Here is a 46476-nt window from a genome sequence, read left to right as displayed (position 1 = left end):
ACCTGCGAACGGCCAGAGCGCCAAAAGCACCTCATGAAAAAGCGAACCGGTGAGAGTAAAATTTTTGCGTACTACCAAGCGCAGAGAAGAGTAGTCTGTGGAAAAAAGTTGATGATTGTTGATTTAACGGGGATAAATCTGTGGATAACTTGTGGATTAAAAGTGTAAAGGGAAACGATTTTTTCAGGGCGAAACATGCACTAAACTGGTTACAAAGGAAGGAATAACAGTGGACTTTGAAGAACGCCCCAAGGTGCTCGTGCCTCACACCGAACGTGAACATTCGATTCATCGCAATCTTCGCCCTCATGTCCCTAAATCAGAGGACGACACTCCGATTGCCCGCGACCTGCGTAAAGCGATGGAGCTACGGCGCAAAGTCAGTGACTTGGATGTCCCGCAGCTGACCCAGAATCATGTGGTGGCGGTGGCTAACCAAAAGGGTGGGGTGGGTAAGACCACGACGGTGGCGAACGTGGCGGTGGCTTTGGCGCAGCGCGGGGTGAAGGTGTTGGTCGTGGATTCTGACCCCCAAGGTAATGCTTCGACAGCTCTGGGGATTGAACACACCGTGGGGACACCATCTCTATACGAGGTAATGGCGGGGAAAAAGGTACTGCAGGATGTGGCGCAGCCCTGCCCGGATGAACCGAGTTTACTGGTGGTTCCGGCTACGGTGGATTTGGCCGGGATTGAGATGGAACTGGCAGATGACGAGGAACGCGCTTATTATCTACAGTTGGTGTTGGATACCTATCTCGAGGATCACCAGGGTACTTTGGTGTTGATTGATTGTCCGCCATCTTTGGGTTTGTTGACCTTGAATGCGTTTTGCGCGGCTAGGTGGGTGTTGATACCGGTTCAGGCAGAGTATTACGCCTTGGAGGGGATTTCCCTGTTGACGGATACGGTAGAGAAAATTAAAGCGGGTTTGAACCCGAAGTTGGATGTGCTGGCCTTTTTGGTTACAATGTTCGATCGACGCACGAATCTGTCTTCCCAGGTAGAGTCGGATGTGCGTTCGCATTACCCGGATCAGACTTTAGAGACGACAATTCCGCGTCAGGTGACGATATCAGAGGCTCCGTCGTGGCAGAAAACGGTGGTGTCTTACGACAAGAATTCCCAGGGCTCACTGTCGTATCAGATGGCCGGGGTGGAGTTGTTGCGGAAGTTACAGGAAAAGGAAAGTTAGGATGGCAAAGAAACGCGCGTTGGGCAGTGGTCTGGGGGCTTTGATTCCGCCGGCTCCGGCCAGTCGCGGGGTGGATGTGATTGTGCCGCCAAAGCATGGCTCGCAGGCTAGCCCGGAGGACGCGAAGGTACATGATTTGTTGAATCCGCGTTCCCCGCGCACCCAGACGAAGGCTAAGGGTAACTCGAAATCTAAAGGAGAGCCCGAGTTGGTGGCGGTGCCGGGGATGCGTATGGCCGAGCTTCCGTTGCAGTCGGTGGTGCCGAATCCGAATCAGCCGCGTGAGGTTTTCGATGAAGAGGCCTTGCGGGAATTGGCTGAATCGATTAAATCTGTGGGTGTGTTACAGCCGATTGTGGTGCGTCCTTTAGAGGATTCTGGTGGCGAATCACGCTACGAGCTGGTGATGGGGGAGCGCCGCTGGCGAGCCTCGAAGCTGGCGGGTAAACGTCAGATTCCGGCGATTATCCGCGAAACAGCGGATGAGGATATGCGTCGGGATGCGTTGCTGGAGAATCTGCAGCGTGTGAATTTGAATCCCTTGGAAGAGGCCGCTGCGTACCAGCAGATGATTGCGGAGTTCGGAATTACACAAGAGCTTTTGGCGAAGAAATTATCGCGTTCCCGCCCCCAGATTTCTAATACCTTGCGTTTATTGAAACTGCCGGCAACGGTGCAGGTTAAGGTGGCGGCGGGGGTGATTTCGGCGGGTCACGCTCGGGCTTTGTTGGGTATTGGTAATCATGAGGCGATGGCTGCTTTGGCGGACAGAATCGTAGCGGAGGGCTTGTCGGTTCGAGCAACCGAGGAAATTGTTTCCTTGGGCGAGGCCGAGAAACCGAAGCGGGAACGCAAACCGAGGGTGAAGCCGGCGTTGAGCGAGCACCTCATGGAAAGTAAAACGAAACTGGAGGATTTACTGCAAACCCGGGTTAACCTGCAGGTGGGCAAGCACAAGGGCAGTATTTCTATCGAGTTTGCCGACGAAGCCGACCTGAACCGAATCGTCGAATTTATTTCGCGCCATTGAGTTCTTTTTCTTGTGCTACGGTGACAGCGAGGCGACGGATACCCTCGCGGATTTCTTCCTCGGGGGGATAGCAGTAGGCGATACGCAGGTAATCGGTGCCGCGTCCGTCAGTATAGAAAGCCGAACCGGAAACATAGGCCACCAGATTATGTACCGCGCGTGGCAGCATATCCCAGGTGTTGATACCCGACGGGAAATGCACCCAGGTATAGAAGCCACCTTTAGGTTGCGTCCAGGTGCAATCCGGCAAAAACTTTGCCAGGGCTTCCAGGGCGGCGCGCGCCCGGCCTCGGTACATGACCCGGAACTTGTCGACTTGGCCATACCAGTCGAAATCCCGCAGATACGTAGATATGGTCATCTGGGCGGCCATCGGGGGGCACAGGATAGCGGTTTCGTTGGCGACTACCAGTTTTTCGGTGATTTGCTTGGGCGCTAAAACCCAGCCGATACGAAACCCGGGGGCGAACATCTTGGAAAACGACCCCAAGTAGATAATCCCCTCGGGGTTAAGGGGTTGCAAGGCGGGGAACAGGTGCCCATCGAAACCCAGCAAACCATAGGGGTTGTCTTCGAGAATCAAAATCCCGTGGCGGGCACAGATTTCGACTATCTGGGGGCGGCGGGTTTCCGCTAGGGTCATACCCCCGGGGTTGTGAAAATTCGGCACCGTATACAGGAATTTGGCCGGTCGTCCGGCCGCCTCCAGAGCCGTGGCGGCTTCCTCTAGAGCCTCGGGAATCAGCCCATCATCGTCCATCAACACGTGGTGCACGTCACACTGGTAGGAGTGAAACACGGACAGTGCCCCCACATAGGACGGGGCTTCCACCAGGATGGGTTCGCCCGGGTCAACAAACAACTGGGTTACCAAGTCCAGGGCGTGTTGTGACCCGCAGGTAATGGTCACATTGGCAGCGGAAGCTGAGATTCCCTCTAAGCTCATGATGTCGGTGATTTGCTCGCGCAGCGCCTCGTATCCCTGGCCGCCGCCGTATTGCATCGCGGTGGCTCCGTTTTGGTCGAACAGTGTCCCGAAAGAACGGGCGATATCATGTAATGGTAAATCCTTCAGATTCGGCATTCCCCCGGCCAAAGAAACAACTTCTGGGCGGGAAGCCACCGCGAACAGGGCGCGAGTTTGGCTGATTTTCAGGTTCTGGGCGCGAGCCGAGAAAGCCGGAGCCCAATCAATGTGGGAATGCGTATTTGAATCCATAAATAAAACCTCGTTAATTTAGATTAATCCAAGCCTTAGGCGCAGATAAAAAATAAACTCGTAAAAATTAAAATAATAATCCCAGTTCCCCTTAAAGCGGAAAACTGGGATATTACTTATGCTAAAGCGGTGCTGATTTCGTCACGCAGCTGATTCTTCGGGCGACCCCCGATGAACTCGGCGATGGACTCGCCGCCCTTGAACAGGTGGAAAGCCGGAATTGACGATATCTGGTACTTCATTTGCAAGGCCGGATTCTGGTCGACATCACATTTGACAATCTTAAGGTCATTGCCGTATTCGGCGGCCAACTGGTCAATAATGGGTCCCATCTGGCGGCAGGGCGCACACCAGGTGGCCCAGAAATCCACTAGAACCGGGGTTTCGGATCGCAAAACCTCTTCACTGAAATTGCTTTCGTTAACTTCCAAAGCGTTTGACATAATATCAACCTTCCTGTGCGCGAACGTGCTATTTTACTTATTGTAATGGGTAATAGCATTTATTGCCACAAAAACGGGCAAGCCCCTCATGAAACCCCATGATAACGGCGAAAACCGCCACCCTAAGACCGAGCTTGCGCCTCGAGATCCTTCAAGTAACGCTCGGCGTCAATCGCAGCCTTGCACCCAGTCCCCGCCGAAGTCACCGCCTGGCGATACAGCGCGTCGGTGACATCGCCGGCCGCGAACACGCCCGGCAGCGAAGTCTTGGTGGTGGGGGAATCCACCCAAATATTGCCCAGGTCGTCCAAGCGCAGCTGGTCACGCACCAACTCGGTGCGCGGAATATGACCCGCCGCGATGAACAAGCCGCCGACCTCGACCGTCTCGGTTTCACCGGTCACCGTGTCGCGCAAGGTCACGGTTTCGACCTTATCAGTGCCGTTGATGGAATCCACCACCCGGTTTAGCTTAAACTGAATCTTGGGGTCGGACAGCGCCTTTTGCTGCATAGCCTTCGAGGCGCGGAATCCTTCGCGACGATGCACCAGGGTCACCGAGGAACCGAAGTTCGTCAAGTACGTGGCTTCTTCCATCGCGGAATCCCCGCCGCCCACCACCATTATCGGCTGACCCTTAAAGAAAAACCCGTCGCAAGTCGCACAATAGGACACCCCGTGACCCAGATGTTCGGCCTCGCCGGGAACATCCAGGGTGCGGTAGCCCGAACCGGTGGCGATAATCACCGCCCGCGCCTGGTAGGTCGCATCGTCGGTGGTCACGGTTTTCACGTCGCCGGCCAAATCCAAGGCAGTGGCGTCTTCGTAAATCATTTCCGCCCCGAAACGTTGTGCCTGTTCGCGCATTTCTTCCATCAAATCCGGTCCTTGGATGCCGTCTTTGAAACCGGGATAGTTTTCCACCAAAGTCGTGTTCATCAGCATTCCGCCGTAACCCACCGAACCTGCCACAATCAGGGTTTTCAGCGCGGCACGCGAGGTATAGACGGCCGCAGTGTACCCGGCCGGTCCCGAACCGATAATAATCACGTCGTACAAAATAATCCCTCCAATTCCTTCAGGAACGAACTTGCTTCCATCCTAGCCCAACACTTGTACCTCGGATATCATCAGGCGAAAGCCTCCGCCCGGCGCGGTCGGCAGATTCGTCGACCACAACACCAGCTGTTTGGTAAGCACTGGGGTGTCCAGGTTAAATGCCGTGGTGTTGCTCAGCGGCAAAGCGCCCAGCAGGGTGGCCCCGGCGGGTTGACTATCGGCGGGCTGACCATCGGCGGGCTGGCGTAGCTCCAGTTGTCCGCCGTGAGCCGAAGATGTCACCACTACTTTACGCACCCGCACCGGGGTTTCCCCCAGGTTTATCACCAGTCCGTAGCCGCGCCCTCCCACCAGGGTAGCGTCGCGCATCGAGGCGGTTCGCCACGAGGTCTCCGGTTTCCCGTCCGCCGCCAGCCCGGCCAGTTCGGGGTGATCCCAGCCGTCTTTTATCCCTGAAACCGAGGTCACCCCGGCGATGGGTATCGGTGCCGGTTCGGCCTCTGGCACGATGGCCATATTCGGGTCTGTCGACAAATCCAGGCTGTGTTTCGCGTTCGTGGTGGCGGGTCGTGGCCACATCCACACTAGCATCGCCACCACGAACACCGCGATTATGCCCTGGATTACACTGATTATCGTGAATCGCGATTCGGCTTGGCTGGGGTTGGCCGGGTCGCCCGGGTCGCCCGGAGCCGTTGTTTGCGGTGGCTGCGTCTGCGGTGCTGGGGGTGGGGTTTCGCTCATGGTGTTCCTCTCTGTAGGTTTTATTCTACTGGTTCATGAGGTGCCATCCTCGGCATTGCCCGCGTATAAGTACTAGCCAGTTCTTTTCCACAGGCTGTGGAAAAGTGTTTTGTGTCTCGAGCCGGGGCTTGTATCCTAGTCTGGCCAGGGAAAGGCTCTGGCTGCGTTAAGGCAGCCTGCCTTGACGCATGGTAAAAGCCCCGGTAGTGGCCGGGGCTTTAAGGAACAAGGAGGTCACGATGAGCGACTTCATCGTATTCCTGGTTTCCTTGCCTGAGGCAATTCTAGCAGTAATTCTCATAAATGAGAAGCTGCGTAAGAATCCGCCGAAGGACGATTAAGGAAATCGCGGCCAGCCTAACCAGGCTGGCCGCTTCCTTATTTCACAACTATTTCCCTGGCTGTGCTGTGCTGCGCCGCCTCCGCGCCTTGGTGCCTTGGTGCGCTCGCGCGCCGTCGCTCGCCACACCATCGAAAACAGCGACACAAGCAACGAAACAAAGACTGTGCGGGGGCGGTCAAAGACCACCCCCGCACAGCGTAGAACCGGGGTATTTTCCTTGCTTCGATTCTGCGTGGCGGTGCGGGCGCATAGACGATGCGGCACCGCGTGAATCATCTGGATTCCAAGGCTTATATTCCCGGGTTTCTGGGTGCGAGACAAAGATTCAGATTTTCAGATTGATGATGAGAAAAGGTGGTGCCGGGCGTAAGCCCGGCACCACCGTGTTTTCCCACATTACCCCCCATTAGGTTTCAATCTGTCAAGGGAACTGAGGCTAAAGTTAGTTTCCAGAAACATAACCAGCCGCAGGAGTTCCCACGGGAACTGCCACGGGGATGGGTAGCTGTGTAGCGATTGGCGTGTATAGGTCGATGTTTTCTGTCTCTGTTCGTAGCGAGGTGATTAGGGCATAGCGGATAGCTAGGTCGCGACGATTCTTGCGAGTGTTGTTTTTCCACCAACCACCCACGGGATAAACCGCTATATTGTGGCAGTGGGCTAGTTCGGAGCCTGTCCCAATCCATTCATCTTGGTGCAGGGAGCCAAGATGGCGGTTTCTTTCCCCAAGTAGCCATCGTTGGGAGTCTTTGGCTCGGGTGCTGTCTCCTGAGCTTCTTGGTTCCCGGTTGATGCGACTAATGAATTCGTTTTGAGTCTCTAGGCAGCCCTGTAGGTCGAAGCGTAGCCCGTGGGAAGCGTAAGCATATTTGTTGCGCCAACCCCGCCGGGAGGCAGAGGGCTCAATGAAGTATGATAAGGTGATGCGCAGCTGCACTGGGTTTTCGCCCAAGTCTTCGAGAACTTCGCGAGGCCACGGCAGGGAATGCAACCGAAAATGCGGCATAGCGTAGTCCTTGCCGGTAAATGGAATAAAGCTATCTTGGGTAACCAGGGTTACTGCGTTGAGCTGGGAATTTAGAACGTTACTTTCTGTGGGTACGCCCCACCCGAATTCGCGCAGCAGGTTCTGGCGGGCTTTCTTGCTGTTGTTCACAGCGAGGCGGTTTTTCATGGTTTTGGTCCATTGCGCCTCGTGGGTGAGTAGACCACGGATGGTTTCTGGCCAATAGTCGGGGTATCGACTCATCGCGAGAGCGGCCAGACGCGCGGCTTGGGCGGTGGCGGCGCTGGTGGCGTTAGCGGTTGTCAGCGCAGTCGTGTTTTTTCTACTCGTGGAAAGCAAGGACAACGTAGACACTCGAGGCTCGATAAGCCCCTTGCCGTCACTGAGCGCGTTGCCACCTTCCATACAAATATCGGGTTTTATAGGCCACCGGTTTTGGTCGAAATACACCGAGGTGCTGGTATGCGGGGAAATATCTCCCTCCTCGGCCACCGGTTGCCACCCTTGGTATTGTGGATGTGTCGGAGTCTTCGTCATCTCGGTGTAGGCTCCAACCGTGAGCGCATTCCAGGCCTGGGCGGGGTCATGGATAGGCGAGTTCACGCAATTCGTGCGGTAATCATCGGAGTATCTGGCCACATTCCCAGCCGCTACCAGGAAAAGCCGCGTCGAGTGCGGGTCTGGTGTGGAGAGTAGCTGGATTTCGCGGCCTTCGCGGGTAATATCGGTGCCAACCGCAAGCGCATCCACCGCTGCCGACCACAATGAGGGCTCCCCGGGATTATCCGGGTCACTGCTTAGCGCCAGGCAAAATACTCTGCGACGTTCATGAGATGCTATCTCGGGATAAGTCACTGCCGTAACAGTGGCCGTACCATAATCAAACGGGTCAACCGGTTTTTCACCGACACCAGGCCACATCCTGACAGATTCAAGACGATGGTGAAGCGAAACAATTCCACTGCTCCCCATTATTGGGTTCAAATCTCCGTAAAGCGCGAGACCGGCCATAATCGTGCCATGCCCTAAAACATCCGTGCCAGAACCACCAAAAATCGAGTGGCAATCCTGCGGTGCTAACGAATGTTGTAACAGTTCGTGGGTATAGAGCACCCCGGTATCCAAAACGCAAACCGCCGGGAAAGCATCGGGAGCCGGAACGGTTCTTTCGGCTAGTTCCAAGACATAGTCATCTTTTTCTTCTGGCGAGAGATCAGCAATCATATCGATGAATTCGGGCTGCCGAAGTTCCGTGATTGGCACAGCGGAGAACAGTAAAGTCTGAACCTGTTCCCGAGAGGTCTCCACCCACACAATCAAGCGGTCATTCAGCCGTAATCGTTGATTCTTTTCCTTGAGACCAGACACTTTAACGTACTTCTGCCAGTTATCAACCTGGGGACTAGTCGCGTCGAGCCACACCTCCCACCAACACTTCACGCCCCTCGGAGGTAATGGCGAGGACGATGTCCATAAATCCTCTAAGATTCCCTGCCGGATACGTGAAATATTCGCTACCAGTTCCTGGTTACTCGGTTTGCCGTTCTTGGTGTTCTTGGTATCGTCAAGATAGTCCGCAAACAGTTTCAAGAAATCCTGTCGATACTCATCACTAACCCACACAGTGGCACGTTCCGGTGTGTCCTGCTCCGCTGCACGAGCCGATAACAGCATCCACTTAGGTTTACTATTCTGTTCGCTGGTGCGTCTGCTTAGGGAATCCAGCTTCAAGGGACAGTCTGCTTCTTCCCCCTCCAGGGTAATCACTGTGCCCGTTGCGCGCAGTTCCTCGCTAAGGGGCAGAGCCTTACGGTTCTGCTCACAAGCCTGGAAAGCCAGCTTCGCCGCCTGTTTAAGACGCAAGCCGTGCTCACCGCGATTCACCGGCCGAACCTGCGGCGACCCACCGCCTCCCCGATTAAAAACCTTGGATTGCGCATAGCCTTGTATAAGCAAATGATTCAAACCAGGTTCGTTACTAGGCACGACGCGCCGCCCTCCTAGCAACTAATGCATCCACCAAATCAGCGCGACCGACTTGACGTTCCCCACGCAACAGAACCGTCTTAGCAGCAACCTCAGCCGCCTTCACCAATTCCGCGTGGCTTAACCCTGACGTATACTCACCAAGACCAGCCATGCTCACACCAGCAGCGAGACCGCCAAGACGCGCTTTCATCACCGTCACCGCCTGACGCACATCGGGCAGACCGTAAGTAAGCACCGCATCGAAGCGTCGGAACAAGGCGTAATCCAGAAAATCCCGGTGATTAGTGGCGGCTATCACTATAGATTCGTTGCTGGCCTGCTCCAAGAAAACCAGGAAAGAGCTCAATATCCGGCGCGCCTCCCCAACATCATTACCGCCACGATCAGCACCTAAAGCATCAAACTCATCAAAAAAATACACCGCGCGATTCCTGGAAACCGCATCAAAAACCAATCGCAACTTGCCGGCAGTCTCGCCCATGAATTTGCTAAGCAGGCTATCGAGACGAATCGTGAACATCGGAATCCCCAGCTCGCAGGCGATAACAGCGGCGGTCATTGTTTTGCCAGTACCCGGCGGGCCCTCCAACAGCAGGCGGTGCGCAGGAACAAACCCATAGTCAAGCAGTTTTTTTCGCTGCCGCTGTTCCGCCAACACTTGTTTTATTTGGGACAACAATCCCGGCGCAACCACCAGCTCGTTGAGCCTGACCTCCGGGTAAGTAGCCTCTACCAGTTCGGAGAGTTCACCACGCGGCTGCGCCAGTGTCGTAACCTGGCACAAAGTCTTAGATTCCCTGGAAGTATCAACCGCATTTTTAATGTCATTAGCCAACACGTGATGTCCTGCCTTCGCTTCGCGTGCCGCCACCTGAAGAGCAACTGAATAAAAATTCTCGTCATCCCCCGCCGCGTAGCTACGCACCATAGCCGCCACATGTTGCCCACTACCAGTCACAATGCACCTCCAATCCGCAACGCGCACAAAACCGAGTACAGTCAACCCATATTTTACCAACCAAAACCAACAAGGAACTCCGATTCCGGCTTCAAGTCCGTAGTAGGATATGCGTCATTATGTTTAACCGTGCACGTTTTCATTGACGATTCCGGCTACGGTGGGTTGCCGCCGTGAGTTGTTTTTTAAGGTGCTTCGGCTAAAACGGCCAATCGTGGCCGTTTTTTAACGCCTCCGCCGTTTAGCGCGTGGCTCACGCGACTTCGTCGCTGCCGGTTTTCTTAAGGTGCTTCGGCTAAAACGGCCAATCGTGGCCGTTTTTTAACGCCTCCGCCGTTTAGCGCGTGGCTCACGCGACTTCGTCGCTGCCACGCGCCGTACCTCATGTACCCCAAAAATCCAGGTGAACAGGATATACAGTGGAACCATTATCAGACCAACCACCAGGCAACGCCCCAAACCCGAGGTGAAAGTCGCCCCGATTGACCACCCCGCACCGGGAACCGGCAATGCAAACAGTACTGTCGCCGGCAGCCCCGCCAAAACCGTCGCTGCCACACACCGCCAGTAATGCTCCGCTATCTGGTGTAATACCTTAGAATCCAGGCCGTGACGCCGCAACATCCTGAAACCCCACCAGGCCGCCAGGAACTGCGCCAAAGGCTCACCAATCACCGTGACCTCCAGCCACCACTCCGGGGACAGCGCCAAATACGCGAACACCGCTAAACACCCTGTCAACAGTGGAAACGGCAAAGTCGACAGGAACTGCGAACGGGTGTCCTCTAGGGAATACAATACCCGGGTATTCGTGACGAAAATTGTTTGGGCGGGAATCCCCAGGCTTATGGTCACTAAAACCACGGCCATCGCCCGAGCCTGGTCGGGGGGCAACGCCGAGGCCGTGAAATTCGCTAAAGGCAGTGCCCCCACAATCAACATTCCCGCCAACGGTATCGTGAACAGGGAAGACAGGCGTACCGCCTGGAGGTAGTCGGCGGAGAGCGCCGCGAAATCACCTTGGGTGGCGTGAAAAGCCATCGCCGTGAAGAACGCGGTGGAAACCGAGATGGTCACCAGGGATTGAGGCAAAATATACAGCATCGTGGCATAGCCGTAAATCGAGGTGGCGGGATAGAACTGGTTGGCGGCCTGCCCCACTCCGTTGGCTTCGGAGCCGATACGAGTCACAATCAGAGTCATCACCGAATTGGCCAGCAACCCCGCAAAAGCCCAGGCTGCGACCCGCCCGGTGCGCCGGAAACCCAAACCGCGCCAGTGGAAGTTCGCGCGCAGCTGGAAACCCAGATGCTGCAAAGGAAACACCAAAATCAGGGCTTGCAGCGCAATCCCCAGGGTCATCGACCCGGCTAACAGCACGATACGCGAGGTGTCCCAAGCGGAAACATCGAAGTTATGTGCCGGTGCCGTCCCGTAAAGAAACAGGAACACCCCCAGACCCGCGATACCCACCAGGTTATTCACCACCGGCGCCCACATGTAGGGGCCGAAACTGGAAAGCGAGTTCAAAACCTGTCCCAACAGGGCGTATACCCCGTAAAAGAAAATCTGAGGCAGGCACCACAGCGCGAAAATCACTGTCAAGGAAAACAGTTGCGGGTGCATCCCCCCGCCAAAGAGCAACACAATCGGCCAGGCCAACGCCACGGTCAACACGGTCAAACCCAACAGGATAATCGCTGTCAGGGTCAACAGGGCGTTCACCCGGTCGGTGCCCTTGTGGCCTTTGTTTTGCGACAGGGTGCGCACAATGGTCGGCACCAAGATTGCGTTTAAAATCCCCCCGGCCAGCAGGTTGTACAGGGTGTTGGGCAAGGTGTTGGCGGTGTTGAACGCATCGGCTATCCCGTAGCCGCCGATTGCCGCGACCAACAGCCACTGCCGCACGAAACCCAGAATCCGGCTGACCAGGGTGCCGGCCGCCATAATCACCGAGGATTTACCGCGATTGGTTGACTCTACGCCGGCGGCGACTTGCGTGCCCGGGTCGGTCGCAGCTTCGCCTTCCTGGTCACGAGGTGCCATTTGCGGTTTCGAATCTTTAGTATCACTCATGACTTCTCTCGCTTGGGTTTGCGGCCTTTAACAATCCGGCGGGTAATCCCACCTATCAGCACTATAGTCAGAATTACGGCCAGGACATAGACTCCGGTGGATTCCCACTGGGCGTGCACCCGCAGCTGGATTTCTTCCGGGCGGCCGATTTCTTGCCCAGCCTCGTTGCCCAGGGTGACGCGCACCGTAATATCCCCGTGTCCGACCGCCGTGACGGGAATCCGGGTTTGCGCGGTGGCGTGGGCGGGGATTCGCAGTTGGGGCGACTGGTCGAATTGTAACCGGGAGTTGCTGGCTTTCAGTCGCACCCGCACGTCTACTGGGGTGTCGTAGTTGTTGGTTACGGAAATCGGTATTTTGGCTTCTTTATCGATTAGGTTTATCACCGAGGCCGGCTGGGCTTTCACCAGGTTCAGTAATTTTTCGCTCACGTCGGGGTCTATCAGGGCGGTTGCCCCGGGGTGTGGCGGGTTCATGAGGTGCCATCCGGGATTAGTGGCGGAATCCGGGTGGTTGTCCTCTCGGGGTTTCGCGGTGTGGTTGCCGGGGCTTAGGGTCGTGTTGGGCAAGGTGTTTTCGCAGCTGGCACACATGGATCTGACCTGGATTTCTTGGAAGGCTTCGCGGAATTCCGCACTGTTTTCCAACACGGTTTCCAGGGCGGCGCTGCGTTCCAGGTTTTGTGCCAGGTTCCAAGCCGGGTTGGCATAAATCGTCCGCCCGGTATTGTCACTGCTGGTCAGCGTCGTGAACTCGTTTTTTTTAGGGGGTGGGGGTGGGGTCAGTTTAAGGTGTCCGCGGTTATCTGGGCTGACTTCGCGCCAGTCGGGGAATTCTAACCACCGCGCCTCTATCAAGGCTTTGATAACGGTGGTTTGTGCCGGGGTGGCCGCGTAATCGCGACTAGTCCCGGCCACAAATAGCCGGGGTGCAAAGGGGCGTTCTCGGGTTAGCACGGCGGTGGTTGCCAGCGCCCATTGGCGTAACAATAGTGGTGAGGGGGTGTTATTGGTTTTGAATCCTAGGTGTGTCGCATCGTTGTTTAGCAAGTCGCTGAGTTCTCGGTCGGCGACCCAGCCTAGGGTGGTGGTGTTGCGGTTTACCTCGATTTCGTGGCGGGCATCGGTTTGGTAGGTTTCTGGTTTCGGGGTTTCGGTGTATTGCGCGTCGGATTCCACCACCAGGGGTGCTTTGGTGCCCCAGGTGGTGACTTCCGTCGCGATGTCGGGGGTGGGTGAGCCCGAAAGTTGGGGCCACAATATCAGGTTTTCTTGCCAGTGAGCTACCCCTGGGGTGTCGTTCAGGCGTGCGGCGAGGTGTTGCGCAGCTGTTAGCAGTTTCCGATTCGAAGTGACCTCGGGGTTGGCTTGGTGGGGGGAGTTGTTTGTGCCAGGTTGATGGTGGTTGAGCCAAGCGGTGTTGGCGGCGGCGAAATCCCCGGGCGGCAGGTAGGCGGGGGGCATATTGCCGCATTGACCCGCGCGCTGCAGTTCAGCCAGGGTCGGGTGATAAGGTGGGTTTTGGTTTGTTGATAGCCCTTGAGTTTCCTGGTTTAAATTGTTGACGTGGTTGTCAGTTTTTTCGGTTGCGCCGGGTTTTGAATCCGCTTTCTTCGGGGTGGTTTCTTTGAGTTGCAATGCTCGCCTGACGGTGGCCAGGGTTTTTCCGTGGGGGTTCATGAGTAGCGGGTCGAAAACCGGAGTGAGGGGGGCAATCTGGGCTAGTTCACAGAGTTTGACCTGTCGCGGGGCGGGGTGAGCGGCGAAATCTGGCAGTACTTGCCCGCTTTGTGCCGCATCAGCTGGGGTGGTCACCACCGGCATTAAAGCCAACATTTGCGAGGGTTTAAAGGCTGCCCCGGAATCCCACACCAAGAATGACCTGGCGGAAAACGGTTCTTGAGCTGGTTTCCTCTTCAGGTGGGGGGTGACGCTGACTTCCAAGAAACGTGGTCCCCACTCGGAGCTGTGCCCCAAAGGCAAGTCTTGGCGGGGTACCTTGAATTCTAGTTCCCGGGGTTTCGCAGCAAAAAGCGAGACATTTTCCATGGTGGCTACGGTTTTCAAGGTGGTTTTGCGGGTTTTATCCACCGCCCAATCCGCGAGTTCTTGGCGGGTTATTGGCGTGCGAGAGGCCACCGATAGGCTGACATCGGCTTGGAAATCGGTGCCGGCTGGCAAGGTGACCGTAGCTTTAAGGTGGAAAGCGGGGGTATCTGGGTGCAGTACCGGCGTCATTTCCGCAATATCCACCACCGCCATGTTCACATCTTTTTCCCTCGGTTTTTCCTTTGAACTAGGCATTTCGGTGGTGGACGTGGTTGACAGATTTACGGCCAGGGCATCAGGGGAGACGGGGGACACCAGTGGGATGGCACCTAATGAAAGCGCTCCCAACAGCACCCCGAACCCCAAGTCACGGAGCGAAAAACCAAACTGAACCACAGAGCTAGCTTAGCGGTCTAGCGGCTGATACTGCGGCTCATTGCTTGACCCCCAGCAATTTCATAGCAATCGCGGCGATACGACGCTCCGCCGGATACGCCAAACGCTGATTCATCACCACCAGCGGCACCCACCCCGCAGCGGTAGCCTCGCAATCCGGGTCGTTTTCCACCGTAATCTCGCCACCTATCGTTTCACACAAGAAATGATGTACCACCTTGTGAACCCGCCGATCCGGGCCGGAAAACCAATAATCCATCGCGGAAATAAACCGCACCGGGCGACAGTGAATCCCGGTTTCCTCTTCGATTTCACGCGCCGCCGCCTGTCCGGGAGTTTCCCCAGGCTCGACATGACCCTTGGGCAACAACCACTCCAGACGCCCCGTGCGAGCCCGGCGCAAAATCAGCGCCGCACAGACCTGGCCGTCAACCAGGTCAACCGCTAATCCGCCTGCTGATACCTCTTCCACAATGGGCAGCAGCCGACCTGAACGGGAACGATAAAAGCCCGGAGGGACGGGCTCCACGTTCACGTCACGGGGGGGGTTACCCGGCGGCAATGGTGGCATACCTCAACTTTAAAGCCACCCGGGGGCTTTACCCAAGGAATCCGCATATTTTTCGTGTCACCCCATGGGCTAAAATAAAAAAGACTAACGCAACAGAAGGAGCGACGTGGGTATTGTGCAAGGAAAAAACCCGACAGCCGTGATTTCCGAATTGGTGCCACTAGTGGCACCCCTGGGGGATGTTTTTACCGGCGCCGGTTTCGAAATTGCTCTGGTAGGCGGGCCGGTGCGAGATGCTCTATTGGGACAAGCCCCTCATGACCTCGACCTCACGACCTCGGCGCGACCCGAAGAAATCGAAACCGTTTTACGGCCCTGGGCGGATGCCGTGTGGGACGTGGGACGCAACTTCGGCACTATCGGGGCACGCAAAGGCGACGCCATCTTCGAGATTACGACTTATCGTTGCGATGAATATCAGCGAGATTCCCGCAAGCCCCTCGTGAAATTCGGCGACACCCTGGAAGGCGACCTGTGGCGACGCGATTTCACCGTCAACGCGATGGCGCTGCGCCTGCCCGAAATGACGCTAGTCGACCCGACGGGGGGCGAACGCGACTTGGAGCAACAGATGTTGCGCACCCCGATTTCCCCCGAGGAATCCTTCAACGACGACCCGTTGCGGATTATGCGCGCCGCGCGATTCGCCGCCCAACTGGGATTTGATATTGACTACAGCGTGCTGACCGCCATGCAGGATATGCGCGAGCGCCTGCAGATTGTTTCGCGCGAACGCATCCAGGCAGAGTTTTCCCGGCTGCTGGTCTCGCCCTGGCCACGGCGCGGGTTGGAACTGATGGTTTACACCGATGTGGCCGCGCAAGTAGTGCCCGAACTAATGGATTTGCGCGATATGCAAGACGAACACAAACGCCACAAAGACGTGTGGGAACATTCCCTGATTGTGCTGGAACAAGCCATCGCGCAAGAGACCGGCCCAGACGGTCCGGTTCCCGAACCCGACTTGGTGCTGCGCCTGGCAGCTTTGCTGCACGACATCGGGAAACCCGCCACCCGGCGTTTTGAAGCCGGCGGGGTGGTGACCTTCCACCAGCACGATGTGGTGGGAGCCAAGATTGCGCGGCGTCGGCTGCGGGAGTTGAAATACGACAAAGCCACGATTCGTGACGTGTCGCGTCTGATTGCACTGCACCAGCGCTTTCATGGCTACGGGGAACAGCCGTGGACGGATTCGGCGGTGCGTCGCTACGTTACCGACGCAGGACCCCTGTTGCAACGTTTACACCGGTTGACCCGCGCGGATTGCACCACCCGCAATGTGCGTAAAGCCGAGCGTCTGTCGGCCGCTTACGACGACCTAGAGGCGCGGATTGCGGCACTGCAGGCCAAAGAGGAACTCGACGCGGTACGCCCGGAGCTTGACGGCTCGGAAATCATGGAAATCTTGGGGATTTCCCCCGGCCCGCAGGTAGGCAAGGCCTATAAGTATCTCTTGGCGTATCGCATGGAAAACGGCCTGGTGGGACGCGAGACCGCCGAAACTGTGCTGCGCGAATGGTGGGAGAAATGTCACAATGGTCAGGCTACAGGAAGGGAGGGCTCATGAGTCCCAGTCGGGTACAACCCAGGCGGGTCACAGGCCAAAGTGTGCGTCAAGTTCGCCCGCAGCGGCGCAAGCACCACTATGTTCGCAATACGTTCTTGAGCTTGCTATTGCTATTTTTACTGGTAATTGTAGGGGCATTTGCGACGTTTTTGATAACCTATGCCACCACTGAGATTCCCAAACCATCCCAATTTGCCCGCTCCCAGGTCACCACGGTTTACTATGCGGACGGTAAAACCGAGATTGGAAAATTTGCCGAGGTCAACCGCGAAATTGTCGACACCACGAAACTGCCGAAATACGTGGGTAACGCTGTGGTGGCCTCCGAAGACCGGACGTTTTGGACAAACTCTGGGGTCGATTTGAAAGGCATTATCCGGGCGTTTATCAACAATGCGCGCGGACGTTCCCTACAGGGAGCCTCGACCCTGTCCCAGCAGTACATAGAGCGTTACTATATGTCGGAAAACACGTCGAAAGGCAATGTGTTTCAACGTTACTGGGCGAAAGCCAAGGAAGCGATTTTGGCGTTGAAAATCAACCGGCAACAGGACAAGGAAGAAATCCTGGGTAACTATTTGAACACGATTTATTTCGGCCGCGGCTCGTATGGCATCCAGGCTGCCGCCAAAGCATATTTCGGGAAATCCGCCTCGGATTTGACCGTGTCAGAGGCCGCGATGCTTTCAGGGATTATCCCAGCTCCTTCCGCTTGGGATCCGGCGGTCAGCCCCGAGATGGCCAAGAAACGGTGGCTGCGGGTGCTAACTTACATGGCGGAATCCGGCTATATCACGCCCGAAGAAAAACGTTTCGCCGAATTCCCTGCCGTGCGCCCGCCTTCACAAAGTAAACAGAATTTTGGGGGGGTAAACGGTTATTTCATGTTCCAGGCTCGCCAGGAACTCAAAGATTTGGCTGGGTTGTCCGAGGAACAAATCGACACCCAGGGGCTCAAGATTGTCACCACCATCGACCAGTCCAAACAGCAACTGATGGTGGACTCAGTAGCGAAACTGCCGGAGGGACACGCCCCGAACCTGCGGGTGTCGATGGTGTCAGTTGACCCGAAAAACGGCGAAATCATCGCCGAGTACCCCGGTGCGGATTATATGAAAATCCAGTCCAATGCGGTGACCCAAGACCACTTCCAAGCCGGCTCGACATTTAAGATTTTCGGTTTGATTGCGTATTTGGAACAAGGCGGCAGTATCAATGATATTTACAACGCGAATTCCCCGGCCATTATTCAAGGGGTACCGATTCAGAATTTCGGGGGATATTCTTACGGTAATGTCACCTTGGCCACCGCCACCGCCAAATCCCTAAACGTGCCCTATGCGCTCATAAACGCCAAGATAGGGCCGAACCTGACCAAGGAGGTCGCGATTCGCCTGGGTTTGTCCGAGAAAACCCCCGGCCTGGATGCCGTGCTGACGAATATTTTGGGTTCCTCTTCCCCCACCGCCCTGGACTTAGTCACGGCCTATACCACGATTGCCAACGAAGGTAAACGCGAAGTAGTGCACCTGATTCGCCAGGTCACTGACGCGAGCGGGGATATCGTGTACATGCCGTCTTTTACCCCCGAACAAGTGCTCGATCGAAACGTGGCCTTGACTGCCACCCAGGCCATGGAAGACGTGATTGCACCCGGCGGCACCGCCGCTATAGCCCAGATTGGGCGCCCAGCTGCGGCTAAAACCGGATCCTCGTCCGACAACAAGTCGGCGGTGATGGTAGGTTTCGTCCCCCAGGCGGTAACCGTGGTGGGTATGTATCAAGTCGGACCGGGTGGCACCGAGGAACAAATCACCCCCTTTGGCGGCGAAAGGGAAGTCATGGGGGCGAACTGGCCGGCGTGGCTGTGGAAACAATACATGTCCCGGGCGGTGAAAGACATGGAAGTCGAGCAATTCGGCAAAGTCGGCAAGATTGGGCACGCCCAAGTGAAGCGCTCCAGTGCCCCCGACTTCACCGACATCCCCTCGCGCCCGTCGCAAGCCCCCGAAGCGGTAGAATCGCCCAGTTCGCCGCCCGCCGAGAATCCAGGCAATGTGGGTGGTGCTGGCTCTGAGGGCGGCAATCCGGCTCCGCACGAAACCAGACCAGGTAACCCTGGGCTCCCGGGGACGAATCCCAGTGAAACCGGGGGTGCCGACGGCGGTGCCGACGGGGGTGCTGGTGGCGGTGGTACTGGTGGCGGTGCTGGTGGCGGTGCCACTCCGCCAGGCAACCCCGCGCCGGGTAATCCCCCGTCAGATAACCCGGCGCCAGATAATCCCGCGCCGAGCAACCCCGGTGGTAACTCAGGTGGTAACCCCGGTGGTAACTCAGGTGGTTCCGACACTGGCAGCACCGAGGCCGATATCACCGGTTAGCGGGTATTGCTTTTGGGTTTGGAATTCATGAGGTGCCAGCCGAAAATTCGGCAAAATGCCTAAATCCCGGCTGGCACCTCATGAAAAGGCGCTCCGAACGAAAGAACACCCGGCGCGCGGCGAACCGAAATTCGCCCGCAGCCCTAGTGCTTGCGATACAAGCTCTTGCGCTGGAACTTGGGTTCGGAAGTAACCAGTATCCCCAGATTGCGGAAAATCCCTTCGTCCACGGAACCCAAAATAGTGGTGGTGTGGACGTTGCAGCCTTCCAGCTCCTTTAACTTACCTAAAGCGGCGCGGGCATTGGGATCCGTGGCGGCGGATACCGACAGGGCAATCAGCACCTCGTCGGTGTGCAGCCGCGGGTTACGTGACCCCAAATGTTCGGTTTTCAGAGTCTGAATCGGTTCAATCGAGGCGCGCGACAGCAGGTCGATTTCTGGGTCGATTCCCGCCAGGTATTTCAGGGCATTCAACACCATAGCCGCCGAACATCCCAGCAAAGCCGAGGTTTTGCCTTTGATTATGGTGCCGTCGTGCAGTTCTAGAGCACTGCCGGGTTGGCCAGTAGCGTGCTCTATCTCCAGAGCTGAGCCCACCACTTTGCGTTGCCACGTGGAAGTGCCCGCCTTGGCCATAATCAAGGCAATCCGCCCCGACATCGTGCCGTCGCGGCCTTCTTTGGCTTCCTCTACCAGCGCCTTGTAATAGCGGCGGATGATTTCTTGGCGCGCGGCTTCTTGGCACACCGCGTCATCCTGGATGCAGTACCCGGCCATATTCACGCCCATGTCGGTGGGCGACTGGTAGGGCGAAGACCCTGCAATCTGTTCCAACATGGTTTTGAGCAGCGGGAAGGTTTCCATGTCACGGTTATAGGACGTGACTTGTTTGCCGTAAGCCGCCAGGTGATACGGGTCAATCAGGTTAATGTCATCGAGGTCGGCTGTCGCCGCTTCATAAGCCAGATTCACCGGGTGTTCCAGCGGCAGGTTCCAGATTGGGAAGGTTTCGAACTTGGCGTAACGCGCGTTAATACCACGCTGGTGGTCGTGATACACCTGAGATAAGCAGGTGGCCAGTTTCCCGGAACCTGGACCGGGCGCGGTGACCACAATCAGGTTGCGTTCCAGTTCCACATAGTCATTGCGTCCCAAACCTTTATCAGACAGCACCAGTTGCGTGTCAGTGGGATAGCCCGGAATAATGCGGTGTCGCGCTACCTTTAGTCCCAGGCGTTCCAGGCGTTCCTTAAAGGCCAGCGCCGGCACGTTGTCGTCTTCCAGGCGTGTCATCACCACGTTCTTTACCAGGAAACCGCCCTCGCGGAACACGTCAATCAGGCGCAACACGTCGTCTTCGTAGGTAATCCCCAAGTCGGCGCGGATTTTTTGGCGTTGCAAGTCGAGCGCGCTGACACACACCAGGATTTCGATTTCGTCCTTGAGTTCGCGCAGCATCGCGATTTTATTATCCGGGGTGAAACCGGGCAGCACCCGTGAGGCGTGGTAGTCGTCGAACAGCTTTCCACCCATCTCCAGGTAGAGTCGCCCGTCATCCCCGGCGATTTCGCGGCGGCGTTGGGCGATGTGTTCGGACTGCATTTTGATGTATTTTTGACGGTCAAATCCAATCTTATTGGTCATTTTCTCTCTTCCTTTACGATTTAACGTATCGATTGTAGTGGAAAATCTGAGGGGGTGTTACCTTGGCGCTCGGGTGGGGTAACAATTGGCGTAAGTGCGCCGGAAACGGTAGACTGGGTTGGCCTGTTTGTCGCGGCTTCATGAGGGGCTAGTCGGGCGGGCGAACTCCTGTTACGGAAGGACCGTAACCGCAAAGACCAGAGGAGAAAACCTTGCGAAAATACGAAATGATGGTGATTGTCGACCCCGAGGTTGACGAGCGCACCGTGGAACCTTCGATGAGCGCCCTGTTTGGCCAGGTTAACGACCTGGGGGGGAAGGTTGAAAAGCTCGATGTGTGGGGCAAACGCCGTTTGGCTTACCCCATTTTAAAGAAAACTGATGGGATTTACGTTGTGGTTGACATGGAAACCACCCCGGAAGTTGCCAAGGAACTTGACCGACAATTGTCGCTCAATGAATCTATTTTACGAACCAAGTTGCTGCGCCGCGACGCCTGACGAGATAGCGAAATTTTTGCCCCAGGGTCTGGTTTAAGCTGAAAATAACTGGCAGTTTAGGGCGAGATTTCGCGAATTAAGTAAGGAGGAACAATGGCTGGCGAAACAACTATCACGATTGTGGGCAATCTCACGGCAGACCCGGAAGTCCGGTGGATTGGCGACGGGACGGCGGTGGCTTCGTTTACGATAGCATCGACCCCGCGCACTTTTGATCGGTCAACCAACTCTTGGAAAGATGGGGAGGCCATGTTTATGCGCTGCTCGGCGTGGCGCGAAATGGGCGAGAATATCGCGGAATCCCTGAAAAAGGGGATGCGGGTTATTGCCTCGGGGCGTCTGCAACAGCGTTCGTGGGAAACCCAGCAGGGCGAACGTCGCACGGTAATCGAGATGACCGTAGACGAGATTGGACCCTCGTTGCGTTACGCCACGGCTCATGTGGAGCGCAATCAGCGTCGTGATGCCGGTTTCGGCGGCCAGAGCGGCTATGGCGGTGCTGGCTATGGCGGATCCGGCGGTTCGGCTGGCGGAAACTATGCCAATAGTTTCGGTGGCTCCGGTGGTCAAGGTAGCGGGGGAGCACCATCCCAGCCCGGATATGGCTCCGGTGGTAACCAAGGTGGCTCGGGCGGCGGCCAGGGCGGGGCGGACGACCCTTGGGGGTCTCCCGCCGGCGGATTCGGTGGCGGTGCCCCCCAGTCAAACTTTGACCAAGACCCGCCTTTTTAAGCAACAACCGTGAATATTCACAAACTTTAAGCCCGTTAGTGGCTGTTTGAAACTAGAAAATACAAGGAGAAACTATGGGTAACAAAGCCCGGAAATCCAAACCCATCAGCCGGAAGAAATTCACCCCGGTAAAGGCTCATAAAGTAGGGCCGATTGACTACAAAGACACCGCTTTGCTGCGTAAGTTCATTTCGGATCGCGGCAAGATTCGCGCCCGTCGGGTCACCGGTGTCACCACCCAGGAGCAGCGTTTGATTGCCAAGGCCGTTAAGAACGCCCGCGAAATGGCGCTGCTCCCCTACTCGAGCTCGGCTCGCTAAAGGGAGGATTGCAATGACTCAAAACACCAAGGTTATTCTGACCCACGAAGTTGAAAAGCTCGGCGTGGCCGGGGATGTGGTTGAAGTTCGTCCCGGATACGCCCGCAACTACTTGATTCCCCGTCGCATGGCAATGCCCTGGACCAAGGGATCCCAGACGGTTATCGATCGGTTGAAGGCCTCGCTGGCTCGCCAGCAAATTGCCTCTATGGAGACTGCCCAGATGGTCAAGGCGAAGCTTACCGAGGGTGACCCGATTCTGATTGATGCCAAGGCCGGTGCGAATGGCCGCCTGTTCGGTTCCATTACCACCGACCAGATTGCGAAAGCCGCCAAGGAACAAAAGGGCGTGGAAATCGACAAGCGCAAGATTATGATTGACCAGCCGCTTAAAGCCGTGGGTACCTACCAGTTGACGGTGCGTCTGTTCGAGGAACTGAGCTCGCCGCTGGAAGTTATTATTCGCGCCGCAAAATAGGCCGGCACTGGATGTGAAAATGAGTTTCGGGGACAGCCATGCTGTCCCCGAAACGATTTAACTCTTTTTGGGGAGCATCGCCAGCTAGAAAAATGGCACCTCATGAAGCCGCAGATTGAGGGTAACTGGCACAAATATGTATGTTTTTATCGGGCGTGTTGCTGGCGGATTTTCGGGGGTGTGGCTTACTACCTAAGTGCTTATTTCGCCTCTCCTTGGCGTTTGGGCACGTCATTTGGGGCTTATAAGCCAGCGACAGGAGTGCAGTTGCTTAGGACACGCTTTTGAGAAATGTCAAGCATGGTTATGAAATAAGCAAAAATAGCTAAACAATCCCGAGTTTTCGTTGGAATACCAGACAAAAATCCCAAAATAAGACACATAATTCGGTTATTAACCCCAACCCCGACCCGCTAAGCCCAAAAAGCTTAGACACCTCGACTTTTCATTGGAATACCAGACAAAAATCCCAAAATAAGACACATAATTCGGTTATTAACCCCAACCCCGACCCGCTAAGCCCAAAAAGCTTAGACACCTCGACTTTTCATTGGAATACCAATCAAAACCTCGATTTTTAGACACACTTTTTAAGCTTTAACCCGAAATGTAGCAGTGATTTCTGAGCCTGGCGGCAATATTCGTATCCGGCTGTGACGAATTCAGGAAAAACCGCCTCAACCATGAACTAAATCGGTCAACTTATCTTGAATTTTCCTGGTTTTGTCACAAGCCCTTTCGTGTTGGCCCCAAATTTTCTTGGTTTTGTCACAAACCGGACACACTAAAGCTGTGGAGCTCGGGTGGAAACCGGATATTTAGACACGCTTTTATAGTTTTAACCCTCAAAACACGTATTTCTGCCGATTACCCAATTGATGGGCATTAACTCCGGTTTCCTGGTACTCGCGCCACCAAGACCGTAGCGAGTTAGCGGATGGGTAACCCAACTCCCTGATCACAGCGGAAACACTGTAATCGTATTTAATAAACAACTCCACAGCCACACGACGCTGCTCAACACTAAACATGAGAGACTCCTCCTCAGTCCAAATTCGGTCCAAGAATTCCACCGCAGCCCCAACGCTCAAATTAAACCTGCGCTTGACAGGTGGTAGTCGGCTTGAGCGAGATCTATGCCGCGTGCTATAGTGGCGGTTCTGGTTTAGGCTCCTTGATTTGCGGTTTTACCTGGACTTTTAGGTGTTCAGGTTTGATGAGAGTGTGCGGAATAGTCGAGGGTTTGGCCGTAAACCTAGAAGGCCTCGGGACTCCCAGTTTGGCTTGGTCGCGGCCTCAGGCTTTTTGAAGGGTAGGTGTGGTTTGGTGGTGATTTCAGGATTTTTCGGGACAGGATGGCCGATTTGGCTACAGGTGCGGCTATTATTTCCTGAAATTGCCACAATTCCCCCACCAAAACCCTGAATTATCCCGGTTTTACCACTAAAACTGCATACCGAACCGGCTTTATCCGGGGGTTTGTTACCGGGGAACACGACTGGTTGAACGAGGTTTCAGCCGGAGTTGGTGGCGAATCTGGGGTTTGTTACCGGTTTAGACCGGAGTTGGTGGCGAATCCGGGGTTTTCGGGTGTTTCGGGGTTTTCGGGTGGGGGTTGGTGGTGATTTCAGGGTTTTTCGGGACAGGATGGCCGATTTGGCTCCAGGTGTGGCTATTATTTCCTGAAATTGCCACAATTCCCCCAGCAAAACCCTAAGTTATCCCGGTTTTACCACCAAAACTGCATACCGAACCGGCTTTATCCGGGGTTTGTCACCGGGGAGGCAGCAGATCCCCGTATCTCCGACACCGGAGTTGGCGGCAAATCCAGGGTTTGTTACTGGTTCAGGCCGGAGTTGGTGGCGAATCTGGGGTTTGTTACTGGTTCAGGCTGGAGTTGGTGGCGAATCTGGGGTTTGTTACTGGTTTAGGCCGGAGTTGGCGGCGAATCCGGGGTTTGTTACTGGTTTAGGCCGGAGTTGGCGGCGAATCCGGGGTTTTCGGGGTTTTCGGGGGTTTCTGGTGGGGGTTGGTGGTGATTTCAGGATTTTTCGGGACAGGGTGGCTGATTTGGCTACAGGTGCGGCTATTATTTCCTGAAATTGCCACAATTCCCCCACCAAAACCCTGAATTATCCCGGTTTTACCACCAAAACTGCATACCGAACCGGCCTTATCCGGGGTTTGTTACCGGGGAGGCAGCAGATCCCCGTATCTCCGACACCGGAGTTGGCGGCGAATCCGGGGTTTGTTACCGGTTCAGACCAGAGTTGGTGGCGAATCCGGGGTTTTCGGGTGTTTCGGGGGTTTTCGGGTGGGGGTTGGTGGTGATTTCAGGATTTTTCGGGACAGGGTGGCCGATTTGGCTCCAGGTATGGCTATTATTTCCTGAAATTGCCACAATTCCCCCACCAAAACCCTAAATTATCCCGGTTTTACCACCAAAACTGCATACCGAACCGGCCTTATCCAGGATCCGCCACCAAAACTGCGCTCCGGCTCGGTTTTATCCTGGTTTTGTCACGCCCTCAAACTGGGCGGATGCGTTTCCACAGGAACACTTTACAAGTAACAAAAGCAATGAAAAATATGTAACAATATTAAACGTGATTAAAGATTCTTATGCGGGAATAGAAACTACGGGTTCGTTGCGGGCAAAAGGTGTGAATTGGCGCCAACTGAAGAAGCTTGTGTTCACCGGTGAGCTAAAAGAAATCCGCCGGGGATGGTACGCGTATGAACATGCCGACCCTGGGGCAATAGCGGCCATCAAGCATGGAGGACAACTGGGCTGCATCTCCGGTTGTAATGTCCACGGACTGTGGATTCCCCCGCAATATCAGAGAAGCCTTCACATATGCGTGAAAAGCTGGAGAAATGCTCAGCCGAATCTGGCTGAATCAGGGGTAATCACGCATCGAGGTGCTGATTCCAGACTGCTTTCGATACGTTCGGTGGAAGATTGTCTAGTCGATGTAATGAAACACCATGATGCCGAGACCGCGCTGGTGATGCTGGAATCAGCGGTAAATATGGGTTTGATTACTTATCGAGATGGCGAGGCTCTCATTGCTAGGCAGTCTGCGCAGAAACGAAAGTTACTGCGACATTTTGCGCCTGGAGCGGAATCCGGCAGTGAAACCCGAGTGCGCCTGTGGTTTAACCGCCGCAATCTGCCGGTGCGAACCCAAGAACGCATCCGGTCGGTGGGAAGGGTGGATTTACTGGTTGGGAAGTCTTTTATTGTGGAATGTGACAGCAGGGCGCACCATACTCAGGATGAAAATTACCACAAGGACAGGGAACGTGATTTTACTTCAGAGGAGCTTGGTTACCAGGTACTGCGTTTGAGTTACGCGCATATTTGGCGCGAATGGGATAAGACTCAGAAAAGACTAGCGGGAATAATCGAAAAACGTAAATACCGCAGAGAGCCCCAGGTTTGAGTCGGTGTCGGGGTACAGGGTACGGGTTGCGTTGTTGTGTTGTCGAGAGCCTCAGGTTTGAGTCGGTGTCGGATTCAGGGCGGGTATGGTCTACGGCTATGAGGACAATCACCGGCAATTCTCGCTGGTTGATCCGGGGTTTTCGGGGATTTTCGGGTGGGGGTTGGTGGTGATTTCAGGATTTTTCGGGACAGGGTGGCCGATTTAGCTACAGGTGCGGCTATTATTTCCTGAAATTGCCACAAATCCCCCACCAAAACCCAAAATTATCCCGGTTTTACCACTAAAACCCTGAATTATCCCGGTTTTACCACCAAAACTGCATACCGAACCGGCCTTATCCGGGGTTTGTCACCGGGGAGGCAGCAGATCCCCGTATCTCCGACACCGGAGTTGGTGGCGAATTCGGGGTTTGTTACCGGTTCAGGCTGGAGTTGGTGTCGAATCCGGGGTTTTCGGGTGTTTCGGGGGTTTTCGGGTGGGGGTTGGTGGTGATTTCAGGATTTTTCGGGACAGGGTGGCCGATTTGGCTACAGGTGTGGCTATTATTTCCTGAAATTGTCACAAATTCCCCACCAAAACCCTAAATTATCCCGGTTTTACCATCAAAACTGCATACCGAACCGGCCTTATCCGGGGTTTGTCACCGGCGGGGATTCTAAACGCCTTGATACGTTGGCCGGAGTTGGTGGCGAATCCGGGGTTTGTTACCGGTTCAGACCGGAGTTGGTGGCGAATTCGGGGTTTGTTACCGGTTCAGGCTGGAGTTGGTGGCGAATTCGGGGTTTGTTACCGGTTCAGGCTGGAGTTGGTGTCGAATCCGGGGTTTTCGGGGATTTTCGGGTGGGGGTTGGTGGTGATTTCAGGATTTTTCGGGACAGGGTGGCCGATTTGGCTACAGGTGCGGCTATTATTTCCTGAAATTGCCACAATTCCCCCACCAAAACCCTGAATTATCCCGGTTTTACCACTAAAACTGCATACCGAACCGGCCTTATCCAGGATCCGCCACCGAAACTGAGTGCCGGGTCGGGATTTTCTTGGGTTTGTCACCGAAACTGAGTACCGAACCGGCCTTATCCAGGATCCGCCACCAAAATTGCGTGCCGGGTCGGGATTATCCTGGGTTTGTCACCGAAACTACATGCCGGGCAGTTTTGTCTTGGGTTTGTCGTCGGGAGTGTGTGCCGGGTTGGATTTTCCGCGTTTTGCCTCGATTAGAGATGGCACCTCATGAAGCCGAAAACCGACGCACGGTAGCGACCAACAGCGACCAGCCACCGTGGCGGGTAGGATGAAACCATGACTGATTTACTGATTGTGGGGTCCGGACTCTTCGGACTTACTATAGCACGCGAGGTGGCTGAGGTCGGCGCAAAAGTAACCCTGATTGACCGCCGCGACCATCTGGGTGGGAATGCCTGGTCTGAACCTGACCCGGAAACCGGGATTGAAGTGCATAAATACGGCGCACATTTGTTCCACACCTCTAATGAACGCGTGTGGGAATACGTCAACCGGTTTACCACCTTTACCCCCTATGTCCACCACGTTTACACCACCGTGAAAGGCGTGGTTTACCCGATGCCGGTGAACCTGGGGACCATCAACCAGTTCTTTAACGCCGCCTATACCCCAGATGAAGCCCGAGCGTTGATTGCCTCGCAGGCGGCCGATATCGACCCCGCTCATATCGAGGATAACTTCCGCACCAAGGGGATTTCCCTGGTGGGTAAACCCCTGTTCGAGGCTTTCTTTGAAGGCTACACCGCGAAACAGTGGCAAACCGATCCCACCGAGTTACCCGCCGCGATTGTGTCGCGTTTGCCGGTGCGTTACAACTATGACAATCGTTACTTTAATGACGTTCACGAGGGGCTTCCCACCGATGGCTACGGAGCCTGGCTGACGCGCCTGGCCGACCACCCGAATATCGAGGTCAAACTGAACACGGATTTCTTCGACCCCGACAGCGCCTATTGCCAGTCCCAGACCGTGGGGCAAGTCCCGGTGGTGTATACTGGCCCGATTGACCAGTATTTCCAATACCGCGAGGGTGAACTGGGCTGGCGCACGATAGATCTGGAGCTGGAGGTCAAGCCCACCGGGGATTTCCAGGGCTGTGCGGTGATGAACTACGGGGATCGCGAGGTGCCCTTTACCCGGATTCACGAATTCCGTCATTTCCACCCCGAGCGCGCCGATTGCTATCCCCAGGATAAAACCGTGATTGCCCGGGAATACTCGCGTTTCGCCGCCCCCGGCGACGAGCCGTATTACCCGATTAACGCGGCCGCGGATCGTAAGCGCCTGGAAGCCTATCGGGTGGCGGCGGCCACCGAGCCTAATGTGTTGTTCGGGGGGCGCCTGGGGACATACAAGTACTTGGATATGCACATGGCGATTGCTTCGGCGCTGTCGCGGTTTGACAATGTGGTGGCGCCGTTCCTGGCGGGGAAACGGGAGAATATGAATTTTCTTGCGCAGGACTAGCGGAGTTTAACCGGGTAGAATAGCCAGGCAAGGCCGCAACCTGTGGCTCAGACAAGACCCATAACCGACTAATACTACAGAAAGCGAGGGGCTACGTGCAGAGCATTCCCCTGGCAATTGTCTTGCAGCTTATCGGTTCGTTTTGCTTTGCTCTGTCGGCGCGCTACCAAAACAGCGCGATTCGCCGCGAGGTGCGCCACAACCAGAACCGGCACTCGCTGAAAGGTGAACAACTGTGGGCCAGCCTGAAGAATCCACGTTGGTGGCAGGGGATGGCTTTTATGGGGGTGTCCTTGGGGTGCCAGATAACCGCACTGTTCTTTGCCCCCGTCACGGTGGTGCAGCCCGTGGGGTTGATGGCTTTCCCCTGGTCGGTGATTCTCCAGGCGCGTTTGGCGCGGCGGCGCATTGGGCGCACCGAGGCCGGGCTGGTTGCGGTGACGGTGGGGGCGACCGCGATTTTTACGGCGATAGTCTCGTTTTATGCGGCGGGTGAATCCCAGTTGACGGTGTGGAAGGTTTTCGCAGGTGCGTTGGTGATTTACCTGTTGGCGGCCAGTTTCGGGGGTTTGGGGACGCACGGACCGAAAACATGGCGATCCTTGTTCTGGGGGTCGGGCGGCGCTATGTTCTATGGGCTCGAGGCTTCCTTGGTGCGAACTTTGATTAACTTTGCGCGCCAGCACAACTGGCTGGACAACCCTTTGTTTTGGGGGATTTTGGCGTGTTTGCTGGTGGGCTCGGTGACGGCGGGCTGGATGGTGCAACAGGGTTATGCCACCGGTCAGGCCGAGATGGTGGTGGCCTCGATGACGATTACTTCGCCGGTGATAGCGGTGTGTTTCGGGATTTTCGTGCTGGGCGAGGGACAGCGTTTCAACCCCGGGGTTGGCCTGGCGGTTATGGCTTGTGGGTTTATTGCGATTGCCGGGGTGGTGGCGTTGACGCATATCAAAGCGCATCAACCCGTGGTGGTGGACACCTCTGAAATTAGGCAAGTCGTCGACTAGATTCACAAACAAGAGATTCACAGACAGGAAAACTGGTTAAATCTATATCCGGTACTTGCAAACGATAACACCTCGCAGTTAGACTAGCCTTATCTACTAGAACACTGTTATAGAAGGTCGGTTATGACTGCTGAAAATCAATCCGCAAGGACATCAGAAACAAAGGACACCACGCTACAAGCACCTCATGAAAACGACGCAAAAACCGTACGGACATCGTCACGCAAGGGACTGGCGAACTCGGTGCTGGGCACCCGCAACCTGATGACCGTGGCGGCGCTATCCGTAGTTGGACTGATAATCCTGATTCCCCTGAACTATGTCAGCGCGGGCTTGATGGCCACCCCGCAAATGATTTTGATTGCCAGCTCACTGATGGGGCTGTGGGTAATCCCCTATATGCTGCCCATCTCCGTGGTGCGCCGCCCCGGAGCCACTATGCTGGCCGCCCTGATTATGGGGATTATCTGCATTTTCTCCACCCCGTCCGGGGTGGGTGCCATTATCAATAACCTGATTGGCGGGCTGTTTATTGAAGTGCCTTTCGCGGTGATGCTCTACCGGAAGTGGACCTGGTGGGCACACCTGATTTCCGCCGGAGTCTTTGGCACCCTCAACGGACTGATGTGCCTGATGGTGCTGGTAAAAGGGATGAATATCACGATTGGGTCGGGGATTGTGGTTGCGTCGATTACCTCCGCGCTGGTCGGAGCCTTGATAGTGCTGGGGTTGACTCGCCTGCTGCAGCGCGCCGGGGTTGGCGTCGCGAACCAGGCCTAGTTTCATGAGCGCTACACCAGACCTGCGAACCAGGTCGAGTTTTGGTGTTTCTGCTGTCGGCGGGACGGGTGTTCATGAGGCGCCAGCAGGGATTTCCGGCGAAAGCGCGGAAACCGGACTGGCACCTCGTGAAACCGAAGTCACCGGAAACACCGCGCAAGTGACAGTCAAAGGGCTGTCCGTGCGCTATTTGGGGCAAGACAAATGGGTGTTGGACGAGGTCAACTTGGAGCACCTGGCTGGGCAGGTCACCGCGATAGTCGGGCCTTCGGGATGTGGAAAAACCACGCTGGTGCGCACGATTTGCGGGTTGATTCCACACTGTTTGCCATCGGAATACGTCGGGAGCGTGCGCGTGAACGGGACGGAGATTGCCGATGCCAGTGTACAGTTCCTGGCCGAAAACGTGGCCTATGTGGGACAAAACCCCGATGCGGCCGTGATAACCCGCAGTGTGCATGATGACATTGCGTTTCCGCTGCAAAACCTGTGCGTGCCGGTAGAGGAAATCGAGGCGCGGGTGGTCGAAGCCACGCGCCTGGTGGGGTTGACAGACCGACTGTGGGACGACCCGTGGATTTTGTCCGGGGGTGGGCGCCAGCGGCTGGCGATAGCGGCGGCCGCAGTGACGCGCCCGAAGTTGCTAGTACTGGACGAACCGACCTCGACGATTGATACCCAAGGGCGCGTGGAGTTTTATGATTTGGTGGCCAGGCTTGTTTCGGACGGTACTGGGGTCGTGTTGATAGACCATGACCTCGACCCGGTGTTGCCGATATGTGACCAGGTTATTGCCTTGGATAGTGGCGGGCGGATTATTGCCGCCGGCAGTCCGCGCGAAGTATTCTTTGGGCATTCTGCGGCGTTGGCGGAGTGCGGGATTTGGCTGCCGCGCGCGGTGCGGTTTGGGGCGAATCCTCGTTGCGCCAAGCCCGGTGGCGGCGGTGGTGGCGACGGTGGTGGCGGCGCGGCGGCTCGCGATGCGCACACGTGCGGGACAGAAGTGGGGCGTGTGGCAGCGGCGGAGCCGCATGAGCCACACGCTAAACGGCGTAGGCGATTAAGCAACAGCGACGATTCGCTGTTGCCGCCGGAGCACCAAAATAAAACCCCTCAGTCCCGCACTCGTGTTGCGCATTCGCTTCGCCCCCGCTCGGACGAGGGGGAAGCTCCCCCGCTGACGTGTGCAGAGGCGGGCATTGAGTTGCCGCAGTTGAGTGACCTGTGCGACGAACAGGTCAGCTATTGGCGGAAAACTACTGCCGAGGACGGCACCGAAACCTGGGAACGAGAAAGCGGAAAAGAAGAATGGAACGCGGCTGCGGGCGCGGGCAAAAGCGAACGGAATCGCGGCGGTGACCAGGGCGAGGCGTTGGTGTGGCTCGAAGATTTCGAGGTGCCGGGGAGATCGCCGGCGATTGACCTAGAGTTGCACGGCGGGGAATTTGTGGCGATAGTCGGGCCCAACGGGTCGGGGAAAACCTCGATTTTGTCGGCGCTGGCGGGGCTGGTGCGCTTCCGCGCGACCCGCGCCCAGATTGCCGGCAAACCCCCGGCACGTGGCCGCCACCGCGTGGGATACGTGTTCCAAAACCCGGAACACCAGATGGTCGCATCCACGGTGGAACGCGAACTCGCGGTCGGGGGAACCAGCCCGGAAACCGTCGCTGAACTGCTGGAAAACTTCCATCTGACCCAGGTACGCGCCCAGCATCCCCTGACACTTTCCGGTGGGCAATTGCGCCGACTCTCGGTCGCCACGATGGTGGCTGAAAAACGCCAGGTCATCGTCTTGGACGAACCGACCTATGGCCAAGATTGGGCAAATACCTGTGAACTGATGGATTTCATCCAACAGTTGCGCGCCGATGGGCGGGTGGTGCTGATGGCGACTCATGACCTGGAACTGGCCTTGGCAAACTGCACCCACCTGGTGGCTCTGCCCCAATCCGCATCTATCACCACGTCCGCAAGGGAAACCCCCGACGCAACCTCATCGGTTGCCCCGACTGCTCCCACCATCGCTGCCCCGGCCGCCCCGGCCGCCTTGGCGCAATCCGGTCGGGATGTGGATTCAGGCGAATCGGTGATTTCACGTCAGCCCCTCATGAACCAGGGGAAAACCAACCATCCACACAACGACAAACCCCAACCGAACCACCTTGAGGCAAGAGACTTTAACGTTGCCCCAGTAGCTACCTTTACGACAGTTACCGCGCTAGCGTCGGTTACGCCGCGTCCGCGAAAACGCGCGGGGCTGTTTACCGGTTTGAACCCGGTGACATTGTTTGTCGCGCTGTTGCCGCTGATGGTGATGATATTCGTGTTGCAAAACCTGCGTTTTAACCTGGTTTTGCTGGCACTGGGATCTCTGGCATGTTTGGCGGCGCGCGCCGGGTGGGGACGCACAGCACTGTGTGTGCTGTTGCCGTGGGTAGTCTCTGGATTGTTGCTGTTTAGTCTGTCGCGGGCCGGCGCGGTGGAAGGCATCTCGAAGGTGTATTCGATTCATGATGCGCCCAGTGCCGCCACCGGGGTGGGTGCCCTATTGGGGTTGGTATTGGTGTCGGGGATTGCCACCGACCCGCAGGATTTGTTGATAACGCTCAGTACTACGTTCAAGGTGCCCTACCGTGTGACTTCGGCGGGGACGGCGGCGGTGGCGTTTGTGGCGCGTTTTACCCAGGATTTTCGCCTGTTGCGGGTGGCGAAGGCGCTGCGCGGGATTGGAAAACGCTTCGGCCCCTTGGGGTCGGTGCAGCGGTGGGTAGCTTCCCTGGTTCCGCTGATGATTTTGGCGGTGCAACACGGCGAGCGAGTGGCATTGTCGATGGATTCGCGTGGGTTTGGGGCGCGGCCGCAGCGTACCGAGTTGCACCAGGTGCGTTGGCGGGTTCGTGACTGGGTACTGATGGTTTTGCTGTGGGGAATTTGCGTTCCGCTGTGGGTTTGGTTGTAGTGCTGGCAGAAATCAAGGATTTTTTGGGGGTGAGGCTCTGTATATTTGAGTCTCACCCCCAATTTTTCCTGAATTTCTGCCAGGCTTTGTTTCCTGGAGCGCTGGTCGAAATCTGAATTTGCATGTAACCGCAGCTTTCGGTTACTATTTTTACGTGCCTACGGGCCTGTAGCTCAGTTGGTTAGAGCGCAGTCCTGATAAGACTGAGGTCGCTGGTTCGAGCCCAGCCAGGCCCACACTGTGGTGGGGCAGTTCGCCCGAGGCTGCGGGAGTCGCTACCGCGCGGTGTCTTGGTATCGCAAGTTTTCTGCCGGTTCGGCGGGTTCATGAGGGGCTATAGCGCAGCTGGTAGCGCATCTGCTTTGCAAGCAGAGGGTCAGGGGTTCGAGTCCCCTTAGCTCCACAGGTGGCGTAAACTCTAGGTCAGAGCCTTTTAGGCTTGCGAAATTTGGGTTTAAATCACGGTAAATCGCCTAAGTTTATCTATGGAAGCGTGCGAGGCATAGCGAAGGACGCGCCGAGTTTCTCACATGTAAAGTGGTTTTACGCTCCAGAACAAGATGTAAGAAATACGAGTTTTTCTTTACATGTTGCCGGGTTGGGACAGCGGCAGAGCGAAGTGGAGTGGTTTTCAGGTTTGGCTTATAAATTTCAGCAAAATCTCAGAAATCTAGGGAAATGTACGATAACCAGTGTGGATACTCATATTTTACACTTAATTTACTCTCAAAAAATCCCGGATTGGAACATACATTTCCAGGGTTAAAACCTGGTAAAACCCTGGAAACGTCCCTCAATTAGTGTGTTTTTTACATGAAATTCTTGGCTTTACCTAAAGGTACCCCGAAGATAACCGAAGTAATTATGGATGTAGGTAAGCTTGTCAGTACATGTCCTAAAGTAATCTAGGAATTACCTGAATGCTCTGATAAACTTACCAGGTGTATAGACAGGAGAGCTGTCAGACTTTAAGGCTCGATTGCCGGACAGTAATTACAACGGAGGGATTCTCTAATGGGTGACAAAACTAGGGGAACGCAGGGCAGGATGCCAGTAAGTGGACTCATTAAAGTAGGGAAAGGGAAACGGAGGCGAACGACTCGGAACTGGGGGGCGGCCTTCGTCGCTGCCTCCGTCGCCGTGGCCTGGACCGTCGGCGGCCTCGTCATGCCCTCCATGGCGGCCGAACCGGCGGTGATAGGGAAAGTACATCCTGAGGTTAACATCAGTGGTGGTGGCACTGCTAACGTAAGTTTGGCTGGACAAAATACAAACCTGTACTATGCGGCTCTAAGTACAAACCTCTTTACCACGATAGACCGTGTCTATGCCCAAAAGATGTACGGGAAGACGGAACAACTGGGTGATTTTACGGCGCAGTACTTGCCCCGCGCCTGCTTTGTACGTGATGACAGGATTATTTCTAATGAACCCTTAGGAAATTTCATCCGGATGGATGAGGGAGGACCTAGCTACTTGGGAAGGCGCTATGGCGCGTGGGTACTTTATCCAAATGGATCCAAGAGTTTCTCAGTGGATAGCTCGAAGTCCCGTTCTGCGGATCGTTCAGTGGATTCCCCCTCTGATGTGGACGATGCCGATGATACTGAAGATACCTTAAAATTGACGCTGGATAAACTGAGCTTCGATGACGTTGTTGGTGATGCCGCTGCGGCGGCGGATAAGGAGTTTTCTGATTCGCAACTCCCCAACGAGAAAACTGGAAAAGAACAGAAACAGACTGCTGAGTCTCCAGTGGAGAACCCTAAAGAGTCCCTAGCCTCTAAGGAGGGGGGCGAAACCCAGGCCAAGGATGTCCCCCCCAATGGCTCTGAGTCCTCTTCGAATTCTGAATCTGCACCTGAGCTAGCTAAGCCTACGCCCGCAGAGACTAGTACTGCTGAGACTGAGCCTAAAGAGACGAAAAAACCGTCGGAAACAAAACCCTCTAGTCAATTTGTAGAGGAAAAAGGACACAAGGCTGGTAATCTCGATAAAGAATCAAAATCTCTCGAGGATCGGTCTGCTGTTTCTAAGCAAGGCAAGGATAGCGCTGAAAATTCAAATAAGGCGGATAAGAATCAGGGTAAGGATCGCTCGGCTGTCGGCCAGGATCGCGCTGTGCTGTTTAGTGCGTTTCAGCTGAAGACTAAAGAATTAAAAGTAAAGTTCGATCCCCAGAAGAGCAAAGATAAAGCTATTGAAGATGTTAATAAGCAGGTTGATGAGATACAGAAAGATGCCTTGCAGCAGCTCGATGAATTTGTGACAAAGAACCGCGTTCCCCAGGATATTGCGGACAAGTTCCGGACTAAATTGAATATCCAGTTTGAAAATATGCGGAGGCAAGCTGTCGAATTCCTGGAAAAGAAGTACGCGAAGGGTGCTATAGGGGCTGATGAGTGGCGTAATTGCCAACAGAGCGGGCCGATTGTCCCTGACGGTTCTCTAGTTTTGGTTAACGAAGCTCGCCTTGATAACCATAATAAGAAAGCCTGGTATTTAGGTGTAAAACAAAATGACTACACTATCAGCAGGCTGCTACAATATGCCAGCGAAGGATCTGGCAACATAAAGGCTGATGGTGCCGACTCTTTCTGTGTGGAACCTCTTAAGGGGTTACAGCCTGGTGCACACAATATCTATACACATCCTTCTACCCTGGAGTGGGCTCAAAATCATCCAGAAAGGGCTGAGCTTGTCAAGGCTCTGGCCTGGCATTACAAGCAATTTGCTCAACCTAAAGAATATGCCAAATATCAAAACGCTATTTGGTCTGTTGTTATGGGTCTTCCAAGTATGGTTGGCTCTTGGGATGGAATGAAAAGATTCTGGGTTTCTGAACCAGGATCTTCAGCAGGACTTATCAGCGCTGCTGAGTCAGCGTATAAAACTCGTCCAAGTGTGGTTCAGGCACTGAAGTCTATGCACCTGGATCAGATTTCTGTGGATACAGCTCCTGATGGTAAATCTAAGGTAATTTTCCTGCAACTGAATGACTACGACAAGAGCTCCGAGATTCGTAGGGCTATAGGTAACAGTGTTTACTTGCGGGTTACAGGTGCGACTACTCCTGAAGGTAAACCTGTCGATAGAGTAAGTCTGGAAGAGGCTGAAAGGGGAGTACATTTCCTGGTTAAAAATCAAGACCAGTTCAGCGTTGCATTCGCCGGTACTTTGAATAACGCGCAAGATGCGTACTTCTTGGATAAGCCGAGTCACGATACCCAAGCGCAGGTTACTGTTCTTTCTAAAAAAATAACTGTTTCTGGTTCCTTGAAGATTCAGTGGGGTACCACGGCTTCTTCTGATCCGCAGGTTGGCACTACTGTATTGGTTAACGGTAATAACCAAAATCCCGGGGGTCCGGAAACAGTAGATATCTCTAAATACGGTCAGAATGACACTATTACTCTCACAGATAGTGTGACATACAGTGGATTGGCCAAATTCGCTATCTCCAAAGATAATTATTATCTCGTTGGTAAGCTTAAGCGAGTCCGCGATGGGAAGACCATAGAGATGCCGGTGAGGCCTATGTTGCAAGATATTAAGGATATTCCTGCAGGGAGCTTCCAAGGAATATTTCCGGTACAGCTTAAAGTTTCTGACATGAAAGCCGGTGATAAGTATTATTACGAGGAGTACATCCTTACCACTGATCCTCGATACGAGAAAAACAAAAAGGTGGAAAGCGGATGGTACGGCCCGTTGAGCGTTGTTGTTTCTCACGAAGGTGAAAACCCCGACCAGACCGTGAAAGTCAAAGGGAGCAACGCCAAACTGCTTATCAACAAGATTGGCGCCGGTGAATCCGCCAAAGCTAAAGGTAATGTGACTTTTGACGTCTACTGCAAGAAGGACAACAAGCCCACCACCATGTCCAGGCTCTATGCGCCGGCGGCGGGTGGTCCGGCTTCTACCAACGGGGCGGAACCCGCCACGGAGCTAGTCGTGGTTCCTGGATCGAACTGCCAAGTCACGGAGACGTATTCCTCTCAGGACGTCACATTTACTGACAAAGACGCCGTGTCCTTTAAAGCTGTGGTTCTCGGTAACCATCAGCAGCAGCAGATTCCCGCTCCGGCTAGCACCACCGTGGATCAGGACGGACACAGGCTGAGAGCCGTCACCAGTTTTGACGTGCCCCAAGGCGCCACCCAGGTTACCGTGAACACCACTAACAATTACCAGGCTGATAATGCCGCGAAGTTCATCCTCAAGAAAGAATTTCGTACCACCGACGGTTCCACTCTTGGTGACGGCGGCTATCGTTTCACTGTGGACTGTGCGGGTTACCCCAGCGATGCCCTGACTTTGAAGCGAGAAAACGGCTATCAGTGGGAATTCACGCAACTCAAGGGCAAAGCACTCAAGGCCGGCACCAAGTGTACGGTGAAGGAAGTCTCGCAACACCAGCATCCCAACCACGATTGGCAATCAGTGAGCTTCTCAGTGCAAGGAACGACCGGTATGCCGGAGGACAACGGCGTATCTTTCGTGCTGCCCAGTGCCTCTCAGGCGACGGCAGTGGTGACCGCGACCAACACTTACGAGCTCAAGAAGGGATCGCTGCAGGTCACCAAGCGAGTCAGCACTAACGCTAAAGACAACCCGTGGAAAAACCAGAATTTCTCTTTCGAGGCGGACTGCTTCGTACCGCACCCCGGCCACAACTCTTGGGCAGGCCAAACTAATTTTGAACGTAGGCGTACTGGTGCCGAGGCAGCCAGCGCCGCCTGGATTAGGCCGGTAAATGTCAAGCCCGGCACGCCAACGCTTCTCGCTAACAAGACCCTGCCGGTGGGCACCATGTGTCTGGTGTGGGAAAATGAAGTCGGTGGTGACGTGAGGCCGAACCTGACCTGGACTGGTGCGGGCGACAATGTTACCTACACCGACGGCGCTTCCCGGGCGCACACCACGGCACGCCGGGTCTTTATAACTGCGGATAACGGTGGCACTCCGGGCATTGCCCTGACAGCCACCAACGACTTCCAAGTTCCTTACGGCAGCTTCAAGATTTCCAAGAAGGTCACCGGGGATGCTGCTGGGGACGCGAAAGTAAAGAACCACGAATTCACTTTCAAGATTAACTGCGTCGGCCTAAACGAACAGACCGTAAAAGTACGTCCCGATCAGGCTGTGGACTTCACCACTTACACCAAGCAAAAAGTCAAGGCCGGTACTCAGTGCCGTATTCACGAGGATGCTGCGGATATCAAAGGTATCACCTCGCAGCTGACCGCTTGGGAGGGCAATAACAGTGTCCAGGAAGGCAATGATTTAAAGATTACTGTGCCCGCCGCCGGTGAACCCGAGCTAACTGTCTCGGCTACCAATACGGTTACCAAGGACACCGCGAAGTTCAAGATTCAAAAACTCGTCCAGCCCCAGGGCACCGAGTTCAACGGTAACTTTAAGTTCACCTACTCTTGTACCGACCCGGACAAGAACGTCTATACCAATACCAAGCCTTATGGCGCTCAGGCGGTCAAAGACTTCATCGAGGTAACCGCTGGTCAATCCTCCGAGGAAATCACCGTCCCGGCCAACTCTAAGTGCCATGTCACCGAGGACAAGAGCCTACCCAGCGTCAAGGACACCACTTCCAAGAACCCCTTGAAGTACAACAAGTTGTCTTTTAATCCCGCTGGTCAAAACCAAACCTCTGGGGAATTTAGCCCCAGCAAGAATCAGGTTCTGACGGTCTCTGCTACCAACCACTACACCCCGAAGACCACCGGTTTCCAGCTTTCCAAGAAGGTCACCGGCAACAACAAGGCCAACCACGCCAGTGACACCTTTAACTTCGGCTGGTCTTGCCAGCCACGTGAAGGCAAAGCCATCGACGGTAACGTAACACTCGCAGACAACGGCTCCCACACGGTATCCGATTTGCCGGTGGGCACCAAGTGTGTCTTGTGGGAAAACGTCGCTACCCCGAAGGCTAACGAAAACAACCAGACCAAGTGGACTTTGCCCGGCCAACAAGCCGTAACAGGCAAAACCATCAACAATCATGCCAACGCCGTGGAGTTCACTGTCGACAAGGAAAACGCGGCCATCGTCGTCGAAGCCAATAACTCCTTCGATATTCCCAACACCTCCCTGACTGTCCAAAAGAAGGTCGTGAAAGGTGACCAGGCTGTCGTGGATAACAACAAGGAATACCGCGTGAGCGTGTCTTGCGTGTATCCCACGGATAAGACCAACCACGTTGTCGCCACCGACAAAGCACTCAAAGCTGACGGAATTCTGAAATTCGAAGCCGACGAAAACGGCATCAAGATTCCCGTTGGCGCCTCATGCACCGTGGAAGAAAACCGCACCAGCGCCGAGTTGGAAGGCCACAACCTGGCCATCCAACTGAAGGTGGGCGGAAAAAACATCGCGGATTCCAATGCCAATAAGGCTGAAAACATCACCGTTCCCGCCGAGGGCAAGACTGTCACCGTCGAAAACACCTACAACCGCAAGCTGGGCGGGTTCAAACTGACCAAAGTTGTGACCGGGGAAGGCCTAGACACGGCCGAAGCACTCCAAGCTAACGGTGGCAAATTTGTCTTCACCTATGACTGCGCCCTGGGCGGCAAATCCGTCAAGACCGGAACATTGGAAGTCACCCCGCAAACCGGGGCGGAAGCCAACAATATCCCGGCTGGCGCGACCTGTACCTTGACAGAAAAGGCTGTGACCGCTCCCAGCGGCTTCCGGGCTCCCGAACGTCCCACCTGGAAGGTTAACGGGGCTGACGCGTCGGGCGTGATTAAGATTGTTGAAAAGACCGATGCCACCCAAAACCCGGTGCTCGAAGCCACCAACACCTATACGCCTTACCAGGTGAAGTTCAACCTGCGCAAGATTGTGAACACCGATGACCACACCCAGCCAGGTGGAGAATACGGCTTCCACGTTGACTGTGGTCAAGGTGCCACTAAAGATGTGAAACTCAACCAGGACAATAAATACACCTGGGATTCCGCGAGCACACCCGAGTTCTCGCGCCTTTCGGCGAAGTCCTGCACCGTCACCGAAACCGTGTTGCCGACACTCGAGGGCTACACCTACCAAGGTGTGAAATACAGCGTCAGCGATGCCTCGGCCGCTACGGATGCAGCCAAGCGCAGCGTCACCTTTGCTTTCCCGCCCAAGGGCGATGTGAGTGTGGCGGTAAGCGCGACCAACAGCTACCGACGCCAGCAGGGATCGATTGAAGTTGAAAAAATCGTCACCATCGCGGACAATGCTAAAAACCCGTGGGATGGCAAGCGTTACTCTTTCGAAGCCGACTGCGCGAACCCGGTGATGAACTGGAGTGACCACGACAGGGTCGAGGTCGAGGCTGGTAAGAAAGGCCAGATGCATCGCGGTCGTTGGGTCGGTTCTGTGTGCCATGTTTGGGAAAACACAGCTGACACTGTTGACGTGATTAACCAGCTGAACTGGGAGAATGGCTGCGAGGCCGTTGAACCCTATACGGACAAGCAGGGTGTCGAACACCCCCAGGCCTGCAAGGTCACCATCAAGGCCGACTCGAAGGGCACTTCCGGGGTCAAGGTGAGCGCCAAGAACCACCTGACGGTACAGTACGGCACATTTAGCCTGGCCAAGAAACTCTCGGGTGACGCGGCCGACGATGCCAAGGCTTTGAACACAGACTTCAACTTCCGCGTCAACTGCGGCGAGGCCTACAACGAAGTCGTGAAGATTAAGCCCGGTGCCACTTGGGCGCTGCCTGACGGCAAGGTAAAGGTTGGCTCCACTTGTACGGTTCATGAGTTGCCAGCCGAAATCCCCGGTCTAAGCTCGACTTTCGCTGGTTGGGAAGGCAACGGCTACACCCCTGCGGATGACAACGGCATCACCGTGAATGTCGCTAAGACCGAGCCTGGGGCGCAACCCGTGGTGTTCACCGCTAACAACCAGGCGGATTACAACCTTGGCAAGTTCAAGATTCGCAAATCCGTCGTCCCGCAAGGCACCAGCTTCGAGGGAACCTTCCACTTCACTTACAACTGCACCCCTCCGGCTGGCAAGACGGTGAAACCGGATTTGGCCTTGAACGGCGAGGTAGATGTTCCCGCCGGCGAAGCCTCTGCCGAAATTACAGTTCCAGCCGACTCGACCTGTACTGTCACCGAGGCCGACCCCAAGGATGCTCCAAAGCCGGTAGTGGCCGACGACAAGAACCCCTTGAAGTATCAAGGCACCAGTTTCCAAGGGGTGCCAGGGCTTGCTTCGAAGGCGATTACCGTCGGGAAAGACCAAGTGATCGAGTTCGAGGCCGTCAACAAATATGTCTCCCAGGAAGGCGGCTTTGAATTCTTCAAGTCCGTCGTGGGTAACAACGCCAGCAAGCATACCCAGGACAAGTTCAACTTCCACTGGTACTGCCAGGCTCGTGACAAGCAGGTCTTCTCTGGTAGCCAAAACCTGTCTGACAAGGGCAACAAGAAGGTTACTAAACTTCCGGTGGGCACCAAGTGCGCCCTGTGGGAGGATTCCTTCAAGAAGCTAGAGGACGAAGCAAAGCCCGAAACCAAGTGGCTCCAGGGCAGCTCTGAAATCAAGACTGAAAAGGTCAAGGATGCCCAGGGTAACACCCACGATGGAGTCAACTTTGAGATTAAGTCTGAAAAAGACACCTTCAGTGTCACCGCCCAGAATAAGTTTGATATTCCCAGCACTGAACTGAAAGTCAAGAAACTGGTCAAGGCTGACAAGGCTTCGAAGGTTGCCGCAGGCAAGCAATTCACGGTGAATGTCACCTGTGTCTATCCAACTGACGGGCAAACCTATACCATTGCTGACGCTGAAAAGGATGGTGTCTTCAAGCACAACCAGGAAAAGACTTTCAAGACTGACAAGTCCGGCAAGAACCCGATTCCGGTGGGTGCGATTTGTACCGTCACCGAGGATGTGGCCAGCGCGGATGTGCCGGGTCACAACTGGAGTGTGCAGATTGCGGACGGATCTACGGTTGTCAAGACCCACACCACCCGGGTGAAGGTACCCAAGGCTGGCAAGACCGTCACCATCACCAATGACTACGAGCGTAAGGTCGGCAGTTTCAAACTGAGCAAGTTCGTCGCGGGTGTGGACGTGAACACCGCGCTGGCCGCTAATGATGCCAAGTTCGAGTTCAAGTACAACTGCAAGCTAGACGGCAAGCCGGTCAAGGATGGCACGATTAGTCTTTCAGCCACCCAGATGTCGACCGAGATTACCGGTATCCCGGCTGGCGCCAAGTGTGTGGTCAGCGAACCTAAGGTGAAAGCACCTCATGGATACGCCGTCCCCACCCTGTCTTGGAAGCTCGACGGAGCCCAAGCCGCCGACGGTACTGCCACCATCACCGAGGGCAATACCTCTACGCTGGATGCCACCAACACCTACACGCCCTACCAGGTGAAATTCGACCTGAAGAAGCTTGTGAAAGCCAATGACCAGGCGAAACTGGACGGCGACTTCACCTTCCAAGTGAGCTGCGCTCAGACCTCTGTCGACGTGACTTTGAACCAGGCCAATGATTACTCCTGGGATTCCTCGAAGTTTGCGGGCAAGCCGATTCTGTCGGGTGAAACCTGCACCATCGTGGAAACCGGCACGGCCGACATCGCCAACTACAACCACAAGTCCGTGGAATACACGGTCAGCGGCTCTGGCGTAACCAAAGGCAATAAGGCACCCGCCAAGGGCGTATCCTTCACCCTGCCCAAGACTGGCGACGCGAGCGTGTCCGTCACCGCGACCAACACCTATGACCACCAGCTGGGTTCCTTGCAACTGACCAAGGCCGTCTCCGTCAAGGACAATGCCGCGAACCCGTGGGACAACAAGTCCTATGGCTTCACGGTGGATTGCTACCAGCCCGGTGAGGGCGAGCAGGTGGGTGAAAAACTTTCCACCAAGGCTGTCTCTCTCAAAGCCGGTGAAACCAAGACCGTGGTCGAAAAGGCCAAGGTCGGCACCGTGTGCTTCGTGAAAGAAACCGTGGCGGACACCCCGGATGTGACCAACCAGCTGACCTGGGAGAATGCGGGTACTACCGTCACCTCCCCGGATGGGGTGGCTAATGCCCGCCGCGTGGTGATTGCTGAAGACCAGGGCAAGACCCCGGCCATGTCGGTTACGGCCACGAACCGGCTTGAGGTTCACTACGGCACCTTTACCTTGCAAAAGACGCTCACGGGCGAGGCTGCTGCCGATGAGGATGTCACCAAGACTCCCGTCAACTTCAAGGTGAAGTGTGGCGACTTGTCCGAACAGACTGTCACGGTTATCCCCGGTGGCGCGCCGGTTGATTACGCGACCGCTACTGGTCAAAAGGTCAAGGTGGGCACGGCCTGCACCGTTCATGAGGTGCCAGCTAAGGTCACCGGCGTAAGCTCTGAGTTGACCTGGCAGGGTTCCGGTACGCCCGCCGCCGATAACGGTGTCTCCGTCGAGATTCCCGCTGTGGGAGCCCCGAATGTGGCCATCAAAGCCGTGAACAATGTCACCTATAACAAGGCTGCTTTCAAGATCAAGAAGACCGTCGACCCGGTGGCGACCAAGTTCTTGGGTGACTTCCAATTCACCTACCGGTGTGTGGCGCCTAATGGCAAGGTTTACACCCAAGCCACGCCATTCAACAACCAGGCATCTGCCCAGTACGTTTCGGTGGCTGCCGGCGAGGAATCTGCGGAAATTATTGTTCCGACCGACTCGAAGTGTACGGTAACTGAGGCAGACCCGCAGACTACTCCGGCAGTGGACAACAAGGGAGCAAACCCGGTGAAGTACTCCGGTACTCAGTTCACCCCGGGCGGGAAGGGTCTGACTTCGGCGTCGTTCACAGTAACGAAAGGTACGGAAGTGGTGACGGCTACCGCCAAGAACCTCTACGTGCCACAAACCACCGGTTTCCAGTTCTCTAAGGCAGTTTCCGGCAATAATGTGGCCAACCACCCGGGCAAGTTCAACTTCGGCTACACTTGCAAGTTGCCTAATGGTCAAAAGACTGCGGTAAAGACCGAACAACTGGGGGCTAATGACCCGGCGGTGAATGTCACCGACCTGCCGGTAGGTACCGAATGCGTCCTGTGGGAAGAATCGGTAGAAAAAACCCAGCCTAGCGAGAAAATCTCTACCACCTGGACTGTTGGCGCGGCTAAGCCGGTTGTTGGTTCTAAGCAGGCAGACCACCAGGGCACCCCTCACGACAATGCTGTGAAGTTCAAGGTCGACAAGGAAAACGAGGCTGTGTCTATCACGGCAGAGAACACCTTTGAGGTTTCCGGCACGGAGTTGACTGTCAAGAAGACCGTCACTAAGGACAACAATTCGGAGATTGCCGATTCTAAGTCTTTCAAGGTCAGTATCAAGTGTGTCTACCCGACCGATAAGGCGGAGCACACCATTGCTACTAATGAACCCTTGACCAACGGCCAGTCCAAGACCTTCAAGACCGACGACACCGGTACTGCGATTCCGGTAGGAGCCAAGTGCACCGTAACTGAGGATGAAACTTCCGCGAAGGTGGCCGGTCACACTTGGAAGCTCGAGGTCAAAGACCCCAACCAGGTTTCGACTAAGGGTCTGTCAGCCGAAAAAGACAAGGCCAAGAACACGGTAGAGCTGGTCAACGACTATAAGCGCGAGGTGGGCGGCTTCAAACTGACCAAGGCAGTTGCGGGCAAAGGAATTGACTTCGCGAAGGCTGCCGACGCCAATAATGGCAAGTTCGAGTTCACCTACGACTGTGTTCTTGACGGCAAGACCGTCAAAAACGGTAAAGGCAAGCTCGACTTGACCAAGGACAAGCAGACCGTGGAAGTCAAGGACATTCCGACGGATGCTACCTGTACCCTGAAAGAGACCGCTCCAACGGCTCCGACTGGCTTTGCTGCCCCGACGGCTCCGACCTGGAAGATTGGTTCGACCACCAGTGACTCTGGCATGGTTACCATCAAGGAAGGTCAGACTGCTGAGGTGGTGGCCACCAACACCTACACGCCTTACCAGGTGAAGTTCACCCTGAAGAAGGTCATAAAGGCTGACAAGACTTTGGACGGCGACTTTAAGTTCCAGGTGACCTGTGGGGACAAGACCCAGTCGGTGACCTTGAATAAGGACAACAAGTACACTTGGGAATCCTCGGAACTCAAGACTCCCCAGATTCTTTCCGGGGTGAAGTGTCACCTTGAGGAGACTAGCGAGCAAGCCTTCAAGTCCCACACTTGGAAATCTTTGGATTACCAGGTAGACGGCAAGGGCGTGGATACCAGCGTGGACAAGGACGCGAAGCGGGTGACCTTCACTCTGCCAGCTACTGGCGACGCGGATGTAACCATAACCGCGACCAACACCTATGATCGCAACAAGGGCGCCTTGCAACTGCAAAAGGTTGCCAAACTCAACGGCCAGGATGTCTCCAAAGACGCCAAGGCCAACCCCTTGCCTAACCATCAATACCAGTTCGAAGTGACCTGCTATGACCCGGCCGACAATGGTCTGGGAGCAAAGACTCAGGCTGTGACGGTACCGCTGCAGGCGGGGGCGCCACCGCAGACTGTCATTAAGGATGCCCCGGTTGGATCGGTATGCTTCATTAAGGAAACCCCGGTTAAGACCGAGGCCGTGATTGGCACCCTGTCTTGGGAAGGGGATGGCACCAATGCGGTGGGTCCGGATAATGCCGCTAATGTCCGTAAGGTCGTTATCGGCGGTGAAAAGGGCGATGTCCAGCAGGTAAACGTCAAGGCCGTCAACGACCTTACGGTTCAATATGGCATCTTCAGTCTGCACAAGGAGCTGACTGGTGATGCCCAAAACGACAAGGACGTGAAGTCCAAAGACTTCGAGTTCACCGTGAAGTGCCCGGGTCTCGACGACCAGAAGGTAACTCTTAAGGGTGGGGAAACCAAGACCCTGCCGGAGGGCAAGATGAAGGTCGGTACCAAGTGCTCCGTTCATGAGGTGCCAGCCACTGTTGCGGGCGTAACCTTCGACCCCGTCAGCTGGAGTCAGAATGCCACGGCTCGTACCGATGGCGGCATCGATGTCACCATCCCCGCTACCGGGGTCAAGGATTTGTCCTTTAC

26 protein-coding genes and 2 tRNA genes (1 of these 28 cut by a window edge) are annotated in these 46476 nt (G+C 55.3%); 17 read left to right on the top strand and 11 right to left on the bottom strand.

Features of this window, described 5'->3' with window-relative positions; translation table 11 throughout:
• Window positions 1-229 precede the first annotated feature (229 nt).
• Both HMPREF0577_RS08870 and HMPREF0577_RS08865 read left to right on the top strand, forming a co-directional pair.
• On the top strand, window positions 230-1195 hold the full coding sequence (locus HMPREF0577_RS08870; protein WP_004013494.1) for a ParA family protein: 966 nt from the start codon (window positions 230-232) through the stop codon (window positions 1193-1195).
• Between the two features lies 1 nt (window position 1196).
• Window positions 1197-2225 carry a ParB/RepB/Spo0J family partition protein gene (locus HMPREF0577_RS08865; protein ID WP_004013493.1) on the top strand — a complete coding sequence of 343 codons (1029 nt, stop codon included), beginning with the start codon at window positions 1197-1199 and terminating at the stop codon, window positions 2223-2225.
• Here the strand turns inward: HMPREF0577_RS08865 and HMPREF0577_RS08860 are convergent.
• The 9 genes from HMPREF0577_RS08860 to HMPREF0577_RS08820 form a co-directional block, all read right to left on the bottom strand.
• Window positions 2209-3444 (bottom strand): aminotransferase-like domain-containing protein, encoded by a 1236-nt coding sequence (locus HMPREF0577_RS08860; RefSeq protein ID WP_004013492.1) that lies wholly within the window; start codon window positions 3442-3444, stop codon window positions 2209-2211. The genes HMPREF0577_RS08865 and HMPREF0577_RS08860 overlap by 17 nt on opposite strands.
• 116 nt (window positions 3445-3560) lie before the next feature.
• Window positions 3561-3887 (bottom strand): thioredoxin, encoded by a 327-nt coding sequence (gene trxA, locus HMPREF0577_RS08855; RefSeq protein ID WP_004013491.1) that lies wholly within the window; start codon window positions 3885-3887, stop codon window positions 3561-3563.
• Window positions 3888-4009: 122 nt separating this feature from the next.
• The gene (gene trxB, locus HMPREF0577_RS08850) at window positions 4010-4945 is read right to left on the bottom strand and encodes a thioredoxin-disulfide reductase (RefSeq protein ID WP_004013490.1); all 936 of its coding nucleotides are present in this window, start codon (window positions 4943-4945) and stop codon (window positions 4010-4012) included.
• Between the two features lie 42 nt (window positions 4946-4987).
• Window positions 4988-5689, bottom strand: coding sequence for a hypothetical protein (locus HMPREF0577_RS08845; protein WP_004013489.1), 702 nt, complete (start codon window positions 5687-5689; stop codon window positions 4988-4990).
• A 785-nt stretch (window positions 5690-6474) separates the two neighbouring features.
• Entirely contained in the window at window positions 6475-8922 is a 2448-nt protein-coding gene (locus HMPREF0577_RS08840) for a S8 family peptidase (RefSeq protein ID WP_248613776.1), read from the bottom strand.
• Window positions 8923-9016: 94 nt separating this feature from the next.
• Window positions 9017-9985: an AAA family ATPase gene (locus tag HMPREF0577_RS08835; RefSeq protein WP_036342784.1), complete on the bottom strand. Its 969-nt coding sequence runs from the start codon at window positions 9983-9985 to the stop codon at window positions 9017-9019.
• Between the two features lie 321 nt (window positions 9986-10306).
• Window positions 10307-12061, bottom strand: coding sequence for a murein biosynthesis integral membrane protein MurJ (murJ, locus tag HMPREF0577_RS08830; RefSeq protein WP_004013485.1), 1755 nt, complete (start codon window positions 12059-12061; stop codon window positions 10307-10309).
• Entirely contained in the window at window positions 12058-14505 is a 2448-nt protein-coding gene (locus HMPREF0577_RS08825) for a DUF6049 family protein (protein ID WP_004013484.1), read from the bottom strand. Before HMPREF0577_RS08825 ends, murJ begins: the two co-directional genes overlap by 4 nt.
• A 37-nt stretch (window positions 14506-14542) precedes the next feature.
• Window positions 14543-14977: an NUDIX hydrolase gene (locus tag HMPREF0577_RS08820; protein ID WP_004013483.1), complete on the bottom strand. Its 435-nt coding sequence runs from the start codon at window positions 14975-14977 to the stop codon at window positions 14543-14545.
• A gap of 205 nt (window positions 14978-15182) precedes the next feature.
• On the opposite strand from HMPREF0577_RS08820, the gene HMPREF0577_RS08815 reads away from it, so the two are divergent.
• Window positions 15183-16643 (top strand): CCA tRNA nucleotidyltransferase, encoded by a 1461-nt coding sequence (locus HMPREF0577_RS08815; protein ID WP_004013482.1) that lies wholly within the window; start codon window positions 15183-15185, stop codon window positions 16641-16643.
• Entirely contained in the window at window positions 16640-19024 is a 2385-nt protein-coding gene (locus tag HMPREF0577_RS08810; protein ID WP_004013481.1) for a transglycosylase domain-containing protein, read from the top strand. The genes HMPREF0577_RS08815 and HMPREF0577_RS08810 overlap by 4 nt, the downstream gene beginning before the upstream one ends.
• A gap of 143 nt (window positions 19025-19167) precedes the next feature.
• Here the strand turns inward: HMPREF0577_RS08810 and HMPREF0577_RS08805 are convergent, their stop codons facing one another.
• A complete protein-coding gene (locus tag HMPREF0577_RS08805) occupies window positions 19168-20670 on the bottom strand; it encodes a DUF1846 domain-containing protein (RefSeq protein WP_004013480.1) in 1503 nt (500 codons plus the stop codon).
• A 212-nt stretch (window positions 20671-20882) separates the two neighbouring features.
• Here HMPREF0577_RS08805 and rpsF point away from each other — a divergent pair, with 212 nt between their 5' ends.
• From rpsF to rplI, 4 genes are all read left to right on the top strand, one after another.
• Window positions 20883-21170, top strand: a complete 288-nt coding sequence (gene rpsF, locus HMPREF0577_RS08800; protein WP_004013479.1) for a 30S ribosomal protein S6 — start codon at window positions 20883-20885, stop codon at window positions 21168-21170.
• 93 nt (window positions 21171-21263) lie between these two features.
• Window positions 21264-21902, top strand: a complete 639-nt coding sequence (locus HMPREF0577_RS08795) for a single-stranded DNA-binding protein (RefSeq protein ID WP_004013478.1) — start codon at window positions 21264-21266, stop codon at window positions 21900-21902.
• A gap of 74 nt (window positions 21903-21976) precedes the next feature.
• Window positions 21977-22222: a 30S ribosomal protein S18 gene (rpsR, locus tag HMPREF0577_RS08790; RefSeq protein WP_004013477.1), complete on the top strand. Its 246-nt coding sequence runs from the start codon at window positions 21977-21979 to the stop codon at window positions 22220-22222.
• 13 nt (window positions 22223-22235) lie between these two features.
• Entirely contained in the window at window positions 22236-22700 is a 465-nt protein-coding gene (gene rplI, locus HMPREF0577_RS08785) for a 50S ribosomal protein L9 (protein WP_004013476.1), read from the top strand.
• Between the two features lie 845 nt (window positions 22701-23545).
• Here rplI and HMPREF0577_RS08780 read toward each other — a convergent pair.
• Window positions 23546-23731 carry a transposase gene (locus HMPREF0577_RS08780; protein ID WP_004015380.1) on the bottom strand — a complete coding sequence of 62 codons (186 nt, stop codon included), beginning with the start codon at window positions 23729-23731 and terminating at the stop codon, window positions 23546-23548.
• 1575 nt (window positions 23732-25306) lie between these two features.
• Here HMPREF0577_RS08780 and HMPREF0577_RS08775 point away from each other — a divergent pair.
• From HMPREF0577_RS08775 to HMPREF0577_RS08730, 9 genes are all read left to right on the top strand, one after another.
• Entirely contained in the window at window positions 25307-26146 is an 840-nt protein-coding gene (locus HMPREF0577_RS08775; protein ID WP_004013470.1) for an endonuclease domain-containing protein, read from the top strand.
• Between the two features lie 85 nt (window positions 26147-26231).
• Complete coding sequence (locus tag HMPREF0577_RS12005) at window positions 26232-26354, top strand: hypothetical protein (RefSeq protein WP_004013468.1); 123 nt, start codon at window positions 26232-26234, stop codon at window positions 26352-26354.
• 1094 nt (window positions 26355-27448) lie between these two features.
• Window positions 27449-28639, top strand: coding sequence for a UDP-galactopyranose mutase (gene glf / locus HMPREF0577_RS08760; protein WP_004013464.1), 1191 nt, complete (start codon window positions 27449-27451; stop codon window positions 28637-28639).
• Window positions 28640-28734: 95 nt separating this feature from the next.
• A complete protein-coding gene (locus HMPREF0577_RS08755) occupies window positions 28735-29649 on the top strand; it encodes a DMT family transporter (protein ID WP_004013463.1) in 915 nt (304 codons plus the stop codon).
• A 123-nt stretch (window positions 29650-29772) separates the two neighbouring features.
• Complete coding sequence (locus HMPREF0577_RS08750) at window positions 29773-30429, top strand: ECF transporter S component (RefSeq protein WP_004013462.1); 657 nt, start codon at window positions 29773-29775, stop codon at window positions 30427-30429.
• A 4-nt stretch (window positions 30430-30433) separates the two neighbouring features.
• Window positions 30434-33388, top strand: coding sequence for an ATP-binding cassette domain-containing protein (locus HMPREF0577_RS08745; protein WP_004013461.1), 2955 nt, complete (start codon window positions 30434-30436; stop codon window positions 33386-33388).
• Between the two features lie 162 nt (window positions 33389-33550).
• Window positions 33551-33624: transfer RNA gene (locus HMPREF0577_RS08740), tRNA-Ile, on the top strand.
• Window positions 33625-33718: 94 nt separating this feature from the next.
• A tRNA-Ala gene (locus tag HMPREF0577_RS08735) sits at window positions 33719-33791 on the top strand.
• 611 nt (window positions 33792-34402) lie between these two features.
• A protein-coding gene (locus HMPREF0577_RS08730; RefSeq protein WP_004013458.1) for a DUF5979 domain-containing protein crosses the window boundary here: on the top strand, window positions 34403-46476 show its 5' portion. The gene runs 10882 nt beyond the window's last position; the window shows 12074 of its 22956 coding nt (coding positions 1-12074); its start codon is at window positions 34403-34405; its stop codon lies beyond the right edge, outside the window.

This window comes from Mobiluncus mulieris ATCC 35243, from assembly GCF_000160615.1.
In the GTDB taxonomy this organism is placed as follows: Bacteria; Actinomycetota; Actinomycetes; order Actinomycetales; family Actinomycetaceae; genus Mobiluncus; species Mobiluncus mulieris.
Note: the sequence above shows the minus strand (reverse complement) of the source record. Positions and strands in the feature narration are given on the sequence as shown.

Coding starts and splice junctions, on each gene's coding strand:
- HMPREF0577_RS08865 (WP_004013493.1), top strand. CDS start 1,197: ATGGCAAAGAAACGCGCGTTGGGCAGTGGTCTGGGGGCTTTGATTCCG.
- HMPREF0577_RS08860 (WP_004013492.1), bottom strand. CDS start 3,444: ATGGATTCAAATACGCATTCCCACATTGATTGGGCTCCGGCTTTCTCG.
- trxA (WP_004013491.1), bottom strand. CDS start 3,887: ATGTCAAACGCTTTGGAAGTTAACGAAAGCAATTTCAGTGAAGAGGTT.
- HMPREF0577_RS08845 (WP_004013489.1), bottom strand. CDS start 5,689: ATGAGCGAAACCCCACCCCCAGCACCGCAGACGCAGCCACCGCAAACA.
- murJ (WP_004013485.1), bottom strand. CDS start 12,061: ATGAGTGATACTAAAGATTCGAAACCGCAAATGGCACCTCGTGACCAG.
- HMPREF0577_RS08810 (WP_004013481.1), top strand. CDS start 16,640: ATGAGTCCCAGTCGGGTACAACCCAGGCGGGTCACAGGCCAAAGTGTG.
- HMPREF0577_RS08805 (WP_004013480.1), bottom strand. CDS start 20,670: ATGACCAATAAGATTGGATTTGACCGTCAAAAATACATCAAAATGCAG.
- HMPREF0577_RS08795 (WP_004013478.1), top strand. CDS start 21,264: ATGGCTGGCGAAACAACTATCACGATTGTGGGCAATCTCACGGCAGAC.
- rpsR (WP_004013477.1), top strand. CDS start 21,977: ATGGGTAACAAAGCCCGGAAATCCAAACCCATCAGCCGGAAGAAATTC.
- rplI (WP_004013476.1), top strand. CDS start 22,236: ATGACTCAAAACACCAAGGTTATTCTGACCCACGAAGTTGAAAAGCTC.
- HMPREF0577_RS08780 (WP_004015380.1), bottom strand. CDS start 23,731: ATGTTTAGTGTTGAGCAGCGTCGTGTGGCTGTGGAGTTGTTTATTAAA.
- HMPREF0577_RS12005 (WP_004013468.1), top strand. CDS start 26,232: ATGGTCTACGGCTATGAGGACAATCACCGGCAATTCTCGCTGGTTGAT.
- glf (WP_004013464.1), top strand. CDS start 27,449: ATGACTGATTTACTGATTGTGGGGTCCGGACTCTTCGGACTTACTATA.
- HMPREF0577_RS08750 (WP_004013462.1), top strand. CDS start 29,773: ATGACTGCTGAAAATCAATCCGCAAGGACATCAGAAACAAAGGACACC.
- HMPREF0577_RS08745 (WP_004013461.1), top strand. CDS start 30,434: ATGAGCGCTACACCAGACCTGCGAACCAGGTCGAGTTTTGGTGTTTCT.